At 38.1% G+C, this 57,671-nt stretch carries 47 protein-coding genes, 2 pseudogenes and 1 riboswitch (1 of these 50 running past the window's edge); of the genes and pseudogenes, 25 read left to right on the top strand and 24 right to left on the bottom strand.

From position 1 onward, the window contains the following. Window positions 1-213: the beginning of a UMP kinase gene (pyrH, locus tag QLG01_RS11895; protein WP_004791851.1), read on the bottom strand. The gene continues 516 nt to the left of window position 1, outside the view; the window shows 213 of its 729 coding nt (coding positions 1-213); the start codon lies at window positions 211-213; its stop codon lies beyond the left edge, outside the window. 50 nt (window positions 214-263) lie between these two features. Then, window positions 264-1,607 carry a 30S ribosomal protein S12 methylthiotransferase RimO gene (rimO, locus tag QLG01_RS11890; RefSeq protein WP_282496512.1) on the bottom strand — a complete coding sequence of 448 codons (1,344 nt, stop codon included), beginning with the start codon at window positions 1,605-1,607 and terminating at the stop codon, window positions 264-266. A gap of 342 nt (window positions 1,608-1,949) precedes the next feature. On the opposite strand from rimO, the gene glnL reads away from it, so the two are divergent. From glnL to QLG01_RS11860, 5 genes are all read left to right on the top strand, one after another. Next, complete coding sequence (glnL, locus tag QLG01_RS11880) at window positions 1,950-3,059, top strand: nitrogen regulation protein NR(II) (protein ID WP_004791847.1); 1,110 nt, start codon at window positions 1,950-1,952, stop codon at window positions 3,057-3,059. Next, entirely contained in the window at window positions 3,046-4,539 is a 1,494-nt protein-coding gene (glnG, locus tag QLG01_RS11875) for a nitrogen regulation protein NR(I) (protein ID WP_004791845.1), read from the top strand. The genes glnL and glnG overlap by 14 nt, the downstream gene beginning before the upstream one ends. Window positions 4,540-4,804: 265 nt before the next feature. Continuing rightward, on the top strand, window positions 4,805-5,458 hold the full coding sequence (locus QLG01_RS11870; protein WP_192453979.1) for a TetR/AcrR family transcriptional regulator: 654 nt from the start codon (window positions 4,805-4,807) through the stop codon (window positions 5,456-5,458). A gap of 112 nt (window positions 5,459-5,570) precedes the next feature. Next, window positions 5,571-6,491 carry an ornithine carbamoyltransferase gene (gene argF, locus QLG01_RS11865; RefSeq protein WP_282496511.1) on the top strand — a complete coding sequence of 307 codons (921 nt, stop codon included), beginning with the start codon at window positions 5,571-5,573 and terminating at the stop codon, window positions 6,489-6,491. Window positions 6,492-6,684: 193 nt separating this feature from the next. Then, window positions 6,685-7,209, top strand: coding sequence for a protein tyrosine phosphatase family protein (locus QLG01_RS11860; RefSeq protein ID WP_004791839.1), 525 nt, complete (start codon window positions 6,685-6,687; stop codon window positions 7,207-7,209). Here QLG01_RS11860 and ispF read toward each other — a convergent pair. Further along, window positions 7,197-7,688 (bottom strand): 2-C-methyl-D-erythritol 2,4-cyclodiphosphate synthase, encoded by a 492-nt coding sequence (ispF, locus tag QLG01_RS11855; RefSeq protein ID WP_282496510.1) that lies wholly within the window; start codon window positions 7,686-7,688, stop codon window positions 7,197-7,199. The genes QLG01_RS11860 and ispF overlap by 13 nt on opposite strands. A 99-nt stretch (window positions 7,689-7,787) precedes the next feature. Here ispF and QLG01_RS11850 point away from each other — a divergent pair, with 99 nt between their 5' ends. Continuing rightward, complete coding sequence (locus QLG01_RS11850; RefSeq protein WP_013197483.1) at window positions 7,788-8,432, top strand: hypothetical protein; 645 nt, start codon at window positions 7,788-7,790, stop codon at window positions 8,430-8,432. A 45-nt stretch (window positions 8,433-8,477) separates the two neighbouring features. On the opposite strand, the gene QLG01_RS11845 is transcribed toward QLG01_RS11850, so the two are convergent. From QLG01_RS11845 to galE, 7 genes are all read right to left on the bottom strand, one after another. After that, on the bottom strand, window positions 8,478-9,722 hold the full coding sequence (locus tag QLG01_RS11845) for a D-amino acid dehydrogenase (protein ID WP_282496509.1): 1,245 nt from the start codon (window positions 9,720-9,722) through the stop codon (window positions 8,478-8,480). A gap of 175 nt (window positions 9,723-9,897) precedes the next feature. Further along, window positions 9,898-9,985, bottom strand: a riboswitch (glycine riboswitch). A gap of 150 nt (window positions 9,986-10,135) precedes the next feature. Further along, window positions 10,136-10,627 (bottom strand): hypothetical protein, encoded by a 492-nt coding sequence (locus tag QLG01_RS11840; protein WP_004791829.1) that lies wholly within the window; start codon window positions 10,625-10,627, stop codon window positions 10,136-10,138. A 322-nt stretch (window positions 10,628-10,949) separates the two neighbouring features. Continuing rightward, window positions 10,950-11,501: a cysteine hydrolase family protein gene (locus QLG01_RS11835; protein WP_282496508.1), complete on the bottom strand. Its 552-nt coding sequence runs from the start codon at window positions 11,499-11,501 to the stop codon at window positions 10,950-10,952. 302 nt (window positions 11,502-11,803) lie between these two features. Next, window positions 11,804-12,034, bottom strand: a complete 231-nt coding sequence (locus QLG01_RS11830) for a hypothetical protein (protein WP_004791826.1) — start codon at window positions 12,032-12,034, stop codon at window positions 11,804-11,806. A 417-nt stretch (window positions 12,035-12,451) separates the two neighbouring features. Next, window positions 12,452-12,769: a hypothetical protein gene (locus tag QLG01_RS11825; RefSeq protein ID WP_049836896.1), complete on the bottom strand. Its 318-nt coding sequence runs from the start codon at window positions 12,767-12,769 to the stop codon at window positions 12,452-12,454. A gap of 202 nt (window positions 12,770-12,971) precedes the next feature. Then, window positions 12,972-14,366, bottom strand: a complete 1,395-nt coding sequence (gene fumC / locus QLG01_RS11820) for a class II fumarate hydratase (protein WP_004791824.1) — start codon at window positions 14,364-14,366, stop codon at window positions 12,972-12,974. Window positions 14,367-14,482: 116 nt separating this feature from the next. Next, a complete protein-coding gene (gene galE / locus QLG01_RS11815) occupies window positions 14,483-15,490 on the bottom strand; it encodes a UDP-glucose 4-epimerase GalE (protein WP_282496507.1) in 1,008 nt (335 codons plus the stop codon). 65 nt (window positions 15,491-15,555) lie between these two features. Between galE and tusD the strand changes: the two genes are divergently transcribed. From tusD to QLG01_RS11795, 4 genes are read left to right on the top strand one after another with little or no spacing between them, the layout of a single operon-like run. After that, window positions 15,556-15,924, top strand: a complete 369-nt coding sequence (tusD, locus tag QLG01_RS11810; protein ID WP_004791822.1) for a sulfurtransferase complex subunit TusD — start codon at window positions 15,556-15,558, stop codon at window positions 15,922-15,924. A gap of 44 nt (window positions 15,925-15,968) precedes the next feature. Then, window positions 15,969-16,319: a hypothetical protein gene (locus tag QLG01_RS11805; RefSeq protein WP_192453986.1), complete on the top strand. Its 351-nt coding sequence runs from the start codon at window positions 15,969-15,971 to the stop codon at window positions 16,317-16,319. A 17-nt stretch (window positions 16,320-16,336) separates the two neighbouring features. Next, complete coding sequence (locus QLG01_RS11800) at window positions 16,337-16,621, top strand: DsrH like protein (RefSeq protein WP_282496506.1); 285 nt, start codon at window positions 16,337-16,339, stop codon at window positions 16,619-16,621. Between the two features lie 18 nt (window positions 16,622-16,639). Next, window positions 16,640-16,951: a TusE/DsrC/DsvC family sulfur relay protein gene (locus QLG01_RS11795; RefSeq protein ID WP_009390289.1), complete on the top strand. Its 312-nt coding sequence runs from the start codon at window positions 16,640-16,642 to the stop codon at window positions 16,949-16,951. Between the two features lie 2 nt (window positions 16,952-16,953). On the opposite strand, the gene QLG01_RS11790 is transcribed toward QLG01_RS11795, so the two are convergent. After that, window positions 16,954-17,817, bottom strand: coding sequence for a DMT family transporter (locus tag QLG01_RS11790; protein ID WP_282496505.1), 864 nt, complete (start codon window positions 17,815-17,817; stop codon window positions 16,954-16,956). Between the two features lie 123 nt (window positions 17,818-17,940). On the opposite strand from QLG01_RS11790, the gene QLG01_RS11785 reads away from it, so the two are divergent. Further along, complete coding sequence (locus QLG01_RS11785) at window positions 17,941-19,332, top strand: PLP-dependent aminotransferase family protein (RefSeq protein ID WP_282496504.1); 1,392 nt, start codon at window positions 17,941-17,943, stop codon at window positions 19,330-19,332. 16 nt (window positions 19,333-19,348) lie between these two features. On the opposite strand, the gene QLG01_RS11780 is transcribed toward QLG01_RS11785, so the two are convergent. The 11 genes from QLG01_RS11780 to nirB form a co-directional block, all read right to left on the bottom strand. Then, the gene (locus QLG01_RS11780; RefSeq protein WP_004791810.1) at window positions 19,349-19,831 is read right to left on the bottom strand and encodes a helix-turn-helix domain-containing protein; all 483 of its coding nucleotides are present in this window, start codon (window positions 19,829-19,831) and stop codon (window positions 19,349-19,351) included. A gap of 218 nt (window positions 19,832-20,049) precedes the next feature. After that, the gene (locus QLG01_RS11775; RefSeq protein ID WP_282496503.1) at window positions 20,050-21,285 is read right to left on the bottom strand and encodes a molybdopterin molybdotransferase MoeA; all 1,236 of its coding nucleotides are present in this window, start codon (window positions 21,283-21,285) and stop codon (window positions 20,050-20,052) included. After that, window positions 21,285-22,208, bottom strand: coding sequence for a bifunctional molybdenum cofactor biosynthesis protein MoaC/MoaB (gene moaCB / locus QLG01_RS11770; protein WP_000799986.1), 924 nt, complete (start codon window positions 22,206-22,208; stop codon window positions 21,285-21,287). Before moaCB ends, QLG01_RS11775 begins: the two co-directional genes overlap by 1 nt. Before the next feature lie 23 nt (window positions 22,209-22,231). After that, window positions 22,232-22,717: a molybdenum cofactor biosynthesis protein MoaE gene (locus tag QLG01_RS11765; RefSeq protein WP_013197471.1), complete on the bottom strand. Its 486-nt coding sequence runs from the start codon at window positions 22,715-22,717 to the stop codon at window positions 22,232-22,234. A gap of 3 nt (window positions 22,718-22,720) precedes the next feature. Further along, window positions 22,721-22,975, bottom strand: coding sequence for a MoaD/ThiS family protein (locus QLG01_RS11760; protein ID WP_005306329.1), 255 nt, complete (start codon window positions 22,973-22,975; stop codon window positions 22,721-22,723). Continuing rightward, a complete protein-coding gene (gene moaA, locus QLG01_RS11755) occupies window positions 22,976-24,016 on the bottom strand; it encodes a GTP 3',8-cyclase MoaA (protein ID WP_282496502.1) in 1,041 nt (346 codons plus the stop codon). It abuts the gene before it with no gap. Window positions 24,017-24,243: 227 nt separating this feature from the next. Next, window positions 24,244-26,517, bottom strand: coding sequence for a molybdopterin-dependent oxidoreductase (locus tag QLG01_RS11750; RefSeq protein ID WP_282496501.1), 2,274 nt, complete (start codon window positions 26,515-26,517; stop codon window positions 24,244-24,246). A gap of 148 nt (window positions 26,518-26,665) precedes the next feature. Next, window positions 26,666-27,295 carry an NTP transferase domain-containing protein gene (locus QLG01_RS11745; protein WP_282496500.1) on the bottom strand — a complete coding sequence of 210 codons (630 nt, stop codon included), beginning with the start codon at window positions 27,293-27,295 and terminating at the stop codon, window positions 26,666-26,668. Further along, window positions 27,292-30,072 (bottom strand): nitrate reductase, encoded by a 2,781-nt coding sequence (locus tag QLG01_RS11740; protein WP_282496499.1) that lies wholly within the window; start codon window positions 30,070-30,072, stop codon window positions 27,292-27,294. The genes QLG01_RS11745 and QLG01_RS11740 overlap by 4 nt, the downstream gene beginning before the upstream one ends. A gap of 18 nt (window positions 30,073-30,090) precedes the next feature. Then, the gene (gene nirD, locus QLG01_RS11735; RefSeq protein WP_282496498.1) at window positions 30,091-31,713 is read right to left on the bottom strand and encodes a nitrite reductase small subunit NirD; all 1,623 of its coding nucleotides are present in this window, start codon (window positions 31,711-31,713) and stop codon (window positions 30,091-30,093) included. 12 nt (window positions 31,714-31,725) lie between these two features. Continuing rightward, window positions 31,726-34,272 (bottom strand): nitrite reductase large subunit NirB, encoded by a 2,547-nt coding sequence (gene nirB, locus QLG01_RS11730; protein ID WP_282496497.1) that lies wholly within the window; start codon window positions 34,270-34,272, stop codon window positions 31,726-31,728. Between the two features lie 738 nt (window positions 34,273-35,010). On the opposite strand from nirB, the gene QLG01_RS11725 reads away from it, so the two are divergent. Further along, window positions 35,011-35,601 carry an ANTAR domain-containing protein gene (locus QLG01_RS11725; protein ID WP_005306352.1) on the top strand — a complete coding sequence of 197 codons (591 nt, stop codon included), beginning with the start codon at window positions 35,011-35,013 and terminating at the stop codon, window positions 35,599-35,601. Further along, the gene (locus QLG01_RS11720; protein WP_282496496.1) at window positions 35,602-36,624 is read left to right on the top strand and encodes an ABC transporter substrate-binding protein; all 1,023 of its coding nucleotides are present in this window, start codon (window positions 35,602-35,604) and stop codon (window positions 36,622-36,624) included. It begins immediately after the preceding gene. A 47-nt stretch (window positions 36,625-36,671) separates the two neighbouring features. On the opposite strand, the pseudogene QLG01_RS11715 reads toward QLG01_RS11720, so the two are convergent. Further along, a pseudogene (locus QLG01_RS11715) lies at window positions 36,672-36,746 on the bottom strand (hypothetical protein); the annotation flags it as partial. Between the two features lie 499 nt (window positions 36,747-37,245). On the opposite strand from QLG01_RS11715, the gene sbnA reads away from it, so the two are divergent. The 12 genes and pseudogenes from sbnA (at window position 37,246) to QLG01_RS11655 (ending at window position 55,783) form a co-directional block, all read left to right on the top strand. Then, window positions 37,246-38,250, top strand: coding sequence for a 2,3-diaminopropionate biosynthesis protein SbnA (sbnA, locus tag QLG01_RS11710; RefSeq protein ID WP_087400770.1), 1,005 nt, complete (start codon window positions 37,246-37,248; stop codon window positions 38,248-38,250). A gap of 21 nt (window positions 38,251-38,271) precedes the next feature. After that, window positions 38,272-39,285, top strand: a complete 1,014-nt coding sequence (gene sbnB / locus QLG01_RS11705) for a 2,3-diaminopropionate biosynthesis protein SbnB (protein ID WP_282496495.1) — start codon at window positions 38,272-38,274, stop codon at window positions 39,283-39,285. 71 nt (window positions 39,286-39,356) lie between these two features. Next, the gene (locus QLG01_RS11700) at window positions 39,357-40,997 is read left to right on the top strand and encodes an IucA/IucC family protein (protein WP_282496908.1); all 1,641 of its coding nucleotides are present in this window, start codon (window positions 39,357-39,359) and stop codon (window positions 40,995-40,997) included. A 3-nt stretch (window positions 40,998-41,000) separates the two neighbouring features. Continuing rightward, entirely contained in the window at window positions 41,001-42,206 is a 1,206-nt protein-coding gene (locus tag QLG01_RS11695; RefSeq protein ID WP_209733831.1) for an MFS transporter, read from the top strand. Then, entirely contained in the window at window positions 42,203-45,730 is a 3,528-nt protein-coding gene (locus QLG01_RS11690) for an IucA/IucC family protein (RefSeq protein ID WP_282496494.1), read from the top strand. The genes QLG01_RS11695 and QLG01_RS11690 overlap by 4 nt, the downstream gene beginning before the upstream one ends. Further along, window positions 45,723-46,493, top strand: coding sequence for an aldolase/citrate lyase family protein (locus tag QLG01_RS11685; RefSeq protein ID WP_282496493.1), 771 nt, complete (start codon window positions 45,723-45,725; stop codon window positions 46,491-46,493). The genes QLG01_RS11690 and QLG01_RS11685 overlap by 8 nt, the downstream gene beginning before the upstream one ends. Window positions 46,494-46,648: 155 nt before the next feature. Continuing rightward, window positions 46,649-48,886, top strand: a complete 2,238-nt coding sequence (locus QLG01_RS11680) for a TonB-dependent receptor (protein ID WP_282496492.1) — start codon at window positions 46,649-46,651, stop codon at window positions 48,884-48,886. 264 nt (window positions 48,887-49,150) lie between these two features. Beyond that, a pseudogene (locus tag QLG01_RS11675) lies at window positions 49,151-49,615 on the top strand (DNA methylase); the annotation flags it as partial. A 213-nt stretch (window positions 49,616-49,828) separates the two neighbouring features. Continuing rightward, window positions 49,829-49,981 carry a hypothetical protein gene (locus tag QLG01_RS11670; protein WP_282496491.1) on the top strand — a complete coding sequence of 51 codons (153 nt, stop codon included), beginning with the start codon at window positions 49,829-49,831 and terminating at the stop codon, window positions 49,979-49,981. Between the two features lie 746 nt (window positions 49,982-50,727). Beyond that, entirely contained in the window at window positions 50,728-52,920 is a 2,193-nt protein-coding gene (locus QLG01_RS11665) for a type I secretion system permease/ATPase (protein WP_282496490.1), read from the top strand. A 41-nt stretch (window positions 52,921-52,961) separates the two neighbouring features. Next, window positions 52,962-54,449, top strand: a complete 1,488-nt coding sequence (locus QLG01_RS11660) for an HlyD family type I secretion periplasmic adaptor subunit (RefSeq protein ID WP_282496489.1) — start codon at window positions 52,962-52,964, stop codon at window positions 54,447-54,449. Next, the gene (locus tag QLG01_RS11655) at window positions 54,449-55,783 is read left to right on the top strand and encodes a TolC family protein (RefSeq protein WP_282496488.1); all 1,335 of its coding nucleotides are present in this window, start codon (window positions 54,449-54,451) and stop codon (window positions 55,781-55,783) included. The genes QLG01_RS11660 and QLG01_RS11655 overlap by 1 nt, the downstream gene beginning before the upstream one ends. Window positions 55,784-55,824: 41 nt before the next feature. Here QLG01_RS11655 and QLG01_RS11650 read toward each other — a convergent pair. Next, window positions 55,825-57,671 (bottom strand): calcium-binding protein (locus tag QLG01_RS11650; protein ID WP_282496487.1); only part of this gene is annotated, 1,847 nt, incomplete at its 5' end.

Genomic DNA, 57,671 nt, shown 5'->3' with positions numbered 1-57,671 from the left:
CAAGCCATCTTTTTGCAACTGACTACCACGGTACAAATTACCGCCACCCACAACGATACCCACTTGCACACCTAAACCAACCAAGTGCGCAATTGAAAGTGACATATGATCTAATACTTGGGCATCAATACCCATATCTTTATTACCTGACAATGCCTCACCAGATAATTTCAATAGAATACGTGAATAACGTGGGCTAATTGTTTCCGCCATGACTTTGCTCCAAAACCTCTTAAACTGAATGCTCTTTAAATATATTTCGATTAAACCGATTTAATTTTAATTAACTTTGCAAATAAATCGTATTCATCTGCATCGGTAATTTCGACTTCCAATATATCGCCCGGTTGAATAGTGCTCTTATCGATATCTTCTACAAACACATTACCGTCAATTTCCGGAGCATCGGCATAAGAACGTGCAACGGCAACAGGATATTCGTCTTCTAAACCATCGACTAATACAGTCATCGTTTGACCAATACGTTTTTGTAATTTGGCAGCAGATATTTGCTGCTGCACTTGCATAAAGCGCTCGTAACGCTCTTGCTTAATTTCTTCTGGCACATGATCGGGTAAATCATTTGCCGTAGCGCCTTCTACTGGTGAATAGGTAAAGCAGCCTACGCGATCAAGTTGAGCTTCAACTAACCAATCTAACAAAATCTGGAAGTCTTCTTCAGTTTCGCCTGGAAAACCAACCACAAAAGTAGAACGGATCACAAGATCAGGGCATTTTTCACGCCATAACTTAATTTTTTCTAGTGTATTTTCACTATGTGCCGGACGCTTCATTAATTTAAGAACGAGTGGGCTTGCATGTTGGAAAGGAATATCAAGATATGGCAGGATTTTACCTTGAGCCATTAAATCGATGACTGCATCAACATGTGGATATGGGTATACATAGTGTAGACGCACCCAGATGCCCAATTGGCCTAGTGCTTCACACATATCGAAGAATTTTGTCTTAACAGGCTGACCATTCCAGAAGTCAAGTTTGTACTTGGTGTCTACGCCATAAGCTGATGTATCTTGAGAAATAACCAAGATTTCTTTAACACCCGCTCTTTTAAGTGCTGCAGCTTCTTCCAATACACTACCAACTGGACGAGAAACCAAGTCACCACGCATACTTGGGATAATACAGAAGGTACAACGATGGTTGCATCCTTCAGATATTTTTAAATAGGCATAATGCTTTGGTGTTAAGCGAATTCCCTGTTCAGGAACCAAATCAATAAACGGATTATGTTTAGGTGGTGCTGGTACATATTCATGTACAGCTTCCATTACATCTTGATAAGCTGCCGCACCAGTAACCTTTAAAACGTTCGGATGCATTTGACGAATTTTATCTTCGTCTTTACCTAAGCATCCTGTAACGATTACTCGACCATTTTCACTCATGGCCTCGCCAATTGCATCTAGCGACTCTTGTACCGCAGATTCAATAAAACCACAGGTATTAACAACTACTAAATCAGCACCATCATAATCTGATGCAACTTGATAACCTTCAGTCTTTAACTGAGTTAAAATTCGTTCAGAATCTACCAATGCCTTAGGACAACCTAAAGAAACAAAACCGACTTTGGGGGTCTTCATGAATCTGCGCTCCACTTGAATGCGCGTATTGTATGTCTTTTCTTGTCTCAAGCATAGGTGGAAAGCCTACTCTTTGTGTAATGCACCAAAATACAACCAATATTTGCACCAAAACCCACCTTTGCACCAATTTAGATCATGTTATTATCTAGACTAAAGCTATTTGTTTTGATCAAAAGATATAAAGAACGATTTCAGCGCGTTTTTAAGTACCTTAAAACTTTAAAATAACCCATAAACAAAGTTGGCGTATATTTTGCATCGTTCATGTTCTATAACGGTGAAAATCCGATAACCAATGAAGATGCCATTGCGCTATTTTAAGACAGGAACGATTCGCTAATGGATCAACACAACCCTATCGACTATCGCCTATTGGTAGACAATTTAACTACTGCGATTTTATTAATCGATAGTAACTTGAATATTTTTTATTTAAATTCAGCCTGCGAAGCACTATTTGACATTAGTTTACTTCGCGCTTCAGGACAGCCTGTTTTAAATTTACTTCATGCGCCAGATGATACTTTTAATACACATGAAGCTTTATTAAACACTATAAAAACCGGACAACCTTATACGCGTCGAGAAGCTGTCATTAATGTCAACTTTAAAGACCTACATGTGGATTACACAGTTTCACAATTAAATGCTGGTAAAAGCTATCATCCATTATTGTTGATTGAGCTCAACCCAATTGACCGCATGTTAAAGATTTCAAAGGAAGAAAATCTTGTTCAACAACATCAGGTCGCTAGGCAGCTTGTGCGTGGCGTTGCTCATGAAATTAAAAACCCACTTGCAGGTATTCGGGGAGCAACCCAGTTACTCGCTCGCAGTTTAAATGATAAGACTTATGCTGAATTCACCGATGTCATCATTAATGAAGTAGATCGTTTAACTAACTTGGCTGACACCATGTTGGGCTCTAGACAATTACCAAGCTATGAAAATGTTAACGTACACGAACCTTTAGAACGAGTACGCTCTCTTATTGCGAACCAGACAAAGAAAAAAATTAAAATTATACGTGACTATGATTTGTCTTTACCTGATGTGAATGCCGATCGTGATCAGTTAATCCAAGTCATGCTCAACATTAGTGTAAATGCAATTCAGGCCATAACAGAGAATAAAGCATTCTTTATCGATCATGAACCAGAGCTAATTCTACGTACTCGCATACAACGACTTGTCACAATTAATGGTGTGCTGAATCGATCTACCGTGCGGGTTGATATTGAAGACAATGGGCCAGGTATACCTGAGAGTATCTTAGAGTCGGTATTTTACCCATTGGTTACTGGACGAGCAAAAGGTACTGGGCTTGGCCTGAGTATTGCACAGAATATTATGCATCAACATAACGGAATGATTGAATGCCAATCTGTTCCTGGAAAAACTATTTTTAGCTTATATTTACCTTGGGAGTCAGACCGTGTCGCGAAATAAAATATGGGTTATTGATGATGATCGCGCCATGCGATGGGTATTGGAAAAGACTTTTAAAGAAGAAGGCTTTGACGTTACCAATTTTGAGGAAGCTCAAACTGCGCTTGAACGTTTGCATCATGATGCTCCCGATGTCATCTTAACTGACATTCGAATGCCTGGAATTGATGGTTTAACTTTTTTATCTAAAGTCAAAAATACTCATCCGGATTTACCTGTCATTATTATGACAGCACATTCTGACTTAGAGTCTGCTGTATCAAGTTATCAAACAGGTGCATTTGAGTATTTACCAAAACCTTTTGATATTGATGAAGCTTTAGCTTTAGTCAATCGTGCAATTCTGCATATCAATAAACTACAACAACAAGAAGCTACAAAAACAGCTTCACCACTTCAATCAACAGAAATTATTGGTGAATCTCCTGCCATGCAGGAAGTTTTCCGTGCTATTGGTCGTTTATCTCAATCTCATATTACTGTTTTAATTAATGGTGAATCTGGTACAGGTAAAGAATTAGTTGCGCATGCTTTACACAAGCACTCACCACGCCGTGCGAAGCCTTTTATTGCCTTAAATATGGCAGCAATTCCAAAAGACTTGATTGAAACCGAGTTATTTGGTCATGAGAAAGGTGCCTTTACAGGCGCAAACACTCAACATCAAGGCCGCTTTGAGCAAGCAAATGGTGGAACTCTATTCCTTGATGAAATTGGCGACATGCCATTTGAAACACAGACTCGACTACTTCGTGTGCTCGCCGACGGTGAATTTTATCGTGTAGGTGGACATATTCCAGTTAAAGTTGATGTTCGAATTGTGGCAGCAACGCATCAGGACTTAGAAAAACTGGTGAATGAAGGCCGATTCCGTGAAGACTTATATCACCGCTTAAATGTAATTCGTATTCACATTCCTAAGCTTGCTCATCGTAGTGAAGATATACCAATGCTGGCTCAGCATTTTCTTGCACGTGCCGGTAAAGAACTTGGCGTGAGTCCAAAAATCTTACGTACTGAAACAACGGACTATATGCAACAGTTGCCGTGGCCTGGTAATGTTCGACAACTTGAAAACACGTGTCGCTGGTTAACTGTGATGATCACCGGACGTGAAGTTTATCCAGAAGATTTACCTTCTGAACTTAAACAAGTTCCATTGCAAAAGAATAGTGACTCTGGGCAACCTGCTCCTTCATTTGAACGCATTTCTCTACACCATTGGGATGAGTTACTAAATCAATGGGCAATTCAAAAGCTTAAGAATGGTGAAATGAAGATTTTGGATATTGCTACACCAATGTTTGAACGCACCTTAATTAACGCTGCTTTACAACAAACACGTGGACGCAAACGTCATGCTGCAGAATTACTGGGTTGGGGCCGTAACACCTTAACTCGCAAGTTAAAAGAACTTGGAATGGATTCTGCTGACGATGATGAAGAAGATGAACATAAGGTTAGCCAAACCGAGGCCTAAAAAGTGTAGTGCCTAAATCAGAAGCGGCTAAGAGTGTCTTAGCCGCTTTATTTTTGATTAGATTTCTTATTAATTTTAAAATTGAACATCAGGTTACATCATTAAATCATTTCAAAACTCACTCTAAGCTTCTATTTTCTATTCTTTTATTTTTTAAAATTTCTACTCACTGTTCAGCAGATGATCTAAAAAAATAGCGATGACCATCCTTAAAGATAGTTTTGCTATACTAAATAAGTAAAGTTAACTGTTGTTATGAAATTTTATGCATGATTCCGTCCTTGACCCACATCATTCAGTATGTGAAAAACCACAAACACGCAGAGGTATAGAACGTCGCCTAGCTCTATTGCTAAGTGCAACCGAGCTGTTTTTGGATAAAGGATATGATGCTGTTTCTCTTGATGACATTGTTAACCATGCAGGAGGTTCAAAAACTTCTATCTATAAATATTTTGGTAATAAAGAAGGACTTTTTACTGCTATTTGCGACTATAAACGTGAAATGTTTTTTAAGGACGTTTGCATTCCATTTCAACCAGAGAAAACTACTTTAAGAGAATACTTAATTCAAACGCTCAATCGTGTTTATGTTCACATCATTCAACCCGAGCATGTTGCATTTTTGCGACTCATTATTGAACAGACCGAGTGTAATACGGTCCTTATACAATATCTATATGACAAATGGGTACATAATTTACAGAATACACTTACCCAAGCATTAGAATTTGCAGACAAATCAGGCGAAATTACATGCCCTTCTCCTTATTATTCTTCACTCATGTATTTTGGGATTTTGCGCGATATTGAATGGCGCATGATTATGGGTATGCCAGCCCTACCAGATGAGCAGGAAGCCACTGATTATATTGAATATTGCGTAGATATTTTCTTAAAGGGCCATCATAAAGTCTAATTCTTTTGCATTTTAAAATGCTTATAGTATAGTAGACTTCTTTTTTCCCACCTCCACCCAGCCAACAACAGATAATTGTTGTATTTCATAACGATTATTATGGAGTAGCTACATGGCTCTAAGACATTTCCTGACTTTACGTGATCTATCCACTCTAGAACTTAATCGCATTTTAGAACGCGCAAGCGAACTTAAAAAAATGCAGCATGACAATAAGGTATATCAACCTTTTGTTGGTAAAGTATTGGGAATGATTTTTGAGAAATCAAGCACGCGTACTCGTATCTCTTTTGAAGCAGGCATTAACCAATTTGGTGGTAGCGCGATTTTCCTATCACCTCGAGACACACAATTAGGCCGCGGCGAACCAATTGAAGACTCAGCACGTGTAATTTCTAGTATGCTTGATATTGTGATGATTCGTACTTTTGGTCATGACATTGTTGAACGTTTTGCATCGTATTCAAAAGTTCCTGTGATTAACGGTTTAACAGATGACCATCATCCTTGCCAGTTACTTGCAGATTTACAGACTTATAATGAACACCGCGGTAGTATTAAAGGTAAAACCGTTGCTTGGATTGGTGATGGCAATAATATGTGTAACTCATATATTGAAGCTGCACATATGATGGGCTTTAAACTTAAAATTGCATCGCCAAAAGGATATGAGCCTAAACCTGAATTTTTAGCAGAGTTTGGTCATTGTGTGGAAGTTTTTGACAACGCAGAAGATGCTGCTGTAAATGCTGACCTCATTGTGACAGATGTATGGGCAAGCATGGGACAAGAAGAAGAACAGAAGCTTCGTGAAAGAGCTTTTGCAGCTTTTCAAGTCAATGAAAAATTAATGGGACTTGCTCATCCTGAATGTTTATTCATGCACTGCTTACCAGCTCATCGTGGCGAAGAAATTTCTGAAACTATGCTTGATCATAAAAATGCAGTGGTATGGGATGAAGCCGAAAATCGTCTTCATGCTCAAAAAGCTTTAGTAGAATTTTTATTGAATGAAAATTCTACTAAAGCTTAATTATTTAGACAAAAAAACAGCATCTTTATGATGCTGTTTTTTTATTTTATAAAACTTGTACTTTTCCAGTTAATTATTTTTAAAGTTTTGATAACGTTGTCGAATATATAAGCAGGCTGTATTTCAACTATTCCCTAGAATCGTGTATAACATTCTACACAATAAGCTAAGCCTACTCTCGTAGAGTGCGATCATGACTACCCTTGAACAATCATTATCTCAAATTCCCGCATTTTCAATTATTCATGAACATTTATTTAGTTCAGCACAGCCTTCTGCTGAACAACTGAAACTAATTAAAGAATATGGTTGTAGTACCGTCATTAATCTCGCTTTAAGTAACGCACCAAATCATATTGAAAATGAAGATCGTATTTGTTTAGACCTCGGTTTAAATTACATCCATATTCCAATTGACTGGGAAACTCCATCGGCTGAGCAATGTTTATTGGTACTCGATCTTATTGATCATTTAGTCCAGAATGAAATTGTCTGGATTCACTGTTCTAAAAACGATCGCTCTAGCTGCCTGATGTATGTCTATAGACAGTTTTATATGAATATGGATATGCCTACTTCTCAAGATTTACTTCATGAAATTTGGGAACCCAATGAAACTTGGACAGGGCTTATTCATAGTATTACCTTACAGCTACAAGGCCGTAAGGCAACTCTTGAGCTTCAGCAGTCTTTGCAACAAGCCGATCACTTGGTGTGATGAGAGACTAAAACAGTTGCTGTAGCTAAAATCCCTTCTTGACGACCGGTAAACCCAAGTTTTTCGGTTGTCGTTGCTTTAATACTGATTTGATTAACATCTACATTTAAAACATCAGCAATACTTTGACGCATTTCCAAATTATGTTTAGCTAATTTTGGACGCTCACAAGCCACCGTAATATCCGCATTATTTAACTGATAACCACGATCTAAGATTAACTGGTAAACATGCTTTAATAGTACTCGACTGTCCGCACCCTTAAATTCTGGGTCAGTGTCAGGAAAATGTTGCCCTATATCTCCAAGTGCCAAACTACCTAACAATGCATCACACAAAGCATGGAGTACAACATCACCATCAGAGTGCGCTTTCAAGCCATGCGTATGTGGAATTTGAATGCCAGCCAATGTAACGAAGTTCCCCTCTTCAAAGGCATGCACATCCATTCCTTGTCCAATGCGAATTTGAGCAACCATATAACTATTACCTTCCATAAAAACTTAAGAAATCTTGTATTCAGCCTTTCTGTTTCGCTATAGTACACCTAGCAAAGTAGACTGAAAGTATAAGCGATCATGCTGTCTAATACTGATATGAATCAATTGAAAAGATTAAGTTTTGCCGTGACACTGAGTTGTTTATGTTCATCTCATGTTTTTGCAGAACCAATAGACTGTTCCAATCGTGGAGCTGAGCTTAAGATCTGTTCAAAAACATTTAGTGAATCAAGAAAGCAACTCAATAATAAATATCTTTCTGCATATTTAGTTACTGATGCCCCCTTACAGCTTTTGCAGGATACACAAAAGTTATGGTCTAAACATACTCAGCAATGCAAGAGTAATTCATGTTTTCAACAACAGTTTGATTTACGAACTGACGACCTAAATTTTTATGCATCGCTTAAGCAAACGCTTACCCAACATTATCTTAAGTTTGAAAATGGACGTCTAGCAGCACAACCTGTTCACATTCAGGTCCATCAGCTCGCGAAAGATAAAATCAAGATTGAAGGAATAGCATACCGAAATCCAAATAACCGCAAAGAAACTCAAACGATTTCTTTGATGGCCTATAGTTCACCTGAACAAAAAAATGAAATTTTAGACAATGAGCATAACTGCAAATATCAGTTTAATTTCCAAAAAGCTTTACTAAATGTGAAAACTCAGCAAAAAGGCTGTGAGCGTTTTAGCGGAATCTACCGATTATATGATTAGTGCTTTAAGTAAAAAGCCAGTGTTTGCACACTGGCTTTTTACTTTCTAAATTGGATATTTTTGAGCAATATCCTGACCCACTAAAACTGCGGTTGCCGCAGACAAAGTCCATCCTAAATGCCCGTGTCCTGTATTATAAAAAATACGAGGTTGTCTAGACTGCTTCACCACAGGTAGCATATTAGGCATCATTGGTCTTAACCCTGCCCAAGGTACGACATGCTCAGTTGAAATATCAAAGTTACGGTTTACCCAATTTACTAAAGGTTGAATACGATCAGCCCGTATATCGCGGTTGTAACCATTAAATTCAGCTGTTCCCGCCACGCGCAACCGATCTTTACCCAAACGAGAAGTCACAATTTTAGCGCTCTCATCTAGTAAACTAACCCACGGTGCATTCTTTACACTTTGCTCATCTTTTAATTGCACGGTAATTGAATAACCTTTTACTGGGTAGACATTTACTCGCTCTCCAATCATATCAGCGAGTTGATAACTTCCCACACCACCGCAAACTACAAGCACATCACCTTCGATTTGGATGCTATCGGATTCAACAAGATAAGGATGCTCTGCGCTTGGCTGACAACTTACGATCACTTTGTCTGGATGACACTTAATATCTATAACTTCCAGGCCAAATTTATACTCAACGCCGTATTGTTTAGTCTTTTCAGCCAAAGAAGTTGAATATTTATGAATATCTCCCGTTGCATCACTTGGTGTGTAATAACCACCAAAATATTCACCTGTTAATGATGGTTCTATGGTTTTCATCTCATCAGGTGAAACTGAATAGCGCTCTAATGTACCTTTGTTCAATACATTGTTCACTTGTTTAGCAATCTCGTAGTCAGCCTTACTATGATACATATGGAGAATTCCACGTTTCTCCAAATCAAACTCGAGCTGCTCTTTTTCAGCAACCTCAAATAAACGCTTACGAGCAAGTAATGCCAAACGGACCGTCTCAATCGTGTTTGCTTCATAGTTTTTAATATGGGATAAAAACTCAACTAGCCAGCTATATTTATGCAAACTAAATGAAGGATTCAGCAGTAGCGGTGCATCTTTTTGTCTCATCCACTTAAAGCCTTTAACTACAGTGGCTTTTTGGTTCCATACCTCGGCATTACAAGCCGATAATTGCCCTCCATTGGCAAATGATGTTTCCATTGCAGGATATAGATGTCGATCAATCACTGTGACTTTATAACCCAGTTGCGACAATTCATAAGCAGAGGTAACCCCTGTGATTCCCGCACCTATCACAATAACATGTGGCATAACAGACTCCTCAGAAATGCAAAACATTTCATCAGTACAGCCCATCTGTCATTGGTACCTGAGAGTTTCGACCCCAACGTTACCTTTTAACGTTTAGATCTTCCCCTTCGGTGAGTTTATAATTTATAAGTTATTATTTTCAATTCTTATAAATCTAAGCTTCTCTCCAGATTTTTTAATTATTACAGTCCTTCTGCCTGAGAGTTTCCGGGCTTGTTGCTCCTTCGGCGGGTTCTTTCGAACCTCTCTCCCGCAATAATTTTGTATTTATATAAGCAATGTATCTGCCACTTTAGAAAAAACGCATTCTTTTCTTGTAAACTTTTGTACCAGTAATTATCAAGTTATAAGTCATTAATTTAATTATAAAAATAAAAAAGGTGAATTTCCATAAATTCACCTTTTGTGCTTAATTAGAATTTTCCATTGAGCACTGGGTCTGAAACTGTACCCTTCCATTGCTCACGCAAGGTTGGTAAATAAAATTTCTCACCAATAGTGACCAATTCCGCATCAATTAATGCGTGAACTTCGTGCATAAAAATATAATCAAGTGCAACCAAAGAGAGCTGATGATTTTTTTGTGCTGTTTTCTTACGTTTCGCTTGAGCTTGTTTCACTAACTCATTCGCAAAGTTTTTATCTTTATAAGCCGTAATTGCATTTAAACGGAGTTCAATAACACCCCATCCAGCTAATAGCTTTTTAAAGACATCAAAATCTTCTGAAGTTGATTCCCATGTTACATTTTCTAAATCATTATCATCAGGTAAAACTGGCAATAACAGGTCACCTGTACTTGGGAAAATCTTTTTAAGATTTAACAGAAACTTAACAGGCTGATCACCGGGATAATCATTAAATTGCACATGTTGTTGAGTATCTGTCAAATAAATAGAGAGCATTCAAAAATCCTTAGCTAAGCTTCTGTTTTTAATTGCTTTATCTTCAATCTTGCAAAATAAATGCAAAACAAAAACAATATAAAAACAGGACAAGGTGGGCATTTTAACAATTATGACAGCTTATTCAACGCTAATTCGCCATTAATTAGTGAAACTTATACCCTCTTGATAAAAAGCCCTCCGAAAAGAGCTCTTTGTTGATACAAGTTCAATTCTTGCTACCGCTAAAAACCGAGCAACCACTAGTCTTCAAAAGGTTTTTTGTACTTTAGTGATACAGCTAATCAAACTTTTTGAATAAAGTTGTCGGTTCATTTCTAAATTAAATTTGAGAAATGAACTCTTCTGTCATTTTTAACTTAGCAAAAGCATTACTTAAAATTTGGTTATGATGATCAATTGTTTGCTGAGCATTTAAAGCTACTGAATCAGTTGTTGTATGAGCATCTGAAATTAATATCAATTTATATCCGTACTCAGAAGCAGCCCTAACAGTAGTATGAATACAATACTCAGTTTTCATCCCAGTAATAATGATTTCATCAACACCAAGCTTCTCTAACACTTCTTTTAAAACAGTATTTTTAAAGCCACTAGGATACCTTTTTTCAATGACTAGATCTTTATGTGGATTAAGAGCTAACTCTGTGATTAGCTGAGTATTCGGTCCACTCGGATCTAATGGTGTGCCTTTCTCACCAACGTGTCGAATAAAGATAATTGGTCTATCATTCAAGCGGCAATATTCAATAAGACTAAGAATATTTGAAAGTACGAGTTGAGCATTATGTGGCTTAGACTGGCCGTTAAATAGGCCATTTTGCATATCAATGACCAGTAAAGCCGATTTTGAATTGCTATTGAGTTTTTCCATCATTTCTCTCTGTAAAAACCAATAATGAACAGAGAAAAATTAACCCAGCCATTATTGGCTGGGTTTAGTTATCTTATTAAGTCACTTTAATAAAAATCACACACAGCCTTCTTTAGAGGTCGTGGTGGTGGTAGTGATTTTATTCAATAAACAATTCATTTGTTTTAACTGCCCAAAATTAAAGCTTAAATAACCATACCATAGCTTTTTCAATAAAAACAAAACTTTTTAACTTTTATTGTATGAAATATCTTTTAAGCATACCTAGTTCTTAAAGAAATACTTCATTATAAAAAACTAATTTATTTAACTGAAAGTAAGTATTCATATGCTGTTTTTTCATTACTCTCTAATTTAATGACTGCATCAGTTTCATCATTCAAAGTAAGGTTAAATACCTTCTCACCATCATAAGAAATTTGATGACCCATACGAAATTCTGAATCAATTGACTCAAGAATAATAAAATTTCCTTCGATATTCGAAGCGATATAGTAAGTGTTGTTCCGATGAACATATCTAATTGTGTACATCAATATTTAAATTCCATCTAAAAAATTATGTTTTTTCTTAATTAATAAAAAAGGCTGCTTCCTCTTTTCACCCAAAAATAAGCCTAACTAAAAAGTTGCTTAAAACTATAATTGGAAAAATGCATACAGTCATTTTCCAATTTGATAACACCTAAACTCAATCAATATAAATCGAATTAAAAATAAAATAATTCAAATATTTAAAACCCAAAAACATATAAATTTATGCTAGTTAAAAAAAACCTACCCCTTCTTTTGATTTCTAACACCAATCAGTCAGCGCTAAACTTATATACAGATATTACAGAAATACTTAATAATAAAAAACCCCGCCATTAGTCGATAGTTAGTCGGGTTTCTTGTACTGTCATATGTCTAACAAAATTAACTCTCGAATGGAGTTCACTACTATTTAAATTAATCTTTACACTTAACTTTCAAAACAGCTGCTTTGGTATTCACTGGAATAAGCATTCCTGAATTATAAACAGTATGATGATTTACGATTTTGTTATTGCTATCCAACTCATCAAAACCCTTATCTTTACATATTTCTTCTGCTTTACTGATTAACTTTGCCCTCAAGGCTTCTCTTGAACCAAATGCATTACTTTGAGCATGAAGTTGATAAACCCCAGGATTCACCTCAGCTACAGTAGGTGGAAACATTTGTAGACAGCCCGACAAGGTACAGGCTATTACTGCTAAAACAGCTATTGATTTAATCTTTTTCATTTATTTAAACTTAAAATAAAATAACGTAGCCAAAATAAAGTTTAGATATGACATTTATATTTCAAAGTATAAAAAAGCCCACTTTTTCAAGCAGGCCTTCCCCTTATGATTTTTTGCGCTGATCATTCAGGACTTTTGTTGTACTTAGCAACTCGCGGATATTACAGAAGTATTTAAGAATAAAAAAGCCCATTAGGAGAGATTATTTACTATTTGGTGAAACCATTTTTTCAGGTTTAACCACTTCATCAAATTGCTCTGCTGTAACTAAACCAAGCTCAACGGCAACCTGCTTCAAAGTTTTATTTTCCTTATAGGCAGTCTTAGCAACTTTTGCAGAATTTTCATAACCAATCACTGGGTTTAAAGCAGTAACCAACATAAGAGAGTTATGTAAGAAGTGATCAATTTTATCCTGATTAGGCTCAATTCCTACCGCACAGTGATCATTAAAACTATTACATGCATCACCAAGCAATTGAATAGACTGCAATAAGTTATAAGCAATCACAGGCATAAATACGTTTAATTCAAAGTTACCTGAAGCACCAGCCACATTAATGGTCGTATCATTTCCAAGCACTTGCGCAACAACCATGGTCATTGCTTCACTTTGTGTTGGGTTTACTTTACCGGGCATGATGCTTGAGCCAGGTTCATTTTCTGGAATACGGATTTCACCGAAACCACAACGTGGACCACTGGCCAACCAACGAATATCATTCGCAATTTTATTTAAACTAACTGCAAGCGTTTTTAATGCACCAGAAGCAAAAACAGCAGCGTCACGCCCTGCAAGCGCTTCAAATTTATTTGGAGCAGTTACAAATGGTAAACCTGTAAGCAAAGCAAGTTGAGCAGCTGCTTTCACTGCATAGTCAGGATGTGCATTTAACCCTGTACCTACCGCAGTACCACCCAATGGTAATTCATATAAACCTGTCAATGCCTGTTGCAAACGAACTAATCCATGCTCAAGCTGAGACACATAGCCACTAAATTCTTGACCTAGTGTTAATGGAGTTGCATCTTGTAAATGGGTACGACCAATTTTAACAATAGACTGAAACTCATCTGATTTTTTTTGCAAAGTCGCTTTAAGCTGTTCTACCGCAGGAATAAGCAATTCATTAATTTGCAAACTTGCTGCTACGTGAATAGCGGTTGGAAATGAATCGTTCGTTGATTGAGCACGGTTGACATGATCATTTGGATGTACAGGTTTTTGCGCACCCAATGCTTGACCTAATTTTTGATTGGCAATATTGGCAATCACTTCATTACAGTTCATGTTACTTTGCGTACCCGAACCTGTCTGCCAGACCACTAAAGGAAACTGTGAATCCCATTTACCATCAATGACTTCTTCAGCCGCACCCACAATATATTGACTCAAATCTTGTGGTAACTGTTCAAGTTCAGCATTGGTTATTGCAGCAGCCTTTTTCACCAGCCCCATTGCTCGAATCATGGCACGGGGTAATCGTTCTTGCCCGATTTTAAAGTTCTGTAAGCTGCGTTGAGTCTGTGCCCCCCACAATGCTTCATTTGGAACTTCAATCTCACCCATAGTGTCATGTTCAATTCGTGTTTGCATAGAAACCTCAGTTGTCTAGTTAAAGAACTTACGGGCTGAAGCAAGTATTTGCTCTGGCTAGTTAATTTTTAGTATCGTACTCAAGCATTCCATTATTGTAAATAAGAATCATTATCTTATCTTCCATTTAATGTATTTTGATAAAAGCGCCACTCATCTTCAATCATTTGTTTTAATGGACGTTTAGGTGTCCAATTCAATAATGTTTTTGCTTTCGTTATGTCTGCCGCAACTTGGCCTAACTCAGCATGTTTGTAAATCGCAGGTTGAGTCGGAATTTCAGATTGGGTTACCTGTGAAATTTCATCTAGTAATTGACGCACAGAGTGAACTTGGTCATGGGCAATATTAAATGCCTCACAACAATGTGTTTGATCACGTAGCCAATGTAAGCTGGCAGTTACAGCTTCACACACATCTAAAACGTGTAGAAAACTGCGTTCAGTCGTATGGTCCGATGTTTCAGCTTGATCTTGTAATTCAATCAAATCACGTTGCATTGCTGCAACTTGCATGGCAAGCGGTACAATATTTTTAGGGAGCTGTGCGACATACTCTCCGAGCACCCCATGTTCAAATGCACCTACGATATTAGATAAGCGCAAGATCGCAATTTTCCACTCATGATCAATTTTATAAGTATCACGGATAATTTCTTCAATCATCTGTTGAGACTTAATATAGGGATTAGGATAAGCATAATTAAATTCGTCTGTTTCGCTTAATTGCAGACCAGATTTTCCATATGCTGCAAGGCTAGACAAATGAATAAAGTGACGAACACCTGTGCGTTGCATGGCACGTAGTAAACTCATGATGCAACTGACATTATCATTATAATATTCAAGAGGTTTAAGATTAGATTCTTCAATTGATTTAAACCCAGCAGTGTGAATAACCGCATCAATTGAATATTGCTCGAAGACCTTATTCAATGCTGGTGTATTACGTACATCAAGTTTAACAAATGGAACGTACATGCCAGAAATAAACTCTAGGCGTTCCAGCGTTTGCAAGGTTGAATTAGCCAAATTATCGACAATTACCACTTCTTGACCCTGAGCCATGAGACTCAACGCAATGTGTGAACCGATAAAGCCTAAACCACCTGTCACTAAAATCATTGTATACTTACCTTTCTCTTAATGCATCTACGCCCATTTAGACGTATGACCATAGTGAATTCTCAATGAGTACATTACTACTAATTACCTCTGCTCCTACTTCCATTCATGCTTGGCATGCTTTAGGACTTGCTCAGGCACTCAAAAGTAAAAATGAAGACTTTCGTGTATTCTTTTACCAAGATGGCGTGCAGGTTGCTAATGATTTTCAATGGGTTCCTGACGACCAGCGTAATTTAACGCATGAATGGCAAAAGCTTGCGATTCGACTTCCTGTATGTGTGAGTGCTGCCCTCGCTCGTGGTATTACCGATGCAGAAAATGCCAGTCGCCATCACCTTACTCATCACAACCTTGCCAAAGACTTTCAACTGGTCGGGTTAGGTGAACTTGCTGATGCGGTACAGTCAGCATCTCGTCTTATTCAATTTTAAGTTACTTTGTTTGCTTAGATTGTTGCTTTTAAAAGGTATATTGTGTGAAATCTGTACTCGTCATTTTAAGCCAAGCCAACTTAACCAGTCTGCAAATCAATGAAAGCCTTTCCGCTACTATGGTTTTAGCAACCTTTGGCTCACCAGTCAAAGTATTATTGAAAGATGCTGCGCTTAGCCTTTTACAAAATGACTTAGGCTTTAGCCAACTTCATCATGCTTTCAAAGTCGCATCAAATATGGTCGAAAGCTTTGAATTTTATGACTTAAGCCCAATTCTGATCGAAAGTAAAAATCAGCAAAATCCTTTTGTTCAGCAAACAGAACAAGAGCTCGAATTCATTCATTTAAATAATGAGTTCATTCAGTCTTTTGACCATGTCTTATATTGGTAGATGAAGGTGTAATTTTAATGAATCCATCAACACTTTATCTCGTGCAATCTACTTATCACAATACACCGAATGTTATTGATGAATTAGGTCACCTTTATCAGAAAGGTGATCAGATTATTTTTATGGGTGATTCTGTTGCACGACTTTCAGCTGAAATGATTCAACAGTTTGAAAGTGTTTCATGCTTAAGCATCGAAAAAGATTTAATCGATACGGATACTTTAACTCAGATAAATGTATTGGACTATGATCAATTTGCAGATCTTGTTTTAACATTTAATCGCTGTATTTCTTTTAAATAATATATTTAGGCTAGTTTCATGAATTTAGAATTAGACCAAGATGGTCATTTGGTTGATTATACAATCTGGAATCCTGAAGTTGCACAAGAGCTTGCCAAGTCACTTGATATTGAACTCACCGAGTGGCATTTCGAAGTTTTAACTGCTGTACGTCAGTTTTATCAACAGTTTGGGCACTCTCCTGCAACTCGCCCGCTCATTAAATTTTTAATGAAAACGGTAAGTCCCGAGATTAATAATGCTGTTTTACAGCAACAATTTAATACTGGTTTAGTTGCCCGCCATTTAAGTCGTTTGGCGGGTGTTCCTAAACCAGCAAATTGTTTATAAAGTTAAGTAAACTTTTTAGCAGCAGCGACACATAAAATAGTTGCTGCTGTGACCACTAACATTGACCAGCTCACATGTTCATGCAATAAAGCCGCTGCAATACCTAGCCCCATTAAAGGCTGTAAAAGTTGTAGTTGACTTATGGCAGCAATACCGCCTTGAGCAAGTCCTTTGTACCAAAAGAAAAAGCCAATGAGCATACTAAACAAAGACACATAAATAAGACCGACTAGAGCTGATGTAGACACACTCTGGAATGAAGCTGGCATATAGAAAATAGTAAGCAACAACATAAAAGGTAAAGACAAAATAAGTGCCCAACAAATGACTTGCCACCCGCCTATTTTTCTTGAAAGTACACCGCCTTCTGCATAGCCAAAGCCACAAAAAATAATCGCCATCAACATATAAAAGTCCCCTATTCCAAGTGATGTATCACCAGAAAGGAAGAACATATAGGCAAAAACAACAGCACTCCCCAATACTGCAAATATCCAGAAAAAATGATTCGGTTTTTCTCCGCCTCTTAGTACAGCAAATATTGCAGTTGCAAGCGGCAAAAGACTAACGAATACAATTGAATGGGCTGCATTCATATATTGCAAAGCGAGGGCGGTAAATAACGGAAAACCAATCACCACCCCTATAGCAACAATGGCTAGAGGCCACCAATCTTGTTTGGCTGGTTTCTTTTGTTTTAAAACTAATATAAGAATAAGCCCCAAAATACCTGCTATCGCAGCTCGTGCTGCAGTTAGAAAGCCCGGTTCAAACCCCATTACCGCTACACGTGTCGCAGGTAGTGACCCCGCAAAAATAGCCACGCCAATAAAACCATTCACCCAGCCATTCATAAACCTATTCATAATTTTCTCCGTCACTATACGAAGAATTTAAGCTGTGCTAAGGTGATAAAACCAGATACAAAGCAGTACAATTTAAAAGAACTGTTATGTATTAACAGCCAGTACAGTTGAGATTTTAAGCCCGTGAACCAGAACAGAACAAAAATTGAAATTGTCATTTCAGAGATTGAACAACAAATAAAAAATCGATCTTTATTGCCCGGGGCACGCTTGCCTTCTGTTCGTAAGTTAGCAAATGATCTGGGATTTTCAGTATCAACAGTTGTAGAAGCATATGAAAGATTAATTGCTTTAGGCAAAATCGAATCAAGAACTGGATCTGGTTTTTATATTGTTGGTCCGCTCGCACCTTTAGCTTTAAGTGAATTAGGCCCTAAATTAGATCGTTCAGTTGATCCATTATGGATTTCACGTCAATCTTTGGAAGCGAAAGCAGATGTTTTTAAGCCTGGCTGCGGTTGGCTACCCGATGACTGGATGCCATTAGACAGTATTCGTAAAGCTTTAAGGACCGTCGCGAAAAGCCCAGATGATTGTTTAATGGGTTATTCAACACCATTGGGATTACCAGCTTTACGTGATTTACTGGCAAGGCGCGCTCAAGCAAAAGGGATAGAGGCGAATCTAAACCAAGTACTTTTAACTGATTCGGGTACTCAAGCGATTGATTTGGTTTGCCGATTTTTACTAAAGCCCGATGATGTCGTTTTGATTGATGATCCTTGTTATTTCAACTTTCATGCATTACTTAAAGTCCATCAAGTCAAAGTTATTGGTATTCCCTACACACCGACAGGCCCTGACTTAGAGGCATTTAAAGAAGCAATTGAGACTTACAATCCACGTCTTTATATCACCAACTCCGGAATTCACAACCCAACTGGAGCGACACTGTCTCTTTCTACCGCACATCAACTATTAAAACTCATTGAACAATCCAATTTGATTGTCGTTGAAGATGATATTTTTTCAGATTTTGAATATAACGCTGCTCCTCGGCTTGCGGCTTTGGATAATCTGTCACGTGTAATCTTTATTGGAAGTTTTTCTAAAACCTTATCAGCATCTATTCGCTGTGGTTATATCATTGCAAAACCAGAATGGATTGATCAACTCACTGACCTGAAAATTGCCACAAGCTTTTCTCACAATGGCGTGTCTGCTGAAGTTTTATTAAGTGCTTTAACTGATGGATCTTACCGTAAACATATAGAATTATTAAAAGTTCGTTTAGCAAAAGCGATGCACGATACCATTACCAAACTAGAACCTTTGGGCATAAAGCCATGGATTAAACCTCAAGCGGGAATTTTTGTTTGGTGTCATTTGCCAGAGGGTGTTGAAGCTTCAAAAATTGCAAAATATTGTATTAACCATCAAGTTATTCTTGCACCAGGAAATGCATTTAGCCAAGCTCCCAATGCTGGTCAATTCATACGTTTTAATGTAACACAGTCAAATCATGACCACATTTATAAGACTCTAGCTGATGCGATTCAACAAGAGTCTTCATAATTTATTGAGAGGAAAATTAAGCTTGTTTCTGTTTTTGTTCAATATATGCAAAATAGCCTGGCCCAGCTGAAACTTGCACTTGTTTGGCATGTAAAGGTTCATGGCAAACCGAACATACCATAACTGGTTCGAACTTATGACCACAAGTTTTATGACGATACTCTAAAGGTTTGCCTAAGCCTTGATCCATCCATTTATCTGCCCAATTCGCCATCGATAAAATAATTGGATAAAGTTCAAAACCTTTATCAGTGAGGCGATATTCAAAGCGTTCTTGACGATCAAAATAAGGAGCTTTGGCCAAAATTTCATATTCAACCAAACGCTTTAAACGATCTGAAAGGACATGACGAGTTACGCCTAATGATTTTTGAAAATCGTCAAAACGGCGTATTCCCATAAAAGCATTACGTAATATTAGCATCGTCCATCGATCGCCAATCACTGATAGCATACGAGCAACCGAACAAGGTTGATCACCGATGTCATCCCATTTCATCTTTATGCGTTCCTCGATATTTCCTAGCCTAATGGCCCTATTGTTTATACCCTAAACCACTTACCACGAGTTATGCAAGATTCATTATAAAAATAACTTCTTATCAACTTTATAAAAGAATTTTTTATTATAAAAAAATAGAAAGCTATTATATAAATTTGCTTAACAAATATAACTCACCCAATTGTATAGTGAGTTATATCTATTATTACTCATCATTAATTTGAGATGAATACACCCTTCAAAATATGGCCTGCTTCTAGTTTCACACTTGCTGGAATTCGCACCAGACAATTGGCCTGCATTAAATTACTGAGCATGTGTGATTGCTGTTTTGCCAGACTTTTAACTTTAAGTTGTCCATTGTCAAAATAAGCATGCATTCTTAGAAAACGTTCACGCGCATCTTCTTTTAAATCATGATCTAAAATTGCACTAAACCATTCTGGCTCTGCTGAGTTTCCCTGCAAAGTGTCGAGCAATGCTTTACCGTAAACTTGCATTGATACATAGACCGCAGCCGGATTACCCGGTAACCCCAACAAATAACAACGATGATCTTTTTTCGTGTGAGAATATTCAGCAAAAAAGAGTGGCTTACCCGGCTTTTGTTTTACTTTCCAAAAGATCTGTTCAAAGCCAGCCTCAAAAGCGCATGGCCGAACAAAGTCATAATCACCTACTGACACTCCGCCTGTGGTTATGATGACATCATGACTATCTTTTAACTGATTAAAGTAATGCGTGACTTGCGCCGCTTCATCTGCCACATGAATGAGTTCAATCTCTAAGCCATAATCTTCAAACCAAGCTTTTAGTAATGGACCATTTGCATCAAAGATTTTGCCTTCTGCAAGATCTTCTGCTTTTTCAGCAACTTCATCACCCGTGACTAAAAGAGCAACTTTCGGCGCACGGTAAACGTCAACCGTTTGTACACCCGCCATACTTAAGGCAGCCAAGCTTCCAATATTTAAAAACTGTCCAACTTGGGCAAGCAACTGCCCGTTCTTGATTTCTTCACCCGTAAAACGGATATCAGCTTGAGGGCAAATATGTTCAGTTAACAAAATTTCTTGCGCTGGAACGACCTCTACTATTTCCTGCCTCGCAACATGCGTTGTGCCTTCAGGAATTTTGCCACCAGTAAATATACGAATTGCCTGCCCTTCACTCAGAATGTTATGACTTTCGCTTCCAGCGCGAATCTCGCCAGTAACCTGAAACTTTTGAGTGTTTAAATCTTCTGCATGGCTACAAAGTGCGTAACCATCTACAGCACTTTGAGAGAAACTTGGCAAATTAATTTCTGAATAAATTTCTTTAGCAAGATATCTACTTAGGCTATTTTGAAGAGTTTGCTGAATTGAGCCTAATTTTTTAGGTCGGTTACTAATCAGCTCAATTGCTTCATCTACGCTAATCAACCCACGTTCTGCACCACAACCTGACATTATTCATAGCCTCCCGGATGTGGTAAATCACGGCAAACATCAAAAATATGGACTAAGGCAGGTAAAATAGCAGCCATTGATTCACTTGCTCCACCGCGGCTTCCCGGTAAAGTCACCACTAAAGAACGATCAATAAAACCTGCTACTCCACGCGACATTGCAGCATATGGCGTGCGTTTTTGTCCAAATGAACGCGCAGCTTCCATTAAGCCATCTAGCTTACGCTCAAGAAGTGGCTCTAGCGTATCAACCGTAATATCACGCTTACCAATTCCAGTACCACCGACGGTCATAATGCAAGCATATGACTTACTCAGCTCAAGCACTAAGTTTTTTAAAGTATCCGCTTCATCTGGCAAAATCTGGTAGTGAATCGGGTCGAATCCTGCCTCGGTTAAAGTTTCAACCACAGATTTTCCGGCAGTATCGGGCTTTCTGCCCGCTGCGACGGTATCGGATAAGACAATAACAGCAGCCGAAACAGGCTGACGAAGAACGCGCTTAAAGTGTGATTTTCCACCTTTTTTCTTAAGCAATTTACATTGATCCATCCAGAGCTCTTCTGGTTCACAATGTGGCTTTAACATGTCGTAAATGGTTAACCCTGCAAGACTTGCAGCCGTTAAGGCTTCCATTTCTACGCCAGTCGGACCGATGGTTTCGACCACGGTAATAATCTTTACAAAATCATGTTCTAATTCATATTCAACATCTGCACGATAAATCGGCAGTGGATGGCACAAAGGAATCAGCTCATCAGTTCGTTTTGCTGCCAAAATTCCTGCAACACGTGCAGTTTTTAATGCATCCCCTTTTTCAGTATTTCCTTGTCTTAATAACTCAATACAGTGCGGTGGTGCATATAAAATGGCTTGTGCTTCAGCAACTCGATAACTTTCCGGCTTCATTCCTACATTTTTCATTATTTATCCTAGTCTTGCTTATTTCAGTGTGAGTGTTCATGGCCGGCATGATGGTGATGTTTGTGTTCGTGCGGTGCATCCTTACGAATACAGCAGCCTTCTACATAGTGACTCGTACCATCTGTAAAGAACTCTTCTTTAAACACAGGCACTTCATGTTTTACTCGCTCAACCGCTTCTTCACATGCTTGAAAAGCTTCACGACGATGGGCTGCATAAGCAATTGCAATGATTGCTGTTTCACCCACATCTAGATATCCAATCCGATGAACCACTCGCACATAAGATACCTGATACTTTTTCTCAATTTCCAGTTCAATTTCACGTATCATTTTTTCAGAAAGCGGTTTATACGAGGTATATTTCAGTGCTTTAACAGCTTTACCTTCATGATGGTTACGAACTGTACCCATAAAAATATCAATTCCACCGCATTCAGGAAATGATTCAATAGGATCAAAGGTATCAAGGCTTAAAGCCTGCTCTTGTATACGTGCAAAATCTCGCATGGCTCATCCTCCTGCAACTGGTGATAATAAAACCAAAGTACATGGCTGACTTAAAGCTGATTGCCTTGTTATGACATTATCGCCAATAGCGCATGCACATTTTTCCATGGCCTGTGTACATTCTGGATGCAATAAAACAATTTCATCTAAGACATCTTTAACTAAAATATCGGTGGGGAAAACTAACGAAAGATTTTGTGGAAGCAATTTTTCAATTGCACCAAATGATTCGATTTTAATTTGGATAGATTGCTGCATTTATCCCCCAAGCATATGCATACTGATTTTACGGGTTTGTTGATGTTGTAAGGCATGAAAGCCTTTGGCTTTATTCCAGATATACGGCATAACTTGATTTTTTAACTGCTGACTATGCAGCACATGATCGGTTGAGTTCTGTGCGCGTAATAGTGCTTGAAGCTGCGGCTTAATATTTAACCCCTGCTGAGCAAAGAGACAGTTATATAACTCACCTTTTGCGGTAAGTCGTATGCGGTCACATTGGTGGCAAAATGAGTGAGTAATGGTGGAAATGATGCCTAGAGCGTAGTTATTGTTAAGCAGATATTGACGCGCTGGCTCATGTTGTTGCTCGATGACTTGTACCGAATAATACGGTTGCAATGCCTGTAAAATTTCAGCTTCACTCACCACATCTTTATTTGACCAGAGTGCATCACCATCAAGCGGCATAAACTCAATAAAACGTAGCGGAATATGATTGGCGATTGACCATCTCACCATAGGTAGGATTTGATCGTCATTTTTGTCTTTCATTAATACGCAGTTTATTTTAAAAGGTAGTCCTGCATCTTTTGCAGCTTGAATACCTTCAAGAACTGGTTCTAACTTTTTCTTGGTGAGTTCTTTAAATTGAATTGAATCAAGACTATCTAAACTAATGTTTAAATCATTTAAACCAGCATCTTTTAACTGCTTAGCGTATTTAGCAAGATAATGTCCATTGGTGGTCATTGAAATGCGTTTTAGACCTAATGCTTTTAAAGCTTGTAAATCACGAACGAAATGAACAATGCCTTGACGCATTAATGGTTCGCCGCCTGTAATACGGATGCTTTCAATACCTTGTTGCACCATAAAACGGCAAAACTGAAAGAGCGCCTCAAAACTAAGCAAGTCTTGTTTATTTAACCATTCAGGATGTTCTGGCATGCAATATACACACTTAAAATTACAGCGATCAGTTACCGAAATTCGTAACTTTCGCTTGATACGCCCATATTGGTCTTTTAGAACAGATGGCGTATTTTCAGAGTGGTATTGTTTCATCTTTTGCACTCATGTCGAGAACAGTTCAAATATTGCTGGCACTTTTTCCGGGCAATTAAAATAAAAAATTGCTCTTCAATAGTGCTCTGATTTTTATGCAAAATTTGTTCCAATTCTATTTATCATCCATAACTTCTTCGGTTTTTTGATAGACCTTTGGCTGCACCACTTCACTGTAATTTTAAAACTGTATAAAGTTGGTGCAGCATTAATCTCTTATTTGCCTTACATTATTTCTAGCACTTTTCTAAGCGAATGGGTACATATTTATGGTACGGCGTTTTAGATAATGGATCACAATGTTCAGCGGAAATCAGTCGATTTAATTGTGGTCCAATGGGTTCACCACCTTGAAAGCGCATGCCATAACCATGTGGAAGTGAAACTACACCTTTTCGCATTCCCTCATCAAAATCTACAGTAACCTGAATTTCTCCATGTTGTGAAATACATTTAAGCTGACCTCCTGCATCTACATTTAGGTGCTTTGCATCTTCAGGATGAATTCGCAAAGCCCCTTCTGCATCTACTTTTCGCCATGCAGGGTCACGGTAAATCTGATTAGCGTTATAACTACGGCGCTCCCCCGACAAAAGTATGAAAGGAAACTCTTCAATACTAAATTGATGATTTTTTAAATTTGCTAACTCACTTAACATTTCAGGAATAGCCAGACGTATTTTTTTGTCTTTATATGCCACGAGCTTCCACATTTCGTCATATTCATGTTGTGATAACACCACACCTGAACGCTGATTTAAAATTTGCTCAAACAAACGAACACCTAAGGTTAAAGGATTACCTTTATAACCTGCACGGCGCACCGCTTTGGTATGTAAAACAGCATATTGAATAGACAGTGGTAATAAAAATGCCGTTGACGCCGCCGAATTTTCTAAATGTTTACCTAACGTCCGATAGAGAATTGAAGCTGCAAAAGGAATGTATTTTTTATGTCGAGCAAAAGTTAAACCTAAAGCCGACAGATAAGGTAAATATGCTGTTTTTTTCGAGTCGACCGCGGCTATTTTTTCTAACACTGGAAAGCTTTTAGGAATGACCTTCATGGCTTCAAGTAATCGTGTATAAATTTCTGCCTCTGGCAAAGTATTCGCTTGAGCGATCAATACAGGATGACGCAGGTGAAAACCGTTTTTAGGAAACTCAAGATTAAAACCTGTAAATTCCCATTTTTCAAACTGAGTATGTGCCGGTAAAATATAATCTGCTAACCGAGCGGTTTCTGTCATAGCAACATCGACCACAACCAACAAATCTAATGCTTTAAATGCTTTTTCGTAGGCAAGTGTATCTGGATAGGTTAATAAAGGATTACAGCTATCTACAAAAACTGCACGAATTCGTTTTTCGCCTGCTTTTAATATTTCATCGGGCAAAATATTTGGTGGAAAGAACCCAGAAATCGGGAACATTTTATGATAAACGCTACGTCGATATTTCGGCTTTCTTTCATCTGTATCACTTAAAATTGGAATGAACATAGTGTGTAAATTATTGGTGCCTTGCTTTCCAAAGTTTCCGGTCAATAAATACAGTAGTTTTTCTAAATATCCGTTTAATGTCGTATTTAAAGTATGCTGAATACCTAAATCGATGCGCACACAGCCTCTTTTAGCCTTCGCAAAATCTCTCACCACTTGATAAATCAAATCGACTGGTACATCAGCTTTTGCAATATATTCTTCAATCGGGACACGGCTAAAAGCTGTTTTTACCTCTTCAAAGCTTTGTGTATGCTGTTCAATGAACTTCACATCATAAAGTTGTTCTTTAATAATAATGGCAATCATGGCCGACATTAAAAAAGCATCTGTTCCAGGTTTTAGCTGCACATGAATATCTGCTTGCTTTGCCGTTTCGGTAACTCGCGGATCAAATACCACCATGGTACGATTGGGGTCTTTTTTAATATGCTTTAGCGTGTCTCGTGCATTTGGAATTCCATGTGCCTGAAACGGATTTGTGCCAATGAAAAGAACATAATCAGCATATTCAACATCTTCTGTCGTATGGCAGGCCTGACTACCGAAGAAACGTCCATTGAGCCAAAAATCACCCGTTTTTTCTTGAGCAAGAGAGTTATAAGCATAATAACTTTTCATGGCCAGCAAGAGCTGTCGGCCATACGCTGCACCGAGATGATTGCCTTGACCACCGCCCCCAACAGAAGCAAAAGCAGTCCCGCCAAAATTATCTCTAATATGTACTAATCGATCGGCAATTTCTTGTATGGCAACATCCCAACTCACTTCTTGAAATGAACCATCTGGCCGGCGTTTTAAAGGTGTGGTCAAACGGTCTGCGTGTTGCTGATAGTGCTGTAATCTGGCAGCTTTTTGGCAAATGTAGCCTTGTGAAAATGGATGCTCAGGATTACCTTTAATTTTAACAAATTGGTTATCTTTAATTTCCACACTTAAACCGCAGTTTCTTGAACATAAAATACATGCGGTCACATCTGTTTTATTTTGCTGCACTACATCCATCATTTTCTGGCTCCGTTTATTTTTATACATCTGGCTAGAATAAAAACATCAAGTTCCAAAATAGAACTTAAACAATAAATAGTCAACCGCACAAAGATTAAAAATGTGGTTCACTCGACCAATGTAAATTTTAAAGCGCTAATATCCGAAGTTAATTTGCTGTAAAAATTTCTTTAAATGCTTTGATTTGTTTGTATTGCTGAAGCTCATCCAATGAATTAATACTATGAAAAAAAAGGTTCTGTTTTTGAAATATAGCGACTTGAGCATGTAAAAGCTTGAAACAGTTTTTTAAACTCAATTGTTGCTTATCAATTTGCTGCTCTAAAATATCTAGACTTTCACGTTTTAACAAACAAAATGGATATAAGGCATCTCCATTAATTGACACATAAGCTGCTTGAGCTTGTTTGTTTTTCCGAAGTGCGCCATGTAATTTGGCAACGACTTGCGTAGGTATATAGGTCACATCACAAGGGATGAACAAAACATAGTCTGCGCTTACATTTGACCATGCACTTTTCATTCCCATCAGTGGACCGAAAAAACCTGCTGCATCGTCTTGATAACATTGAATGTCAGGCACAATACTTTGATAAATTGAATAATCACGATGACTATTCACCCAAATTTCAGATACGGATGATCTTAATTTCTGATGAATTTTAATGAGTTGAGTTTCACCATCAAATTGCTGTAACAACTTATTTAAACCATTCATACGGCGGGCTTGTCCGCCTGCCAGAATGACCAGATCAGTTACGGGATACCCCTTATTCACACTTCCACCTCCTGTTGGCAAGCCTTAATCAAGCCACGGATTTCAGGTAAACACGAACCACAGTTACCACCTGCTTTTAAACAAGCCGTCACTTGTTTTTCATGAGTAATATTTTGAGTTTTGATTGCATCTATAATTTTGTTCTTACCTACTTTAAAACAACTACAGACTAAAGGTCCGTCATTATTTGTAGCAGACATTGGCATGCCAGCCAGTAATGCTTTTCGGTGCAAGGCACTTAAACGCTCGCGTTTAAACAGACTTGCCACCCAATCACGATCTGGCAATAAATCTGGCGGTGCAATATATAGACTTGCAATTACGATGCCATCTTTCAAAACAACGCTATGACTTAATTGTGATGAAATATCTTCAATACTCAGCCATTCAAAAGTTTCATCTGCAAACGGCAAGAAGCTTTTTAAGTTCTTTTGAGTGTCATGAAAAGTTTGACGGTCTGCAAGTTCGTAACGATTGGTTTTAACCATTTTGACTTTGGTCCACCACGCGCAGTGATGTAGCGATGCTTGGATATACGAATCGTATCCTTCACGTACATAAAGCACACCCTGCCAAGTGGTATAGAACGGTTGAATGGTAACAGGCGTATGTTTGAACTCGGGTTCACCTGAAATTGCATCAACTTCTGGATTAACAACTTTACAAATACGCGCATCGGACGCAACCTGTTCAGTCCAATGAATTGGTGCAAAAATTTGCCCACGACGTATACCAGATGAAAATGTCACACGTAGTACACAACTGCCCCATTTCGAACGAACTTCTACCAAGCCTTGATCACGTACGCCAAACTTCAAAGCATCACTTGGATGAATCTCACAGAATGGCTCTGCACGATGACTGGTCAAATTTGGTGACAAACCAGTACGGGTCATGGTGTGCCATTGGTCACGAATACGTCCCGTGTTTAAAATGAGCGGATAGTCTTCTGAAACTGCATGAACAGGATCAATTGCAACGGTTGGAATCAGTTTTGCCTTGGCATTTTTATGACTAAACTGTCCATTGCCAAACAGTTGTTGAACGGCTTTAGCGTCTTGGTTTTTACTCCACACTGGCCATTGAATTGGTTGTAGAGCGTCGTACTCAGCATTACTTAGGTTCATTAAACCTTTTAGATTGAAATAACGGAAATTATTACTTTCTGCACGAGCATTTATGTCTGCATTGTCTTGTGCAGATAACGCTGCATGCTCATTGAAAATATCCACAGCACTCGCAAAATCAAAACCATTGAAGCCTAATTTTTTCGCGACTTGGCTAACAGACCACCAGTCTGCTTTTGCTTCACCCGGCGCAGGTAAGAATGCGCGCTGACGAGAAATACGACGCTCAGAGTTGGTCACAGTTCCATCTTTTTCCCCCCAGCCTAGGGCTGGAAGTAACACATCTGCATAAGCAGTAGTATCCGTATCTGCGCAGATATCTGACACGACGACGAATTCGCACTTTTCTAATGCACGTTTAACTTGATCGGCATCTGGTAAACTCACGACTGGATTAGTTGCCATAATCCAGATGGCTTTAATTTTTCCAGCTTCAACGGCGCGGAAAAGATCAACTGCTTTTAAGCCAGCTTGAGTTGCAATAAATGGGCTGTCCCAAAAAGTTTGCACTACTTTTTGATGTAGTGGATTATCCAAATCCATATGCGCTGCCAGCATATTAGCTAAGCCACCCACTTCTCGGCCACCCATCGCATTGGGTTGACCTGTCATTGAAAATGGAGCGGCACCGAGCTTACCAATTTTGCCTGTTAGTAAATGGCAGTTAATAATACTATTGGCTTTATTTACGCCCTGACTCGATTGATTCACCCCCATTGAAAATAGGGTGATGACTTTTTCAGTGTGTGCAAATTTTTCAAAAAAATGCTGTAATTTGTCTAAAGAAATACCACTACGTTTTGCTACATATTCAATATCAGTTTCTGGCTGACTGCTTGCCAAAACTTCTTGCAAACCTTCGGTATAGGCATCTACAAAGGTCTGATCGGCATGACCTTTTTGATATAGATATTGAAATAAGCCATTAAATAAAGCGACATCTTGGCCCGGTAAAATCGGCAAATGCAAGTCCGCTTGTTCACAGGTACTGGTAAAACGTGGGTCAATCACCACCACAAACATATCTGGATTTTGGATTTTAGCCTGCATGATCCGTTGATACAGCACAGGATGGCACCATGCGGTATTAGATCCGACCAATACCACCATTTCGGCATGTTCAAAATCTTCATAACTTGCAGGCACAATATCTTCACCGAAACTACGTTTGTGACCTGCCACCGCAGATGACATACAAAGCCGTGAGTTAGTATCGATATTTGCAGTGCCCAAATAGCCTTTTACAAACTTGTTCACCACATAATAGTCTTCAGTCAAAAGCTGACCTGAAACATAAAATGCAATGCTGTCACGACCATATTTGTCGATACAAGATTGGAATTTGTCAGCGATCTTATTAATTGCTGCATCCCATGTGGTTACCACCCGATCGGCTTTTCGTCCCATCATTGGTTGTAAAACACGTGTTTCTAATCCCAATGTATCCGCAAGTCGGCTACCTTTAATACATAAGCGTCCAAAGTTGGAAGGATGCTCAGCATCCCCCTCTACTTGCACCACAGGTCCTTGAGGTTTTTGTTGAACGTTTACACTAACACCACAACCTACACCGCAATATGGACATGTTGTTTTAGTGATTTTTGCAACATGGTCGGAGCTATCGATTTCAACGCTTGGAATACTATTCATAACTGCTCCTTTCCCTATTTAGCCTGCATTTTTTAATGCAAAATCTCGACCAAATAGCAGTTTATTTCTAAATGAAGAAACAGGTGTTTGGTCTGCAATTAACTCTGCATACCACATGCCATCTTCAGTATCACCAAACAGTACTGCACCGATTACCCGATCGCTTTGAATGATAATACGCTTATAAATCTGGCGTTTTTCATCGTTCAGGATAATGTCTTCATAATCATCTTTCGGCTCAAAATTGCCCGCAGAGAACACATCGACACCGCTGACCTTTAACTGAGTCGGTACGGTCGGTGCTTTAAAAGTTAAGCTGCCGTGTTCAGCCAAATGGGTCGCGCAAATAAAAGCTTGGCCCCATAGTGGCTCAACTAAACCAAAGGTCTGTCCACGGTGTTCAATACACTCACCCACTGCGTAAATACTTGGGTCAAACGTTTGCATGGTGTCATTCACCAATATACCTCGATTGCAGCGTAGACCAGCACTTTGTGCCAAGGCAATATTCGGACGGATACCTACAGCGAACACCACAAGGTCAGCATCTAAAACTGTGCCATCTTTCAAACGGATTTGTTTGACATGACCATTTTCATCACCAATTAACGCTTCTGTATTGGCCTCGGTAATGATGTTAATGCCTTTTTGATCAATGCTATGACGCAGTAACTGGCTCGCACGGCTGTCAAGTTGACGCTCCATAATGCGGTCCATCAAATGCAATACTGTCACATTCATACCGCGTTGTTTTAAACCATACGCAGCTTCTAAACCAAGTAAACCGCCACCAATCACGACTGCATTAGTTTTTGAACCACAGTATTCAATCATGGTGTTAACGTCATAAATATCACGGAAAGTTAACACCCCTTTTAGGTCAACACCTTGAACTGGTGGAATAAATGGTGCCGAGCCTGTTGCCAGAATCAAACGGTCATAATCAACTGTCTGGCCTTTTTCGGTGTAAACCACTTTACGTGGACGATCAATTTTTACGGCTTTATCACCGGCAATAAATTTAATGCCTTTATCGTCGTACCACTTTGGTGGATGCAGCATAATATCTTCAATGGTTTTTTCACCCGATAAAACCGGAGACAACATAATACGGTTATAGTTACCCCAAGGTTCTTCACCAATCACCGTAACTTCATAACGGTCTGGTGCCATATCGAGTAAATCTTCCAGACAACGCATACCTGCCAAACCATTCCCGATCAGCACCAGTCTAAGTTTGTCTTGTGATACACCTGTATTGGTAATATAAGTTTTTTGCGGCACCGCATTGACCCAAACACGGCCATCAACAATTTTGCTCGGATAAACTGATAGCTTTTGGTCTTTATCTTCTAAACAACGGCCCGTAGCCAGACTAAAATGTTGTTTATAGATTGGCGATGCAATGACACGTTCACCTTGTAAATCACCAATAATCCCACGGCTCATGACATTGGCTTGGCTAAACGGATCTTTATTGCTCAGCACGTAAACACGTTTTTCATGTCCCACACGGAAGATTGCTACCGCTTGACCACCAACTAGCGCACCCGCACCAGTGTTTGGGGTTAAATCATCGAGTGCGCAAACGTTAATCCACTGATCATCAGGAAGCATATTCTTGTCTTGTACAATATTCATATAAGTTCTCCTTTATGCTTCAACCATTGGAATACGGTCTTCAGAACGTTCAGCTTCGGTTAATGGGCGGATTTGACCACGTTCAGTCGTAAATTGAATGTGTGGATCGGCCTGTTCACTTGCGCCTGCATTGATATAAGTCTGGAAGCGTTTACGTACTTCTGGGTTCTCAACAGCTGTACGCCATTCATCTTGGTATGTCCCAATAATGTGTTCCATACGGCGCTCAAGCTCGGCAGCCAAACCAAGTGAATCATCAACAACCACAGATTTAAGGTAATCTAAGCCGCCTTCCATGTTGTCGCGCCATACACTGGTACGTTGTAAACGATCTGCGGTTTGGATGTAGAACATATAGAAACGGTCGATGTAACGGATGAGCGTTGCTTTATCAAGGTCAGATGCAAGTAATTCTGCATGACGTGGTTTCATACCACCGTTACCACATACATAAAGGTTCCAACCTTTTTCGGTCGCGATAATACCCACGTCTTTGCCTTGCGCTTCTGCACACTCACGGGTACAGCCAGACACCGCCATTTTTAATTTATGTGGTGAACGCAAACCCTTGTAACGATTTTCAAGCTCAATCGCTAAACCAACCGAGTTGTCTACACCGTAACGACACCATGTGCTACCCACACAAGATTTCACTGTACGTAAAGATTTACCGTAAGCATGGCCAGACTCAAAACCAGCAGCATTCAGCTCTTCCCAAATAAATGGAAGCTCATGAACTTGCGCACCAAACATGTCAACACGTTGACCACCTGTAATTTTGGTGTATAGGTTATACTTCTTCGCGATTTGACCAATAGCAATCAAACCATCGGGAGTTACTTCACCACCAGCCATACGTGGTACAACTGAGTAAGAACCATCTTTTTGAATGTTCCCCAAGTAGTAGTCATTACTGTCTTGTAGACCTGCATGACTTGGCTCAAGTACGAAATCGTTCCAACAAGAAGCTAAGATATTTGCAGCAGTCGGTTTACAGATGTCACAACCCAAACCATGGCCATGTTGGTGAATCAAGTCATCAAAAGTTTTGATTTCATTGACACGAACCAAGTGATGCAACTCTTGACGCGAGTACGGGAAGTGTTCACAGATATGGTTATTTACAGTCACACCTTGACGTTGTAACTCTGACTTTAAAACTTGAGTCACTAATGGTGCACAACCACCACATGCTGTTGCTGCTTTGGTGCATTTCTTTAATGCACCTAAAGAGGTCGAACCATCGCTAATTGCTTGGCAGATGTCCGCTTTTGATACGTTGTTACAAGAACAGATTGTTGCGCTGTCAGGCAGCAAATCGACTCCGCTACCACCAGATTTTCCTGCCGACTGCTCAAAGCCCGGCATGATTAAACTTTCAGGCACTTCCGGTAAAGCCAAACCATTGAGCATCATTTGTAAAAGGTCGTTGTACTCTTTCGCATCGCCCACCAAAACTGCACCCAGCAATTTGGTTTTATCTGCATTTACAACAATCTTTTTATAAACCAGCGCATGCTCATCTGCATAGAAGTAGCTTAATGCACCCGGGGTCATGGCATGCGCATCACCTACAGAGGCAACATCCACACCCATCAATTTCAACTTGGTGCTCATGTCCGCGCCAGCAAAGCAGTTACATTCCTCATCGGAAATATGTTTTGCTGCAATACGCGCCATGTCATAGCCTGGTGCAACCAAACCATAAATCTTGTTTTGCCAAAGCGCACATTCACCAATGGCATAAATATTTTGATCTGAAGTTTGGCAGTAATCATTAATGACGATACCACCACGCTCACCAATCGCGAGTCCACTATTACGTGCAAGCTCATCACGCGGACGAATTCCCGCAGAGAATAAAATGACATCCGCTTCAAGCTCACTACCATCTGCAAATTTCATTACATGCGTTGTGCTGTCACCGCATTCAATAGATTGAGTCGCTTTTTGTGTATGAACTTTTACACCAAGATCTTCAATTTTGCGACGTAAAACTTTACCGCCTAAATCATCAATTTGAACTGCCATTAAACGCGGAGCAAATTCAACAACATGTGTTTCCAACTCTAGGTCGCGTAAAGCTTTCGCTGCCTCAAGGCCGAGTAAACCACCACCAATCACGACACCTGTTTTTGCATTAAGACTCGCTGCACGAATGGCATCTAAGTCTTCGATCGTACGGTAAACAAAACAGTTTTCACGGTCATTACCCGGAATTGGTGGAACAAAGGCATAAGAACCAGTAGCCAACACTAATTTGTCATAGCTAATCACATCACCATGGTTGGTTGTGACTGTTTGCGTAGCTGTATCAATTGCAGTTGCTTTTGTATTAAGACGTAAGTCAATGCCATGAGCATCGGCAAAGTCAAAACGTGCTAGAGATAAATCTTTTGCCGATTTCCCAGAGAAATATTCTGTCAAATGTACGCGGTCATACGCGAGACGAGGTTCTTCCGCGAGAATCGTGATTTCTAGTTCATCATCTGCTTTTTCTAAAATGGCTTCGATGAATTTGTGGCCCACCATACCATGACCAATCATTACCAATTTCATAGTGTTTCTCCTCAAATCACGTTGCTTTTAAGCTGCGTTATTCCATTCTCAAATAGACATTGTTGTTTTGTCTTGTGCTCTATCGAGAAACGAATGAAGCTCACATGGTATATAGCTGCTTGAAACCAATTTTTTTCACTCGTTGACGACACCCAATGCACAGCAAAATCAAAAAAAAGAAATAAAAAAAGCGAGCCCCCTCTTAGAGAAGGCTCGCATCGCTGGAACTGAAAAATTAAATAATTCAGATGTAACTTTTTTATGCAATAAAAATAAAGACATGCCCTTCACTCCGACTGAACGTAACTTCTTTGTATGTGCGGTTGCACTCACAAACTCGATCAGAACGGACATCGTTGGCCGTCTTTAAAACTCATGGTCGTCTTCGACCTGTAATTAAGTAAGCACTTTACATGCCAATATTTAAAAAAATTTAATCCAATAATACTTTTATATTTAATTTCATATAGATATAAGTTTTTAATAGGTAAATAAAGAATCAAAGCTTATTTTGCTTGCTCTATCACTGCACATTTATGTGGTTTAAATAAAAATAAGCTTTGCCACAAAATGAACCGTATTTTTGCACCAAGATCGAACACACCAACTCTTTAGCATCCAAAATTGCCACTAAATCCTGATTTTTGAGTAGTTTTGGATGGCATTAATCTTGCTTAAAACCCAATAACAAAAAAAGCGTCGAATTGGCGCATTTTCTTAGCCTGATTTTCTGAACTTATGCCAAAACTCAAAATAGCCCTTATTGATGATGATCATGCGCGAGCGGACTATATAAAAAACAGTCTGCTTGAAAATGACTTTGAAGTGGTCGCTTGCCTTACTTTGGATCACTTGAATATCTTTCGTCTTGAAGATTTACAAGCCGATGTCATCTTGCTCGATATGGATCATCCTCACCGCGACATTATTGAAAGCTGTGTCAGTAGCTATGATCTACCCACTGTCCTGTTCACTAAAAATTCAGATAAAGACACCATCAAACAAGCCATCGATGCAGGCGTGACTGCTTATATTGTAGATGGCATAGACCCTGCCCGCTTACATACCATTTTAGAAATCTCGATCGAGCAATATAAAAAGCATAAAAAACTCGAAGGAGATTTAAAAGAAGCTCAAACCAAACTTGCTGACCGTAAGGATGTTGAAAAAGCTAAAGTTCTACTAATGCAATTGCATGGACTACCTGAAGAAACTGCATTTCAGCTTCTTAGAAAAAATGCGATGAGTCACCGGATTACGATTGGAGAAATGGCACGGCGTTTACTTGACGCTCAAAAATTACTTGGCAACCAACTAAAGGATGAATAAATGAGCACATTAGAAAAGACTCAATTACAACTCGGCTATATTCCTTTGCTTGATTGTCTTGCATTACTTTGGGCAAAACAAAGAGGCTTCTTTGAAGAAGTTGGTTTAGACGTCACTTTAGTTAAAGAAGCATCATGGGCAAGTCTTCGAGACCGTTTGGCTTTTGGATTATTAGATGCAGCGCACTGCTTATCTGCAATGTTACCTGCGGCGGCTGTAGGCACAGATCAAATTGGCACGCCACTGCAAACATCACTGGTTTTAAGTGAAAACCGTGCTTTCATTAGCTTAAGTCAAAAACTTACTCATCAACTTGCAATTAAAGAAAATGATACGGCTCAAATAACGGCGCAGAAAGTGGCGAGCTATCTTGAACAAGGTCACTCTATTTCGTTAGCGCATGTGTTTAAGCATTCCATTCATCATTATTGTTTAAGAGAATGGTTGGCTTTAGCAAATCCAAAAATCGCGCAGTCTATTCAGCTCAAAACATTACCACCACCTTATATGGTCGAAGCACTCGATAAACATGTGATTGATGGTTTTTGTGTAGGTGAACCTTGGAATACCCAAGGCGAGCTTCTTGGTTTAAGTAAAATGATCTGCTCAAGCCAAAACATTATTCCTCCTGTGGCTGACAAGGTTTTAGCTGTAACACAGGAATGGGCAGAGCAACATCCAAAAACACTAGTCGCGCTCACCGCAGCAATTATGAAAGCCCAACAAGAATTGAGTGAGTTCCAAGATTTTGCTCCGATTTTAAAGTTATTGGTTGAGTTTGAAATTGTTCGTTTTCATTGCTCAGAAGAAGTGCATGTCGATAAATATTTTAAGATTCAGGATATTGTTCGTCATTTAGTAAAAGAAAGTGCGCTTCCAAAAGTAGAAGACTTTTATTGGCTGCTTGAGCAAATGCAAAAGTGGGATGAACTTCAAATTGACCAAGCACAAATCACAAGCTTGGGTGCTCAATGCATTAATCTTGAGGCTTATGAACAAGCCAAACAGCGATATTCTTCATAAGCTATCTAAGAGTCAAATCAGCATAAAAAAAGCTGTCTTTTATAAAAAAAGACAGCTTGAAAGACCCATAAGACAAAATGCGAAACACGCATTACTATATTTTCTAGGCTCAACTGATCCATTGAAAATATAGCGCTTATGGAAATGATCATATCTATCTAAACATATCATTTTCAGACATTTTCATATCAATAACTGCCACATCATCAATTTCGTTAATCATTCTCAGCCTGTTAAGAAAGTACTCAAATAGTCCTCTCTTTTTATGCATTAAACCTCTCTATGATCTCTACAAAATAGCCATACACAAATTATGTGGGTCAGATCATAAATTTTATTGCTTCAAAGTAATTTCAAACATCCGTCTTAATTAGATTAATTTTTTTAGCTAAAAAGTAATTTATTGCCTATCTAGTTATATTTAAAACATTTATTAATTTCTAACTTTATAAAATATAAATATTACGATTCAAATAATTACACAAAAAAAATTAGTGAAAAATCCTATAAGTCCCCCCTATTTTAAGTTACAAAGCGCAACAATCATGGAACAAATGGTAATAATAATTAAATTAATAATCATTATCATTCACATCACATAAAAACCTGAGAAGATCTACCATGATCCATGAAAATATTCTCGACTGCATAGGTAAAACGCCACTATTACAACTATCAAGGCTATTCACGCATCAATCGATCTCAGTGATTGCGAAAATGGAATTGTTAAACCCAGGAGGAAGTATTAAAGACCGTCCAGCATTATTCATGCTACAGGAAGGCCTGAAATCCGGAGTGATTAATAAAGATAGTCATATTGTTGAAAGTTCTTCAGGAAACTTAGCGATTGCGCTTGCAATGGCATGCAAAATATATGGATTAAAATTTACTGCCGTTATTGACCCGAAAATTGCCTCAGCAAACCTACAAATGCTGAAGCTCTACAAAGCCAACATCGAAATGGTCTCTGAAAAAGACCAAAACGGCGGTTATTTAAAAACCCGAATTGACACTGTAAAACGACTCTGCCAACAACTGCCAAATGCCGTCTGGATTAATCAATATGCCAATCCAAACAACTGGAAAAGCCACTATTTTGGTGAAGCAGAAGAAATCCTAAATCAAATTGATCGCAAGATTGATTACCTCGTGATTGGAGCAAGTACCTCCGGCACGATTATGGGCGTGTCTCGTCGCCTTAAAGAAAAGTTCCCAGAATTAAAAGTCATCGCTGTCGATATTGTCGGCTCTGTCTTATTTGGTGGTACGTCTGGTCCACGCGAAATTCCCGGCATTGGAGCAAGCACTGTTCCGGCTCTCCTCTCTCCCGATGAAATTGATGATGTCATTTATGTAGATGACTATGAATCGGCACTTGGTTGTAGAGAACTTCTTGAGCACGAAGGGATCTTTGCAGGCGGTTCGAGTGGTTCATCAATTTCAGCCATCAAAAAACTGATTCCAACCATTCCTGATGGATCGTGCGTCTTAACACTGTTACCCGATCGCGGTGACCGTTATCTCGATCTAGTTTATGAAGATGAATGGTTCGAAATGATCAAAAAGCGTCACTTCAATCGAAACTTACGACGCCAAGAAAACCTTACTTTACAAAATGTTGTTTAACTTTCTCCTTAGGACATATTCATGAGCAATTTGGCTACCCTTCGCTATTTAAGTCAATCAGATTTATTAAATCTTGGCGCAAATCATAGTAATTCATTTATTGAAGCGATTACTGAAGGTTTAACCCTGCATGCAAATAAACAGTTTGTACAACCCTTAAAACCGTATCTTCGCTGGCAAGGTGCAGACCATATTGCTGATCGTATTATCGCTATGCCTTGTTATTTAGGCGGCAACGACCCAATTGCCGGCATCAAATGGATTGGCTCAAGACAACATAACCCTAAAAAATTCAATATTCCACGTGCTAGCGCGCTGATTGTTTTAAATGACTCAGAAACAAACTATCCGGTTGCAGTAATGGAAGGCAGCTTAATCAGTGCCATGCGAACTGCTGCAATTACTGGTGTTTCGATTAAGTATTTAGCAAAAAAAGACTTTTCTGACATTACCGTGATTGGCTGCGGTCCAATTGCTCAAATGCAGATTAAGACTGTACTTGAACAATACGCTCAAGTGAAAAAAATACATTTATTTGATGTGAACCCTGAAGCGGCTGAAAAACTCAAAGCATTGTTCTTATCGGAATATCCACATCTAGAAATTGAAATTCATGACAATGCGAAATCTGCGATTCAGCAAGCTGATGTGCTGATTACCTGCACAGTTTCAGATAAGCCTTACATCCCATTTGAATGGCTTAAAAAAGGCTGCTTTGTTTCAAATATTTCAATTATGGATATTGAACCTGAAGTCTTCCTAAAAGTGGACAAAGTCATTGTAGATGACTGGGACCAATCAAACCGAGAAAAGAAAGTCATCAACGTACTGGTTGAAGATGGCTTATTCAGCCGTGAAAAACTACATGCTGAACTTGGCGACATCATTATTGGTCATAAAAACGGCCGCGAACACGAAGATGAAATCATTTTGCTCAACCCAATGGGCATGGCGATTGACGACATTGTTTGCGCTAAATGGTTCTTCAATGCTGCACAAGAACAAAACGTTGGAACGGTTCTACCACTTTTATAAGAATAGGAATAACTAAAATGCTAGATCGGATTTACACAGCACAACTACAAAAAACAATAGATGCCCTCTACATGGAGAATTATGGAGATTTTAGAGATCATATTTCCTATAAAAAGCCTTATCTGGCAATCACTCTAAATGATGAGTTGGAACTCTATTTCAGCTGTTTAAAAGTAGATGGTGTAAATCCTTTCTATGTTACTCAACCTGAAGTTTTGCTTCATAACCTCTTGAGTAATACGACTTCTAAAATTTCTATTTCTGAAGTTTTTACCTATTTAACAAAAGCCTCTTGGTGGCCTTCACCGCATCATCAAAAAGCGATTGATTATTGGCTCGACAACTTAGTAACGGCTGAAAAAATCCCTCAGATTTTGCAGTCAGCACTTTCATTTTCTTCGCCTTTAATTACCAGTGAATTGCTATCGCTGGTAGCTGATCGTCCATTTCATCCGTTCGCTCACTCAAAAGGTGAACTTGCACCACTTACGACTCAAAAAGAAATTGAAGTGTATTGGTGGGCTTTTAAGAAAGATGACGTGATCAACAATATGGATTCGATTCCTTATAAAGAACCATTGCTATCAGACTCTGAAGCCAACTTTATTGCTGAAAAAATGGCCGAGCTTTCAGATGACTACTTAGCACTTCCTTTGTTAGAGACTCAACATCGCTATTTAAAATTTGAAGAAAATAAGTATGACGGTATTGACCTGAACCATGTCACGACAATTGGTTTACCGACCTCATCTTTAAGAACTCTCATTCATAACGCAAACCCTAATCTACATTTAAAACTATCAACGAATGCCAAAACATTAGGTGCGATCCGTTCTATGCCGGGACGTTATTTAATGAATGGTCACAGGGCATATGATTTTTTAAATGAAGTTATTAATGAAACTCCTTTATTAAAAAATCGCCTCTTTTTGAGTAATGAAACGCATTGGTGGGTACTGGGTAAACAAGAGCCAATAGTAAAAAATTTAGGTGTAATCGGTTGCCAAGTCAGACATTTACCCGAATTTTGCCAAGATAAAAACGTCACCCCAATCACTATGTCAGCTTTAAGCTGTACGTATGTTGACCCTTGGGAAACTTTAGGTGTTGAAGGTGACAAATGGACATTATTAAAAGACTTAAGTGTTCATTTTATTCAAACATTCTTAACACTTTGGTCGAAAGGCATCATGCCTGAATGCCACGGGCAAAACACCATGGTGTGTTATGAAAATAATAAGTTGAAATGCTTTATTTTGCGTGACCACGATACCTTAAGAATATGTACACCAGCCATTGAAGAAAGTGGCTTCACACCTCCGATCTATACCATTGATACCAGTACGCCAAACAATCTTATCTTTAGTAAGAATGAAGACTTATTTAATTACTTCATTACTTTAGGGATTCAAATTAACCTCTACCCGATTGCTTTAGCTACCTTGAAATATACAGATCGTTCAGAAAGCGATTTCTGGGAAATGATTCAAGACATTATTCATGATTTTGTAGAAACCCAACCGATTTCAGAACAGACAAAGTCTCAAATTCAAACCTATCTTTTTGACAATAAGACTTGGCCGTTCAAACAGCTACTTACGCCGCTGTTAGCCCAAGAAAGTGATTCGACGGGAATGCCAAGCAAAATCGGAACCACGTCAAACCCTTATCAAAGCTTATCTGTTTCTAGCTATGAGACCATGGATATCTAAATCATGCGCTCATCTCGCCTAGATCATTTCATTATTTTGCTCTGCCAGTTTTTTTCCACTTTCGGGCTCATGGTACTTATTCCGATCATGCCGCTTTATATGGAAAAACTGACGGCGCATATGAGTGCTCCCACTATCTGGGCAGGTTTGGCACTCGCTGCACCCGCAATTGGCAGTTTATTTACCGCACCGATTGTTGGTCACCTATCAGACACTTTTGGCCATAAAAAAGCACTCCTACTTTCATTGGCTGGTTTTTGTATTTCCATACTGCTCATGGCTAGCGCCCAGCATTTATACCTATTTATTTTTGCGCGGATTTTACTAGGTTTTTGCGGTCTTTCAGTCATTTTAAATGCTTATGTTTCATATCTTTCTAATGAACAACAACGAGGTGCTGCTTTTGGGCAGCTCCAAAGTAGTGTTGCGCTAGCTTGCCTGTGTGGTCCAGTACTCGGCGGTATCTTTATGGACCACTGGCGGGTTGAAATATTACTTAATGCAACTGCATTTATTGTAGTTACATTAATTGTGATCGCGTCCTTTTTATTAGCCAATCCAGTTAAAACTGAGGCTGTAAAAACCAAAGAAAAATCTAAAATTCCAGACTTTTTTGATAGAACAATTTTTTCTTGGTTGAGTGCCGGCATCTTGGTGCAAGCCGGTGGTTTTGGTTTAGTGTCTTGCTTCGTTTTATACATTAGTGAAATAAGCCAAAACATTCACTCATCGTTATCTGCTGCAAGCTTAACGGGCACAATCCATGCGCTTTCATGGGGAGCAGCCTTTATTGCTGCGACCTATTGGGGAAAAAGAAATGATGATAAAGGAGATTCTTTTAATAACTTCGTTTACGCATCTTTAATTTGTGGCATCACGATTTTCGCGTTGATATGGGTGTCTAATCTCTGGCTCATTCTCGTATTACGACTCATACAAGGTTTTTGCTTCGCAGCGCTTATTCCTTCGATCTTACACACGATTTCTCTAAAAGCTGGCACTCAAAGCCAAGGAAAAGTGATCGGCATTTCTAACAGTGCTTTTGTCTTAGGCCAACTTTTTGGTCCGATCACCATCACGCTTACCTACTCATTTTTCAATATTACAGCCGCATTAATCTGCACCTCTTTATTTTTTATCGGTGCGGGATTAGTGGTGATTTTGAATAGATTCTTAATGGATACAATTTTAGAAGAGGCACAAGAATGAACTCAATTATTACAACCGATGCATGGTCTTATAAACTTTTCGAACAGTACCTGAATACTTTCTTTCGCGAACTTAAAGTAGATCTTGAAGAGCACATTATCTCAGCTCAAGATTCTCCTTTATTCACACAAGATGCGGAACAGCCGAACTCAATCTATTTTTCTTACACGTTTAATGCGTCTAATACGATTGTTTATGGTGCAGTTCAACACTTCTCCACCACTGGCTATCATCGATATCAGCGTGGCTTTGCTCTGCAAAATTTAAGCGACAATACATTTGACTCTCTAACTGATCCTAAAAAATTAGTGAAGCTCATTACCGATGAGTTAAATAGCTTATTTAAAGACAAAAACCAGAACAAGAACCTTTATTCCGATATTGCCAATAGTATCGAGAACACAAAATTCTTTTTAGAAAATAGACCATCCCAAACAACATCTAAAGCTTTGAGTGGTTTTCAGGCTACTGAACAAGGCATGCTATATGGCCACCCTTTTCATGTGACCTCTAAAGCCAATTTAGGTTTTTCTAAAGAAGACATGAAAAAGTATAGCCCTGAGTTAGGCACAAGTTTCCAACTCCATTACTTCGCGGTTCATTCTTCTTTAATCGAAAAGCTAGTCAGCGAGACCGAACCTTCTCACCGTATTGAAGATGAAGTTTTAGAAACTGCAAAAGAACGTTTACAAGACAACCTAGCAAATTATGAGCTCATGCCGACTCACCCGTGGCAAGCCAACTTCTTACTTCAACACCCGTCTTTAAAGAAATATTTAGACAGTCAAGAAATCATACATCTGGGTGCATTAGGCCAAACCGTATGGCCTACCTCATCTGTTCGTACAGTGTGGTTACCTCAATCAAACCTATTCTTAAAGCTCTCAATTGACGTACGTATTACCAGTTTCATTCGTAATAACCCAATGGATGAAATGGAAAGAGCTATTGATGCAAGCAAGATTATTATTAATCACAAGATTAATGAACAATATCCTGACCTTGTGATTCTGCCGGAGTTAGAGGCGAAAACAGTCAAAATTCCAGAGCTTGAAAGTTCATTTGGCATTATTTATAGAGCTGGACTCACACCTGAGGTACTAGAAAATACAAGAATGCTCGGTGGCTTGGTTGAAGAAAACGAAAACCATGAAATCCCACTTTTAAGCTTTATTCAACAAGCTGCACCCAACCAAAATCTACAAACCAATGATGCGAAAGACTTCATTACTTTTTGGTGGAAACAGTACGTTAAAGTTTCACTCATCCCATTAGTCGAACTGTTTGCAAATAAAGGCATTAGCGTAGAAGCGCATATGCAAAACAGTTTAATGGAGTTTAAAAACGGCTATCCACATCGCCTCATTCTTCGAGACATGGAAGGCATTAGTATTGTTCCAGAAATGATAGAAGATGACTCATCTATTTCTGAAGATAGTACCGTTTGGTTCTCTCAAAAAGATGCATGGACCTTTTTAAAATATTACCTCGTGATCAACCACATTGCGCATCTCATCAGTGCAATTGCACGAGTTACGGTGATCGAAGAAAGCGAGCTATGGCAAGCCACACGCCTTACGCTCACGCAAGAAAATTTTAGCGCCAAAGGCCAGCACTACCGCGATTTATTAATTAATTCACTCACATTACCAATTAAGGCAAATATGTTAAATACGCTCTACCACAGTGGTGGCAATCCCATCTGGATTGAAGTTGAAAACCCTATTTATAAATATCACGGCGCAGAAGCGCTTTGCCCTCTTCAACCAACACAACAAACCAATTATAAAACCCTTGCGGAAAACCGCGTGATGGGCCAATTATTGGAAGCGCTTATTTTTGAAAATACCTTTAAATACGAGTTTTCTAAAGGTCAGATCAAGTTCTATATTTCCGATACAGTTTTCTATACATGTACAGCTAAACGACACTTTAGTTTTAAACGAATTAAGCTAGATCCTTCAAGCTTAGTCCGTTCTGATATTACTTTAGGCGCTGAAACTCGTCCTACCTTAAAAACGCTACTTACCGACCTAAAAAATATTATTGAAGCTGACCCAGTTAAATGGCAAAACTTTAATGATGAGCTAAATTTAACTTTCGTTAAGCATGCGCAAACTTTGAGCCAAGCACCTGCCCAACCTTTAAGAACTTTGCCTTATTTAGAACAAGAAGCAAGGATTACCAATGCGCATTTATACCATCCAAGCTTTAAGTCTCGTATTGGCTTCGATTTAAAAGAAAATCAAAAATATGCACCTGAGCTTTCTGAAGGTTTTACGGTTAAATGGGCCGCGACTCATAACAGTTTATGCAAACTGGTTTTAAGTGAAACGATTAACTTAGAGCAACTTTATAAACAGCATTTTTCAGAAAAAGATCTACAAGCAATTAGTGATCAATTAAAAGATAACAATGTAGACTTTCAGGAATATATCCTCACTCCAATTCACCCGTGGCAGTGGGATAAAATTATTGAATTATATTATCAAGATGCAATTAGCAACCAACTCATCATCCCGTTAGACATTGAAGGTCCGACTTATTTACCACAGCAATCGATTCGAACTTTATCGAACATTAGTGATATCTCGGCGCTTTCTCTTAAATTGGCAATGAATTTGGTTAATACCTCTACATCTCGCGTATTAGCACCGCATACCGTTCAAAATGCTGCAAAAATGAGTGACTGGCTTTATAACATTGTTGAGCAAGATCATATTCTAGAAAAACATCGCAAGCCCGTTATTTTAAGAGAGATTGGCGGTCTTTCGGTTAACCAGCAAATTGCGCTACCTGTTCAATACGGCGCACTCGCCTGCATTTGGCGCGAAAGTATCTACAGCTACTTAAAAGAAGGCGAATCGGCAACTCCGATAACAGGACTAATGCAAGTCGACATTGACCAAAAGCCTCTAATTGATGAGTGGATTCAAGAGTACGGTATCGAGTTCTGGTTAGAAAAGTTACTCACCAATGCGTATTTACCAATCATGCATATTTTATGGTGCCATGGCCTCGCTTTAGAGTCACATGCACAAAACATGGTTCTGATTCATAAAAATGGCTTACCCTTTAAAGCTGCATTGAAAGATTTCCATGATGGGATTCGTTTTAGCCGTCATCTTTTACGTGAGCCAGACCTTCTGCCGAATTTACAAGATGCGCCAAAAGAGCACGCCAAGATTAACCCGAACTCGTTCTTGGAAACCCACTCTCCAAATGAGTTAAGAGACTTTACCCAAGATGCGCTTTGGTTTGTAAATTTGGCAGAGTTAGCGATTTTCTTAAATGAGCATTATGACTTCGATGAAATCAAATTCTGGACCATGTTAAGAACCATCATCAATCAGCACAAAGAAGCACATCCAGAGTTTACAGAGCGATATGAATTGTTTAACTTTACAGATGACACCATCGATATTGAACAGCTTGCAAGCCGCCGTTTCCTTCCGGAAATTCGCTTAAGAGTACAAACCACACCGAACCCGCTTAGCCTTATTAAGGAAATCGAATATGAATAAGCATTCGATTTCTTTTAAGAAACGAATAGCAAATGGTGAGATGCTCTACGGAATATTTTGTTCCGTAGCATCTCCCATTAATGTCGAACAACTGGCACTTGCGGGCTATGACTTTATTATTATCGACTTGGAACATACTTTATTTACCACGTCCCAAGTCGAGACCATGATTTTAGCCGCTAGAGCCATGAGCCTCGATGTGTTTGTAAGAGTACCTTTAAACGCTAACCACCTAGTTTTACCTTTGCTTGATGCAGGGGTAACTGGCATTGTTTTCCCGCGTATTGAAAATGTCCAGCAGGCACGAGAAGCTGTGAATTATTGCCACTATATGCCGCTTGGTCAAAGAGGACTGAATTCGACAAGATCAAATAGATACGGCATTGATGATTTAGCCAGTTTTGTTCAACAGGCGGCAAACGAGATGATTGTGGTTGCCATGATTGAAAGCTTAGAAGGACTAGAACAACTAGATGAAATTCTAAAAGTCGAAGGCATCGATATTATTCTTGAAGGTGCTGCCGACCTTTCCCAATCTATGGGAATGCCGTGGCAAACCAGCCATCCAAAAGTGAAAGAAAAAGTCCAAGAGATGTATGCAAAGACAAAAAATAGTCAAAAGCATTTCTGTGCTATTCCCCGACAACCTGAGGATATTGCGGTATGGAAACAACAATCCGTTCAGCTTTTTGTACTCGGTGATGACCGCAGCATTATCCGCCGCGCCCATCAAAACCACCTAAATGCTTTTAAAGAAATCTAATCACTATTCAATTTTCTGGGGGAATAAACACTTATTCCCCTAATGCATTGAATAAATTTCAGATATATTATTTTTTAAGCAATTAATAATATTGTTAATTACAATGATTCTCATTTATAATTCGCTCAATTTAAAATCACTCTCAGGGCGAGAAAATGGGAAATAAGATAAAAAGTAATAAACTTTTTACAAGAAAGTCTGAAGTTAAAAATATCATTCCACTTCTTTCACTTGGTGGAGCCATCTTTCTCTCAAACTCAGCTTTTGCAGCCTCGTCTCCTGAGACAACAGATGCTGAAAAAAAGCCTGAAGCACTCCCTACAATTACAATTACTGCTTCACGTGCAGATGAACTTTCTACTTCTGCTAAACAAGTCACCAAACTAGATGAAAAACAAATTGAACTTTTAAGAAATGGTTCCTCTGGAAGTATTGCAACCGTTTTAGCCAAAGCAGTACCAGGCCTGTCTGACTCAAGCCGAACCATTACCGATTATGGTCAAACTTTACGTGGACGTAATGCTCTGATCTTGGTCGATGGCGTGCCAATGAACCTCACACGTGATACAGCTAGAGGACTTTCAGCAATTGACCCTGAAAGTATTGCGAACATTGAAGTCATTCGAGGCAGTAACGCAATTTATGGCGGTGGCGCTGCGGGTGGTATTATTTCAATTACCACGAAAGCTGCAGGTGGTGAATCTACTGCAAAAACCGTCATTGGGCTACAAACACCTTTAACGAATTTCCGTTCTGATGCTTTGGGTGGAGATATTCACCAATATTTCACAGGCAGCTTTAACGCCTTTGATTATGCATTCGACTTTGGTTATCAACGTATTGGTAGCCCATACGATGCAAGTGGTGACCGTGTTGCACCTGAACCAAGTCAGGGCGACCTTTATGATTCCGATGGCTACAGCGTAGGTGGTAAGCTGGGTTACCATATTGATGACAATCAATATCTACAATTCGCTGCAAACTACTATAATGCCGAGCAAGACTCAGACTATGCATCTGATCCAAGTGTAAAAAAAGCTCCAGCAGGAACTGTCCCAGCCAAAGCCATTAAAGGCTTAAAGCTTAAAGACCAAAATAAAAACGAAAACCAGATCTACAATTTAACCTATAACCATAAAGACTTTTTTGGTAATAAGGTTGATGCTCAAATTTATTACCGCGACTTCTTTACCCGTTTTTCACCATTTGATGCTCGTGGAAATGCGAACCGTGGCAAACAAGTCGACCAGATTTATCAAGAAAATAATGTACTCGGTAGCCGCTTAACTGTTACCACACCACTTGAGTTTTTAGGCGATACATCATTGGTTTGGGGTGGTGACTTCAGCCGTGAAAAAAGCGAAATGCCTTTAGATATTTTTGACCCTCAAATTTATGATCAATCAGGTGGTCTAGAATTTGTAAAAACTGGCAAGCTCATTTATTTACCCGAACTCACGACGCAAAGTGTTGGCGGTTTTATACAGTTAAAACACCGCTTTAATGACCAATGGTCAGCTGAAGCAGGTACACGCTATGAAGACAGCTATGCGCAAATTGATAGTTTTGTTCCATTATCACAATTAGGTAAGACCAACCCTTACACTGTTCCAGGCGGAAAAGTGAAAGCTGATGCATGGTTATACAATGCTAATGTGACCTTCTCTCCAAATGATCAAAACTCGATCTATGCATCGTTTAACCAAGGTTTTCAATTACCTGATGTCGGTTTGATTATCCGTAATGCTGGTGAAGGCTTTAACCTTGGCTCATCATTTTTAGAACCTGTAAAAGTTGATAACTACGAACTGGGCTGGAAAGGAAACTTCAACAACTTCTCTTCCAGCTTAGCAGTGTTCCACTCAACTTCTGATCTTGGGGCTGTGCAATCTTTCAACAATGGTCTAGTGCTTGCTAGAACAAAAGAAAAAGTAACTGGTGTTGAAGCAACTTTTGACTATCTTGACGATGCAAATATTTGGGGAACTGGTGGTAGCGTTACGTGGATGAAAGGTCGTGAAAAACCTCAAAACGGTTCTGAACAAGACATGACAGGTTTCCGCATCCCACCATTAAAACTCACAGCTTACGTTTCTTATAGCCCAACTGAAACTTGGACGAACCGCCTGCAAGCAACATACTTCGGTTCAGAAGATTACCGCTTAAATGGTGTAAATGGCTTTGGTCGCTATGATGTAAAGTCTTACACAACAGCCGATTTAATCAGTAGTTTTGCGCTTAACAAGAAAGACACTGTGACGATTGGTTTAGAAAACATGTTTAATCGTAAGTACTACCCGCTTTATAGTCAATTATTAAGAACGAGCGATAACACTAGCCATTTAGTGGCAAATGGGGCAACGCTTAAAGTTTCTTATAGCCATAAATGGTAATTAAAAATTAGATAGAATGTGTCACAGAAAAGGGGATCTATACGATCTCCTTTTTTTATTTAAAAATTATTTAAGCCTCATCTTCTTTTCTTTGTCGACTTGAAACCGACTGTCGGGACTCCCCTAGCTTTCTACCAGAAATTTTGTTAACTTGATTTCGTTACATATTCAAGATGTGATTTTCTCCCAACACTTTTCAACATCGTGTTTATGAAATTCAATTCATGCATGTGGCTTTACCAATATTTTGTAAGGGGAATCATAATGGAAATTTCACATCGAGAAATTTATGCGCTTGTAGACATTAATAATTGTTATGTCAGTTGTGAGCGACTATTCAATCCCAAACTTATTGGTTTGCCTGTTGTGGTACTTTCTAACAATGATGGATGCGTTGTATCACGCAGTGAAGAAGCAAAAAACATGGGTATAAAGATGGGAATCCCATGGTATCAAATTGAAGAAGAAGCTCTCAAAGCAGGCGTACACGTCTATTCAAGCAACTACACTTTATATGCCGAGATGTCTCGTCGCTTTTTTTCGGTTCTTGGGGAGTTTTTCTCATCCGATGATTTAGAGGCTTACTCTATTGATGAATGCTTTATCCACCTTACCCCTTACCTCCAATCTCTAGATATCCATTCTTATTGTGTCAAAGTCGTAGAAACGCTAGATGAATGGTTAAGCCTACCCTGCTGTATTGGTATTGGATATTCAAAAACTCAGGCCTTATACAGAATCTGACTTTATTCAATAATTACCTTTATATTCAACATAATATTTATATGTTACTAACATATTTTTTCAAATTTAAAACGATCCGTACTGGAACTTAAGGTCAACCATTTCAGCGAATACAAACTATTTAACTTATATAAATTATTTTGTCATACTTATAAGAAAGAGCGTAAAATATTTACTTGAAAATTTCGGAGAAATTTAATGACTAAACTAAATGAACTAATTGCAAAACGTACTCTTGATAGCCAAGAACGTATTAAAAAAATATCTGAAGCAGCAATTTCTAAAATTTTAAAAGCTGAACAGTTATATCAACATAAACCTAAACTAAAGAATTTTCACAAACATGATTAAATTATTATAAGGAGTTGGCCAAGAATATAGATTTTTACAACTCAACTCTTTAAATGAAAATATCCTCATTTATACTTTAATTTTTATCTGGTGCATATTTGCAATTTGATTGACCAACTTTCACTCTGTATTTTGACCAAAACAATTTAATCTAACTGAACACGCATTTTCATCAAATTGACCATTAATTTGTAAAAAATAGAACTTACACAAAATTTAAAGCCTGTTCATTTTTCTCCTTATAATGGTTTTTTAGCTAACTAAGTTGAATTGATCATGAACAATTACATGTCAAGCCTACATAGAAATGTTGCCATTGACATTACCTAGCTCTAAATAAGTTATAATAATTTCGTAGCCTATCAGAGCCCGTAGTCGTTAAGCTACAAGCTTACCATCCATGTGCATGATAAGTGGTATTTGTTAGCAAGGTAGGTTGTAACTATCTATTAGATAGTTACAACCTTTTGACTGAACTACACAGTATAAATTGTCTTATTGAATTAAAATTCACTTTAATTTTATATATTTATATAAAAATTTCTTAAACAGTTTAATAGATTTATCTTTAATTCAAATAAATATCGTCCTTCTTTTTACTTAGATAGTTCTATTTCTCTTATTCCCCTCTATAGATAGGAGTGTTTCTACAGACTTCCTCTAATCATATATTTTAGGATTAAATATTTTTTATTGATCTGAAATTTAATAAAACAATTTTAACTTTCTTAAAAAATTATATAATCGTGAATAGAAAAAATATTGCCTTCTTTCTTTTTTGTAATTTACATATGAATACTCAAGATATATCAACTATTAATGCAACTCCACAGCCGCCAAAGAAAGATAATGCTCTATTAGGGTTATTGCTTTTAGCTCAATATCATGGAGTTGCAATAAATACTGCAGATATCCAGCACAGATTTGATCCTGATGGAGCAGGACTTGATAAAACTTCATGGTTATTAGCAGCAAAAGAACTGGGCTTAAAAGCAAAATTGTCTAAACAACCTACAGAAAGATTGCACCTTACAAATCTTCCTGCTTTAGTTTGGCAAGAGAACGGGCAACATTTTATTTTAGCAAAAGTAGAATCTGAGAAATTTTTAATTCATGATTTGGTTCAAGGTCGACCAATTTTACTAGCACAAAATGAATTTTATGAACGTTATTCTGGTGAATTAATTTTAGTAACATCTAGAGCAGCAATTCTAGGAAGTCTGTCTAAATTTGATTTTACTTGGTTTATACCTGCTGTCATAAAATATCGAAAAATCTTTCTCGAAGTTATAATTATCTCAATAGTTTTACAACTTTTTGCTTTAATTACTCCTCTATTTTTCCAAGTAGTAATGGATAAAGTACTTGTTCATAGAAGTTTCTCAACATTAGACGTCATCGCTTTTGCCTTTATTGTTGTAATTCTATTTGAAGTAGTTTTAGGTGGGTTACGTACCTTCATATTTTCCCATACTACTAGTCGTATAGACGTTGAATTAGGAGCAAGGCTATTTAGACATCTTCTTAGTTTACCCATCAGTTATTTTGAAAACAGACGTGTTGGGGATACGGTTGCCAGGGTTAGAGAACTGGAGCAAATTCGAAATTTTCTAACTGGACAAGCCTTAACTTCAGTTTTAGATTTATGTTTTTCATTTATCTTTATTGCTGTTATGTGGTACTACAGCGGATGGTTAACATTAATCGTTCTTATCTCTCTTCCGTTATATGCAATATGGTCAGCTACAATTAGCCCAGTTCTAAGAACAAGGTTGAATGAGAACTTTTCAAGGAATGCTGATAGCCAAGCTTTTCTAGTTGAATCTATAACTACTATGAGTACTATCAAATCTATGGCTGTGGAGCCACAGATGACGAAACGATGGGATCAACAGTTGGCAGCCTATGTATCTTCGGGTTTTCGCGTTACTCGACTCGCCACTATTGGGCAACAAGGTGTCCAACTTATTCAAAAACTTGTTACGGTAGCGACTTTATGGTTCGGAGCTCGTTTAGTAATTTCTGGTGACATTACAGTCGGTCAACTTATTGCCTTTAACATGCTAGCAGGTCAAGTCGCTGCACCTGTTATACGTTTGGCCCAGCTTTGGCAGGATTTTCAACAAGTTGGTATCTCAGTTGACCGTTTAGGGGATATTTTAAACTCACCAACAGAAAACCCCAATAGTCGATTAGCTCTACCTGAAATTCAAGGTCAAATTGATTTAGAAAGAGTTTCATTTAGATACCGTCCCGACAGTCCAGAAGTTTTAAGAGATCTTTCTTTAAATATTCGTCATGGAGAGATTGTTGGAATTGTAGGCCGTTCAGGTTCTGGAAAAAGTACAATCACACGGTTAATTCAACGCTTATATGTACCTGAGCGTGGACGTGTACTAATAGATAATAGTGATTTAGCTTTAGCTGATCCAGCGTGGCTCCGTAGACAAATCGGAGTAGTGCTTCAAGAAAATATATTAATGAATCGCAGCATTCGGGACAATATTGCTTTAGCTGATCCAGGCATGGCTCTTGAACGCGTTATTCAGGCCTCAAAACTCGCAGGTGCTCATGATTTCATTATGGAGTTGCCACAGGGTTATGACACGAATGTCGGGGAGCAAGGTACAGGCTTATCAGGCGGACAACGTCAACGTATAGCCATTGCCCGAGCATTAATCGGAAATCCAAGAATTCTTATCTTAGATGAAGCCACGAGTGCTTTAGATTATGAATCAGAACATGCAATTATGAAAAATATGCGTGCAATTTGCCATGGCCGTACTGTCATTATTATTGCTCATCGCCTATCTACAGTTCGGATATGCAACCGAATAATTGCCATGGATAAAGGCAAAATCATTGAGCAAGGTACTCATGACGAGTTATTACAACGTAATGGTTATTATAAATATTTGTACGATCTTCAAGCCAACTAAATCTTGAATATACAAATAAATAAAATTTTCGGAAAAATAAAATGAGCAAAATGCATTGGCTAGCTTTTAGAGAGTTTGTTAAAAAGTACACTAGTATTTGGAAAGAAATTTGGTCTGTTAGAGAACAATTAGATCCTCCTATTAGACACAAAGATGAAAGAGAGTTTTTACCAGCTCATTTAGAGTTAACTGAAACTCCAGTATCTTCAGCCCCTAAATGGACTGCACGTTTAATTATCACTTTTACAATTTTAGCCTTACTTTGGTCAATTTTTGGAAAGTTAGATATCGTAGCAGTTGCTAACGGAAAGACGAGTTTAGGAGGAAGAAGTAAAACAATTCAATCCTTAGAAACAGCTGTCGTTGAAAAAATTAACGTTTCAGAAGGCCAAAGTGTTGATACGGGGGACGTGCTAGTAGAGCTTTCTGGCATTGGTTCAGAAACTGATTACACTCGCTCACTTGATGCCTTACGTGCTGCATATTTAACTCAAAAACGCTCCGAAGTATTGCTCTCTGCTATTGATAAAAAGCAACCTCCAAAATTAGAAATGAATATAAAACTAGTAGATCCAAACAAGATTCCTAGTCAAATTCAATCATTGCGAAAGCAAATTATTAGCTCTATTAATCCAAATGAGCTCATTGAGGCTCAAAACTTAGTTACAAACCAATATCAAGCATGGTTAACAAAGGATGAGCAATTGTCCTCAGTCAAAGAACAACATATAGCCGAAAGAGCATCTATCTTAGCCCAAATTAATAAATTAAAAGGAATAACTGCAATTGAAGCACAAAGAACTGCAGACTATCGTGAATTAGTTTCACAAAACTTTTTATCAAAACATAATCTTTATGAACAGGAAACAAAATATATTCAGGCAAAAAATGATTTATCTAGTCAATTAAGCTCATTACAACAAGTTGAACAAGCTATTGAACAGGCTATTGATGAGAGATTGCTCAATACTCAGACTCTAAAGAGAGATACTTTAGATATATTAAGACAATCTAAAGAACAAATTACCCAATTAGAAGCAGAAGCATTAAAAAGTTACCAACGCAAGGAGCTTATGCAATTGAGTTCCCCTGTCAATGGAACTGTTCAACAGCTATCTACTCATACTGTAGGAGGAGTTGTCACAGCAGCACAACCTATTATGGTTATTGTTCCTAATCAAGACAAGCTAGAAATAGAAGCAGTTATTCCTAATAAAGACATTGGTTTTGTAGATGCTGGCCAAGAAGCTATTATAAAAGTTGAATCATTTCCATATACTCGTTATGGATATTTAACAGGTAAAGTTAAAAGTGTAAGTTTTGATGCAGTTGAAAATAAAGATTTAGGTTTAGTTTATACAGCTATTATTTCTTTGGATAAAGATACCTTAAATATTGATGGGAAAAATGTACGCTTAGATGCAGGCATGAATGTAACTGCCGAAATCAAGACTGGAAAACGTCGTGTTATTTCTTATTTACTAAGCCCTCTACAAACAAAAGTTGATGAAAGCTTGAGAGAACGCTAATGACTAAACTGTTTTCTAAAAAAGCTTTAAAGCTTTGTTATTTTTCCCATCCAAAAATAATTGCTATATCGACTTTAGTTGTAGGTTTTTTTACCACGAGTACATATTCTTTTGATCTTAAAGAAGCATGGAAAGCCGCTGAAACTCACTCTTCAGAACTGCAAAAAAATCGCTATGAATTTGAAGCAAATCAACAACACTTGCCTATCGCTCGAGCAGCCTTGTTACCACAAATTGGAGCAAATATTTCGTATCAGAAACAAAAACAATCTCTCCCTTCATCAATAACCAGAAACAGCCAAAGCTGGCGAGTATCTGCAAGCCAAACTATCTTTAATTTAAATAAATGGTATAAATATCAAGGAAGTAAATTTGCAGTTATAGCAGCCGAAAATCAATTTGATTTAGCGAAACAGCAATTATTATTAAGAGTGGCTGAAGCCTACTTCAACGCTTTGATAGCTCAAGAATCGTTAATTACCATTCAAAAAGCCCAACAATCATTTTTAACTCAACAACGTCAAGCAGAAGCTCAATTTAAAAAAGGTGCCACAACCATTGTGGATGTTCAAGAAGCTCAAACTGGCTATGAATCAGCCGTAGCTGATGAAATAGAAGTGACCTCCCAACTGGTACAAGCCAATGCACAGTTAAAAACTTATACTGGACTTGACATAGATCAAATTGAGCAAATAAATGATTATAATTTAATTAATTTCCCTTGGTATACCAGCGAACAATGGATTCAACTGGTAGATAAAAATAATTTTGAAATTAAATTACAAGCTGCTGTAACTGAACAGACAAAACAAGAATTGAAAGCGATACAAGCATATCATGTGCCTACAATAGAAATGTCAACTGGCCTCTACAGAAATCCAAATGACTACCAATCTAATGATCTAATTCAAGACTATGATACAAAAGCTAGTTATATAGGCGTGGGTTTGAGTATTCCTATCTTCTCAGGAGGAGAAACAAGGGCTCAAACGAAGCAAGCAAATGCCACCTATTTAGCAGCAAAAAGTGAATTGGACATGATCCGTGAAAAAACACATTTAAGTGCGACTGAAAATTTTGCAAAGGTAAGAGCCGGAAAAATGCGTATTAAAGCTTTAGAAAAGTTAGTACTAACAAGTAAAACAAAGGTTAGTTCAAGTACTCTGGGGCAGAAATATGGACTATTAAATAATACGGATAAGATTAGGGCTGAAAAAGAATATTACGAGGCTCAGTTAAAACTTACCCAAGCAAAATATGAATACTTGCAAGCCCAATTAAATCTGATGCAGCTTGCAGGTTTATTTAATATAAATATTTTAAATCCACACTAAATTGAAGAGTAAGTCTCCTTATGAAGACTTACTCTTTGTTATCATTTCCAATTTGCAGTAATAACAGGGTTCAACTTTGTCTGGTAATCTGCAGATAAGGATGTTTGACCAACTGCTGGTGGCGTTAAACTTGCCATTGCATTTACTAGATTTTGTACTTGTGAATCTAGTAAAGTTAATCCATTACCAGATTTAAGTTCTTCTACATGGTAAGAATTCCCTAAATACCAATCTTTAATAACTGCTTTATCAGTTGTACCGATAACACTTACTTCAAGGTTGTTACCTGTTTTCGTAAACCACAACTGGTTGGCTGCTATATTACTACCAAATGATAAGATATCTTTATTTCCAACTGTAGCATCATTTTCAACAATAGTATCCATATTGCTGCCACGGGCAAAAATATAAGTATCATTACCCTTATCGCCTGTTAAAGTATCATTGCCTATCCCACCATCTAAAATATCATTACCTATGCCACCTTCTAATATATCATTACCCGCTTCACCTTTTAATGTGTCGTTACCAGCGTCACCAATTAATCTATTATTCTGGGAGTTACCAATAAAAATATCATCTAGAGTACTTCCCGATAGATTCTCAATATTTTTTAATGTCAACTTAACTCCAGCATAATTTTGTTCATTTTGTAGGGATAAATTGATAGTTGCGGGTTCTTTTCTACCAAATGTGAAACGTACAGTATCATTTCCAGCTTGACCATCTATAATGGTATTATTTTTATTTGAAATATCAAAAAAATTATCTTTACTATTACCTATAAAACTATATATTTCACCGGTAATATTACTAGGATCTTCTGTAGAACCAAAAGTAATATTCCAGTTATAAAAAACCAGATTCTCAACATTAGTATAATAATTCATATCAAAATACTTAATATCATCTAAAAGTTGTATTGTATCTGTACCTTGATTATCATATTCAATTATAGATGCATAAAGACTCATATTATCTTTAGCTTTTAAAAGATATCTATCATTCCCCACCCCTCCTTCTAAAACCCTATAATCTTTTTCATTAGTTTTATATAAAGATATGTAGTTTTGGTCCATAGAGTTTCCATTAAAATTAAAAACATCATTACCATTACCACCATTCATATAAGAGTGCCCAGCCCCATATAAATCATCATCTCCATCATCCCCATATATCAAGTCATAAGAATTATAGGATACATTTCCAATTATTTTATCATTACCCGAACCACCTCGATAATAATCTTTTGTATAAATACTTCTTAAAGATCCATCTGTAATCAACCCATACTCACTTACACCATAGGCTTGTATTTTATCATTACCTGCACCTCCATAAATAAAATCCTGATGAGCACCTGCATAAATTTCATCACTTCCACCATTACCATATAAATAAGTTACATCCTTACTATTGCGGGCATCAATATTTTCATCCCATTCCGCACCAATAATTTGATTTATATCCTCTGATATTATTTTTTTTGTACCATCTTCTGCAATAACTTCAACATTAACTATATCAGTTTTTAATTGGGTATTTTTTTCAACTTGTACTACTGTATAATGTCCACCAAATGTACTTCTTTTTCTTTTAATGATATTAATATTAATATCATTAATTAATACATTACTACTATCATATAATGTATCTGGATAAGCATTTTTCCCATTCGTCTCCCACCATTGAAAAATTGCTGATTTATTTTGTACAGCCTGAGCTCTCGGGTTAAAAGTATTTAATGTATTTTGAATCGTAGTCAGCGTTGTTGTTATCTGATCTGTATGAGTAAGCAAGGTCGGGGTAACAATATTACCAAAGGTTATTCCTTTTAAATCATAATACTGCCCGTTCTTAAATTCTAAATATTCTATTGCTGGACCAG

Source organism: Acinetobacter sp. V89_4, assembly GCF_029967875.1.
GTDB classification, from domain to species: domain Bacteria; phylum Pseudomonadota; class Gammaproteobacteria; order Pseudomonadales; family Moraxellaceae; genus Acinetobacter; species Acinetobacter oleivorans.
This window is presented reverse-complemented; position numbering and strand designations above follow the sequence as displayed.

What these genes read in the sequence shown, in the direction of transcription:
- QLG01_RS11700 (WP_282496908.1), top strand. Translation starts at nt 39,357, where the DNA reads ATGGAGAATTATGGAGATTTTAGAGATCATATTTCCTATAAAAAGCCT.
- QLG01_RS11680 (WP_282496492.1), top strand. Translation starts at nt 46,649, where the DNA reads ATGGGAAATAAGATAAAAAGTAATAAACTTTTTACAAGAAAGTCTGAA.
- QLG01_RS11870 (WP_192453979.1), top strand. Translation starts at nt 4,805, where the DNA reads ATGCATGATTCCGTCCTTGACCCACATCATTCAGTATGTGAAAAACCA.
- QLG01_RS11765 (WP_013197471.1), bottom strand. Translation starts at nt 22,717, where the DNA reads ATGCGAGATTTTGCACGTATACAAGAGCAGGCTTTAAGCCTTGATACC.
- QLG01_RS11775 (WP_282496503.1), bottom strand. Translation starts at nt 21,285, where the DNA reads ATGTCAGGTTGTGGTGCAGAACGTGGGTTGATTAGCGTAGATGAAGCA.
- QLG01_RS11835 (WP_282496508.1), bottom strand. Translation starts at nt 11,501, where the DNA reads ATGGAAAAACTCAATAGCAATTCAAAATCGGCTTTACTGGTCATTGAT.
- ispF (WP_282496510.1), bottom strand. Translation starts at nt 7,688, where the DNA reads ATGGTTGCTCAAATTCGCATTGGACAAGGAATGGATGTGCATGCCTTT.
- QLG01_RS11850 (WP_013197483.1), top strand. Translation starts at nt 7,788, where the DNA reads ATGCTGTCTAATACTGATATGAATCAATTGAAAAGATTAAGTTTTGCC.
- QLG01_RS11795 (WP_009390289.1), top strand. Translation starts at nt 16,640, where the DNA reads ATGAATTTAGAATTAGACCAAGATGGTCATTTGGTTGATTATACAATC.
- glnL (WP_004791847.1), top strand. Translation starts at nt 1,950, where the DNA reads ATGGATCAACACAACCCTATCGACTATCGCCTATTGGTAGACAATTTA.
- QLG01_RS11720 (WP_282496496.1), top strand. Translation starts at nt 35,602, where the DNA reads ATGAGCACATTAGAAAAGACTCAATTACAACTCGGCTATATTCCTTTG.
- QLG01_RS11670 (WP_282496491.1), top strand. Translation starts at nt 49,829, where the DNA reads ATGACTAAACTAAATGAACTAATTGCAAAACGTACTCTTGATAGCCAA.
- rimO (WP_282496512.1), bottom strand. Translation starts at nt 1,607, where the DNA reads ATGAAGACCCCCAAAGTCGGTTTTGTTTCTTTAGGTTGTCCTAAGGCA.
- QLG01_RS11845 (WP_282496509.1), bottom strand. Translation starts at nt 9,722, where the DNA reads ATGCCACATGTTATTGTGATAGGTGCGGGAATCACAGGGGTTACCTCT.
- QLG01_RS11760 (WP_005306329.1), bottom strand. Translation starts at nt 22,975, where the DNA reads ATGCAGCAATCTATCCAAATTAAAATCGAATCATTTGGTGCAATTGAA.
- QLG01_RS11790 (WP_282496505.1), bottom strand. Translation starts at nt 17,817, where the DNA reads ATGAATAGGTTTATGAATGGCTGGGTGAATGGTTTTATTGGCGTGGCT.
- QLG01_RS11860 (WP_004791839.1), top strand. Translation starts at nt 6,685, where the DNA reads ATGACTACCCTTGAACAATCATTATCTCAAATTCCCGCATTTTCAATT.
- QLG01_RS11830 (WP_004791826.1), bottom strand. Translation starts at nt 12,034, where the DNA reads ATGTACACAATTAGATATGTTCATCGGAACAACACTTACTATATCGCT.
- sbnA (WP_087400770.1), top strand. Translation starts at nt 37,246, where the DNA reads ATGATCCATGAAAATATTCTCGACTGCATAGGTAAAACGCCACTATTA.
- QLG01_RS11685 (WP_282496493.1), top strand. Translation starts at nt 45,723, where the DNA reads ATGAATAAGCATTCGATTTCTTTTAAGAAACGAATAGCAAATGGTGAG.
- QLG01_RS11750 (WP_282496501.1), bottom strand. Translation starts at nt 26,517, where the DNA reads ATGATGGATGTAGTGCAGCAAAATAAAACAGATGTGACCGCATGTATT.
- QLG01_RS11825 (WP_049836896.1), bottom strand. Translation starts at nt 12,769, where the DNA reads ATGAAAAAGATTAAATCAATAGCTGTTTTAGCAGTAATAGCCTGTACC.
- QLG01_RS11840 (WP_004791829.1), bottom strand. Translation starts at nt 10,627, where the DNA reads ATGCTCTCTATTTATTTGACAGATACTCAACAACATGTGCAATTTAAT.
- QLG01_RS11725 (WP_005306352.1), top strand. Translation starts at nt 35,011, where the DNA reads ATGCCAAAACTCAAAATAGCCCTTATTGATGATGATCATGCGCGAGCG.
- tusD (WP_004791822.1), top strand. Translation starts at nt 15,556, where the DNA reads ATGAGTACATTACTACTAATTACCTCTGCTCCTACTTCCATTCATGCT.
- QLG01_RS11800 (WP_282496506.1), top strand. Translation starts at nt 16,337, where the DNA reads ATGAATCCATCAACACTTTATCTCGTGCAATCTACTTATCACAATACA.
- QLG01_RS11660 (WP_282496489.1), top strand. Translation starts at nt 52,962, where the DNA reads ATGAGCAAAATGCATTGGCTAGCTTTTAGAGAGTTTGTTAAAAAGTAC.
- argF (WP_282496511.1), top strand. Translation starts at nt 5,571, where the DNA reads ATGGCTCTAAGACATTTCCTGACTTTACGTGATCTATCCACTCTAGAA.
- QLG01_RS11695 (WP_209733831.1), top strand. Translation starts at nt 41,001, where the DNA reads ATGCGCTCATCTCGCCTAGATCATTTCATTATTTTGCTCTGCCAGTTT.
- sbnB (WP_282496495.1), top strand. Translation starts at nt 38,272, where the DNA reads ATGAGCAATTTGGCTACCCTTCGCTATTTAAGTCAATCAGATTTATTA.
- nirD (WP_282496498.1), bottom strand. Translation starts at nt 31,713, where the DNA reads ATGAATATTGTACAAGACAAGAATATGCTTCCTGATGATCAGTGGATT.
- moaCB (WP_000799986.1), bottom strand. Translation starts at nt 22,208, where the DNA reads ATGAAAAATGTAGGAATGAAGCCGGAAAGTTATCGAGTTGCTGAAGCA.
- QLG01_RS11690 (WP_282496494.1), top strand. Translation starts at nt 42,203, where the DNA reads ATGAACTCAATTATTACAACCGATGCATGGTCTTATAAACTTTTCGAA.
- QLG01_RS11740 (WP_282496499.1), bottom strand. Translation starts at nt 30,072, where the DNA reads ATGAATAGTATTCCAAGCGTTGAAATCGATAGCTCCGACCATGTTGCA.
- galE (WP_282496507.1), bottom strand. Translation starts at nt 15,490, where the DNA reads ATGATTTTAGTGACAGGTGGTTTAGGCTTTATCGGTTCACACATTGCG.
- nirB (WP_282496497.1), bottom strand. Translation starts at nt 34,272, where the DNA reads ATGAAATTGGTAATGATTGGTCATGGTATGGTGGGCCACAAATTCATC.
- QLG01_RS11655 (WP_282496488.1), top strand. Translation starts at nt 54,449, where the DNA reads ATGACTAAACTGTTTTCTAAAAAAGCTTTAAAGCTTTGTTATTTTTCC.
- QLG01_RS11780 (WP_004791810.1), bottom strand. Translation starts at nt 19,831, where the DNA reads ATGAAATGGGATGACATCGGTGATCAACCTTGTTCGGTTGCTCGTATG.
- fumC (WP_004791824.1), bottom strand. Translation starts at nt 14,366, where the DNA reads ATGCAAACACGAATTGAACATGACACTATGGGTGAGATTGAAGTTCCA.